General features: G+C 36.9%; 61 protein-coding genes and 1 tRNA gene (1 of these 62 running past the window's edge). 2 read left to right on the forward strand and 60 right to left on the reverse strand.

Going from position 1 to position 57,671, the window contains the following annotated elements; translation table 11 throughout:
- Positions 1-465: 465 nt before the first annotated feature.
- The 11 genes from lysS to spoIIE all read right to left on the reverse strand — a co-directional run bounded on the left by lysS (position 466) and on the right by spoIIE (position 14,293).
- Complete coding sequence (gene lysS, locus ACXYMZ_RS13180) at positions 466-1,953, reverse strand: lysine--tRNA ligase (RefSeq protein ID WP_458948878.1); 1,488 nt, start codon at positions 1,951-1,953, stop codon at positions 466-468.
- A 174-nt stretch (positions 1,954-2,127) separates the two neighbouring features.
- Positions 2,128-3,057 carry a cysteine synthase A gene (cysK, locus tag ACXYMZ_RS13185; protein WP_458948879.1) on the reverse strand — a complete coding sequence of 310 codons (930 nt, stop codon included), beginning with the start codon at positions 3,055-3,057 and terminating at the stop codon, positions 2,128-2,130.
- Positions 3,058-3,183: 126 nt separating this feature from the next.
- Complete coding sequence (locus ACXYMZ_RS13190; RefSeq protein WP_458948880.1) at positions 3,184-4,092, reverse strand: peptidylprolyl isomerase; 909 nt, start codon at positions 4,090-4,092, stop codon at positions 3,184-3,186.
- Between the two features lie 18 nt (positions 4,093-4,110).
- Entirely contained in the window at positions 4,111-4,980 is an 870-nt protein-coding gene (gene hslO / locus ACXYMZ_RS13195; protein ID WP_458948881.1) for an Hsp33 family molecular chaperone HslO, read from the reverse strand.
- Positions 4,981-4,996: 16 nt separating this feature from the next.
- Positions 4,997-5,770, reverse strand: coding sequence for a type III pantothenate kinase (locus ACXYMZ_RS13200; protein WP_458948882.1), 774 nt, complete (start codon positions 5,768-5,770; stop codon positions 4,997-4,999).
- A 143-nt stretch (positions 5,771-5,913) separates the two neighbouring features.
- Positions 5,914-7,980, reverse strand: coding sequence for an ATP-dependent zinc metalloprotease FtsH (gene ftsH / locus ACXYMZ_RS13205; protein WP_458948883.1), 2,067 nt, complete (start codon positions 7,978-7,980; stop codon positions 5,914-5,916).
- A 131-nt stretch (positions 7,981-8,111) separates the two neighbouring features.
- On the reverse strand, positions 8,112-8,660 hold the full coding sequence (gene hpt, locus ACXYMZ_RS13210; RefSeq protein ID WP_458948988.1) for a hypoxanthine phosphoribosyltransferase: 549 nt from the start codon (positions 8,658-8,660) through the stop codon (positions 8,112-8,114).
- 16 nt (positions 8,661-8,676) lie between these two features.
- Positions 8,677-10,077 (reverse strand): tRNA lysidine(34) synthetase TilS, encoded by a 1,401-nt coding sequence (gene tilS / locus ACXYMZ_RS13215; protein WP_458948884.1) that lies wholly within the window; start codon positions 10,075-10,077, stop codon positions 8,677-8,679.
- Between the two features lie 61 nt (positions 10,078-10,138).
- On the reverse strand, positions 10,139-11,074 hold the full coding sequence (locus ACXYMZ_RS13220; RefSeq protein ID WP_458948885.1) for a protein kinase domain-containing protein: 936 nt from the start codon (positions 11,072-11,074) through the stop codon (positions 10,139-10,141).
- Complete coding sequence (locus ACXYMZ_RS13225; RefSeq protein ID WP_458948886.1) at positions 11,037-11,777, reverse strand: vWA domain-containing protein; 741 nt, start codon at positions 11,775-11,777, stop codon at positions 11,037-11,039. The genes ACXYMZ_RS13220 and ACXYMZ_RS13225 overlap by 38 nt, the downstream gene beginning before the upstream one ends.
- A 59-nt stretch (positions 11,778-11,836) precedes the next feature.
- Positions 11,837-14,293, reverse strand: a complete 2,457-nt coding sequence (gene spoIIE / locus ACXYMZ_RS13230) for a stage II sporulation protein E (protein WP_458948989.1) — start codon at positions 14,291-14,293, stop codon at positions 11,837-11,839.
- 246 nt (positions 14,294-14,539) lie between these two features.
- Here spoIIE and ACXYMZ_RS13235 point away from each other — a divergent pair.
- Positions 14,540-14,613, forward strand: a tRNA-Met gene (locus ACXYMZ_RS13235).
- Positions 14,614-15,514: 901 nt separating this feature from the next.
- Here the strand turns inward: ACXYMZ_RS13235 and ACXYMZ_RS13240 are convergent.
- The 29 genes from ACXYMZ_RS13240 to metG form a co-directional block, all read right to left on the reverse strand.
- Complete coding sequence (locus ACXYMZ_RS13240) at positions 15,515-15,898, reverse strand: S1 domain-containing RNA-binding protein (RefSeq protein ID WP_458948887.1); 384 nt, start codon at positions 15,896-15,898, stop codon at positions 15,515-15,517.
- A 73-nt stretch (positions 15,899-15,971) separates the two neighbouring features.
- Complete coding sequence (locus ACXYMZ_RS13245) at positions 15,972-16,352, reverse strand: FtsB family cell division protein (RefSeq protein WP_458948888.1); 381 nt, start codon at positions 16,350-16,352, stop codon at positions 15,972-15,974.
- 35 nt (positions 16,353-16,387) lie between these two features.
- A complete protein-coding gene (gene yabQ / locus ACXYMZ_RS13250) occupies positions 16,388-16,924 on the reverse strand; it encodes a spore cortex biosynthesis protein YabQ (RefSeq protein ID WP_458948889.1) in 537 nt (178 codons plus the stop codon).
- A complete protein-coding gene (gene yabP / locus ACXYMZ_RS13255; protein ID WP_458948890.1) occupies positions 16,921-17,223 on the reverse strand; it encodes a sporulation protein YabP in 303 nt (100 codons plus the stop codon). Before yabP ends, yabQ begins: the two co-directional genes overlap by 4 nt.
- A gap of 53 nt (positions 17,224-17,276) precedes the next feature.
- A complete protein-coding gene (locus ACXYMZ_RS13260) occupies positions 17,277-17,537 on the reverse strand; it encodes an RNA-binding S4 domain-containing protein (protein ID WP_458948891.1) in 261 nt (86 codons plus the stop codon).
- A 2-nt stretch (positions 17,538-17,539) separates the two neighbouring features.
- Entirely contained in the window at positions 17,540-18,985 is a 1,446-nt protein-coding gene (gene yabN, locus ACXYMZ_RS13265) for a bifunctional methyltransferase/pyrophosphohydrolase YabN (protein WP_458948892.1), read from the reverse strand.
- A gap of 46 nt (positions 18,986-19,031) precedes the next feature.
- Positions 19,032-20,612 (reverse strand): putative polysaccharide biosynthesis protein, encoded by a 1,581-nt coding sequence (locus ACXYMZ_RS13270; RefSeq protein ID WP_458948893.1) that lies wholly within the window; start codon positions 20,610-20,612, stop codon positions 19,032-19,034.
- Between the two features lie 497 nt (positions 20,613-21,109).
- On the reverse strand, positions 21,110-21,289 hold the full coding sequence (locus ACXYMZ_RS13275; RefSeq protein WP_458948894.1) for a hypothetical protein: 180 nt from the start codon (positions 21,287-21,289) through the stop codon (positions 21,110-21,112).
- Entirely contained in the window at positions 21,286-21,579 is a 294-nt protein-coding gene (locus tag ACXYMZ_RS13280) for a hypothetical protein (RefSeq protein WP_458948895.1), read from the reverse strand. Before ACXYMZ_RS13280 ends, ACXYMZ_RS13275 begins: the two co-directional genes overlap by 4 nt.
- Before the next feature lie 142 nt (positions 21,580-21,721).
- The gene (gene spoVT / locus ACXYMZ_RS13285; RefSeq protein ID WP_458948896.1) at positions 21,722-22,255 is read right to left on the reverse strand and encodes a stage V sporulation protein T; all 534 of its coding nucleotides are present in this window, start codon (positions 22,253-22,255) and stop codon (positions 21,722-21,724) included.
- Positions 22,256-22,376: 121 nt separating this feature from the next.
- Positions 22,377-25,901, reverse strand: coding sequence for a transcription-repair coupling factor (mfd, locus tag ACXYMZ_RS13290; RefSeq protein ID WP_458948897.1), 3,525 nt, complete (start codon positions 25,899-25,901; stop codon positions 22,377-22,379).
- Positions 25,902-26,025: 124 nt separating this feature from the next.
- On the reverse strand, positions 26,026-26,256 hold the full coding sequence (locus ACXYMZ_RS13295; protein ID WP_458948898.1) for an anti-sigma-F factor Fin: 231 nt from the start codon (positions 26,254-26,256) through the stop codon (positions 26,026-26,028).
- 82 nt (positions 26,257-26,338) lie between these two features.
- Positions 26,339-26,902 (reverse strand): aminoacyl-tRNA hydrolase, encoded by a 564-nt coding sequence (pth, locus tag ACXYMZ_RS13300; RefSeq protein WP_458948899.1) that lies wholly within the window; start codon positions 26,900-26,902, stop codon positions 26,339-26,341.
- A 120-nt stretch (positions 26,903-27,022) separates the two neighbouring features.
- Positions 27,023-27,652, reverse strand: coding sequence for a 50S ribosomal protein L25/general stress protein Ctc (locus ACXYMZ_RS13305; RefSeq protein WP_458948900.1), 630 nt, complete (start codon positions 27,650-27,652; stop codon positions 27,023-27,025).
- Between the two features lie 63 nt (positions 27,653-27,715).
- Positions 27,716-28,669 carry a ribose-phosphate diphosphokinase gene (locus ACXYMZ_RS13310; protein WP_458948901.1) on the reverse strand — a complete coding sequence of 318 codons (954 nt, stop codon included), beginning with the start codon at positions 28,667-28,669 and terminating at the stop codon, positions 27,716-27,718.
- Between the two features lie 14 nt (positions 28,670-28,683).
- The gene (glmU, locus tag ACXYMZ_RS13315) at positions 28,684-30,063 is read right to left on the reverse strand and encodes a bifunctional UDP-N-acetylglucosamine diphosphorylase/glucosamine-1-phosphate N-acetyltransferase GlmU (protein ID WP_458948902.1); all 1,380 of its coding nucleotides are present in this window, start codon (positions 30,061-30,063) and stop codon (positions 28,684-28,686) included.
- Positions 30,064-30,333: 270 nt separating this feature from the next.
- On the reverse strand, positions 30,334-30,624 hold the full coding sequence (gene spoVG / locus ACXYMZ_RS13320) for a septation regulator SpoVG (RefSeq protein ID WP_458948903.1): 291 nt from the start codon (positions 30,622-30,624) through the stop codon (positions 30,334-30,336).
- 206 nt (positions 30,625-30,830) lie between these two features.
- Entirely contained in the window at positions 30,831-31,640 is an 810-nt protein-coding gene (gene purR / locus ACXYMZ_RS13325; protein WP_458948904.1) for a pur operon repressor, read from the reverse strand.
- A gap of 65 nt (positions 31,641-31,705) precedes the next feature.
- Complete coding sequence (ispE, locus tag ACXYMZ_RS13330) at positions 31,706-32,560, reverse strand: 4-(cytidine 5'-diphospho)-2-C-methyl-D-erythritol kinase (protein ID WP_458948905.1); 855 nt, start codon at positions 32,558-32,560, stop codon at positions 31,706-31,708.
- Positions 32,561-32,669: 109 nt separating this feature from the next.
- On the reverse strand, positions 32,670-32,852 hold the full coding sequence (locus ACXYMZ_RS13335) for a small, acid-soluble spore protein, alpha/beta type (protein WP_458948906.1): 183 nt from the start codon (positions 32,850-32,852) through the stop codon (positions 32,670-32,672).
- Positions 32,853-32,978: 126 nt separating this feature from the next.
- Complete coding sequence (gene veg / locus ACXYMZ_RS13340; protein ID WP_458948907.1) at positions 32,979-33,245, reverse strand: biofilm formation stimulator Veg; 267 nt, start codon at positions 33,243-33,245, stop codon at positions 32,979-32,981.
- 233 nt (positions 33,246-33,478) lie between these two features.
- Positions 33,479-34,390, reverse strand: a complete 912-nt coding sequence (gene yabG, locus ACXYMZ_RS13345) for a sporulation peptidase YabG (RefSeq protein ID WP_458948908.1) — start codon at positions 34,388-34,390, stop codon at positions 33,479-33,481.
- A gap of 99 nt (positions 34,391-34,489) precedes the next feature.
- Positions 34,490-35,518, reverse strand: coding sequence for an NADH:flavin oxidoreductase/NADH oxidase (locus ACXYMZ_RS13350; protein ID WP_458948909.1), 1,029 nt, complete (start codon positions 35,516-35,518; stop codon positions 34,490-34,492).
- Between the two features lie 55 nt (positions 35,519-35,573).
- Positions 35,574-36,443 carry a GNAT family N-acetyltransferase gene (locus ACXYMZ_RS13355; RefSeq protein ID WP_458948910.1) on the reverse strand — a complete coding sequence of 290 codons (870 nt, stop codon included), beginning with the start codon at positions 36,441-36,443 and terminating at the stop codon, positions 35,574-35,576.
- A complete protein-coding gene (gene rsmA / locus ACXYMZ_RS13360; RefSeq protein ID WP_458948911.1) occupies positions 36,444-37,322 on the reverse strand; it encodes a 16S rRNA (adenine(1518)-N(6)/adenine(1519)-N(6))-dimethyltransferase RsmA in 879 nt (292 codons plus the stop codon).
- The gene (gene rnmV, locus ACXYMZ_RS13365) at positions 37,319-37,882 is read right to left on the reverse strand and encodes a ribonuclease M5 (protein WP_458948912.1); all 564 of its coding nucleotides are present in this window, start codon (positions 37,880-37,882) and stop codon (positions 37,319-37,321) included. The genes rsmA and rnmV overlap by 4 nt, the downstream gene beginning before the upstream one ends.
- A 294-nt stretch (positions 37,883-38,176) precedes the next feature.
- The gene (locus ACXYMZ_RS13370; RefSeq protein ID WP_458948913.1) at positions 38,177-39,397 is read right to left on the reverse strand and encodes a ubiquitin-like domain-containing protein; all 1,221 of its coding nucleotides are present in this window, start codon (positions 39,395-39,397) and stop codon (positions 38,177-38,179) included.
- 406 nt (positions 39,398-39,803) lie between these two features.
- A complete protein-coding gene (locus ACXYMZ_RS13375; RefSeq protein WP_458948990.1) occupies positions 39,804-40,571 on the reverse strand; it encodes a TatD family hydrolase in 768 nt (255 codons plus the stop codon).
- 344 nt (positions 40,572-40,915) lie between these two features.
- Positions 40,916-42,928 carry a methionine--tRNA ligase gene (gene metG, locus ACXYMZ_RS13380; RefSeq protein ID WP_458948914.1) on the reverse strand — a complete coding sequence of 671 codons (2,013 nt, stop codon included), beginning with the start codon at positions 42,926-42,928 and terminating at the stop codon, positions 40,916-40,918.
- A gap of 523 nt (positions 42,929-43,451) precedes the next feature.
- On the opposite strand from metG, the gene ACXYMZ_RS13385 reads away from it, so the two are divergent.
- Positions 43,452-43,727 (forward strand): AbrB/MazE/SpoVT family DNA-binding domain-containing protein, encoded by a 276-nt coding sequence (locus tag ACXYMZ_RS13385; protein WP_458948915.1) that lies wholly within the window; start codon positions 43,452-43,454, stop codon positions 43,725-43,727.
- Between the two features lie 96 nt (positions 43,728-43,823).
- Here the strand turns inward: ACXYMZ_RS13385 and rsmI are convergent, their stop codons facing one another.
- The 20 genes from rsmI to ACXYMZ_RS13485 form a co-directional block, all read right to left on the reverse strand.
- The gene (rsmI, locus tag ACXYMZ_RS13390; RefSeq protein ID WP_458948916.1) at positions 43,824-44,705 is read right to left on the reverse strand and encodes a 16S rRNA (cytidine(1402)-2'-O)-methyltransferase; all 882 of its coding nucleotides are present in this window, start codon (positions 44,703-44,705) and stop codon (positions 43,824-43,826) included.
- Positions 44,702-44,971: a GIY-YIG nuclease family protein gene (locus ACXYMZ_RS13395; RefSeq protein WP_458948917.1), complete on the reverse strand. Its 270-nt coding sequence runs from the start codon at positions 44,969-44,971 to the stop codon at positions 44,702-44,704. The genes rsmI and ACXYMZ_RS13395 overlap by 4 nt, the downstream gene beginning before the upstream one ends.
- Positions 44,961-45,704, reverse strand: a complete 744-nt coding sequence (locus ACXYMZ_RS13400; RefSeq protein ID WP_458948918.1) for a tRNA1(Val) (adenine(37)-N6)-methyltransferase — start codon at positions 45,702-45,704, stop codon at positions 44,961-44,963. The genes ACXYMZ_RS13395 and ACXYMZ_RS13400 overlap by 11 nt, the downstream gene beginning before the upstream one ends.
- A 477-nt stretch (positions 45,705-46,181) precedes the next feature.
- The gene (gene yabA / locus ACXYMZ_RS13405; RefSeq protein WP_458948919.1) at positions 46,182-46,535 is read right to left on the reverse strand and encodes a DNA replication initiation control protein YabA; all 354 of its coding nucleotides are present in this window, start codon (positions 46,533-46,535) and stop codon (positions 46,182-46,184) included.
- A 67-nt stretch (positions 46,536-46,602) separates the two neighbouring features.
- Positions 46,603-47,427, reverse strand: a complete 825-nt coding sequence (locus tag ACXYMZ_RS13410) for a PSP1 domain-containing protein (protein ID WP_458948920.1) — start codon at positions 47,425-47,427, stop codon at positions 46,603-46,605.
- 7 nt (positions 47,428-47,434) lie between these two features.
- Positions 47,435-48,424, reverse strand: a complete 990-nt coding sequence (holB, locus tag ACXYMZ_RS13415) for a DNA polymerase III subunit delta' (RefSeq protein ID WP_458948921.1) — start codon at positions 48,422-48,424, stop codon at positions 47,435-47,437.
- Between the two features lie 28 nt (positions 48,425-48,452).
- Positions 48,453-48,887 (reverse strand): YaaR family protein, encoded by a 435-nt coding sequence (locus ACXYMZ_RS13420; RefSeq protein WP_458948922.1) that lies wholly within the window; start codon positions 48,885-48,887, stop codon positions 48,453-48,455.
- Between the two features lie 34 nt (positions 48,888-48,921).
- Positions 48,922-49,251: a cyclic-di-AMP receptor gene (locus ACXYMZ_RS13425; RefSeq protein WP_458948923.1), complete on the reverse strand. Its 330-nt coding sequence runs from the start codon at positions 49,249-49,251 to the stop codon at positions 48,922-48,924.
- A complete protein-coding gene (tmk, locus tag ACXYMZ_RS13430) occupies positions 49,251-49,901 on the reverse strand; it encodes a dTMP kinase (RefSeq protein ID WP_458948924.1) in 651 nt (216 codons plus the stop codon). Before tmk ends, ACXYMZ_RS13425 begins: the two co-directional genes overlap by 1 nt.
- A gap of 14 nt (positions 49,902-49,915) precedes the next feature.
- Positions 49,916-51,328: an aminotransferase class I/II-fold pyridoxal phosphate-dependent enzyme gene (locus tag ACXYMZ_RS13435; protein ID WP_458948925.1), complete on the reverse strand. Its 1,413-nt coding sequence runs from the start codon at positions 51,326-51,328 to the stop codon at positions 49,916-49,918.
- A 105-nt stretch (positions 51,329-51,433) separates the two neighbouring features.
- Positions 51,434-51,673, reverse strand: coding sequence for a type II toxin-antitoxin system PemK/MazF family toxin (locus tag ACXYMZ_RS13440; RefSeq protein WP_458948926.1), 240 nt, complete (start codon positions 51,671-51,673; stop codon positions 51,434-51,436).
- Positions 51,663-51,860: a DUF2281 domain-containing protein gene (locus ACXYMZ_RS13445; protein WP_458948927.1), complete on the reverse strand. Its 198-nt coding sequence runs from the start codon at positions 51,858-51,860 to the stop codon at positions 51,663-51,665. The genes ACXYMZ_RS13440 and ACXYMZ_RS13445 overlap by 11 nt, the downstream gene beginning before the upstream one ends.
- A gap of 108 nt (positions 51,861-51,968) precedes the next feature.
- On the reverse strand, positions 51,969-52,619 hold the full coding sequence (locus tag ACXYMZ_RS13450; protein WP_458948928.1) for an HD domain-containing protein: 651 nt from the start codon (positions 52,617-52,619) through the stop codon (positions 51,969-51,971).
- Positions 52,620-52,997: 378 nt separating this feature from the next.
- A complete protein-coding gene (locus ACXYMZ_RS13455; protein ID WP_458948929.1) occupies positions 52,998-53,189 on the reverse strand; it encodes a sigma factor G inhibitor Gin in 192 nt (63 codons plus the stop codon).
- 63 nt (positions 53,190-53,252) lie between these two features.
- Positions 53,253-53,516: a pro-sigmaK processing inhibitor BofA family protein gene (locus ACXYMZ_RS13460; protein WP_458948930.1), complete on the reverse strand. Its 264-nt coding sequence runs from the start codon at positions 53,514-53,516 to the stop codon at positions 53,253-53,255.
- 212 nt (positions 53,517-53,728) lie between these two features.
- Positions 53,729-54,031, reverse strand: a complete 303-nt coding sequence (locus ACXYMZ_RS13465) for a DNA-binding protein (RefSeq protein WP_458948931.1) — start codon at positions 54,029-54,031, stop codon at positions 53,729-53,731.
- Between the two features lie 46 nt (positions 54,032-54,077).
- Positions 54,078-54,260, reverse strand: coding sequence for a hypothetical protein (locus ACXYMZ_RS13470; protein ID WP_458948932.1), 183 nt, complete (start codon positions 54,258-54,260; stop codon positions 54,078-54,080).
- A 209-nt stretch (positions 54,261-54,469) separates the two neighbouring features.
- Entirely contained in the window at positions 54,470-54,901 is a 432-nt protein-coding gene (locus ACXYMZ_RS13475; RefSeq protein ID WP_458948933.1) for an NUDIX hydrolase, read from the reverse strand.
- 370 nt (positions 54,902-55,271) lie between these two features.
- Complete coding sequence (locus ACXYMZ_RS13480; protein WP_458948934.1) at positions 55,272-56,546, reverse strand: glycosyltransferase family 2 protein; 1,275 nt, start codon at positions 56,544-56,546, stop codon at positions 55,272-55,274.
- Positions 56,546-57,671 carry the 3' portion of a DUF2334 domain-containing protein gene (locus ACXYMZ_RS13485; protein WP_458948935.1) on the reverse strand. It continues 608 nt past the right edge of the window, so 1,126 of the gene's 1,734 nt are visible here — the last part of the coding sequence; the start codon falls outside the window, past its right edge; it ends in the stop codon at positions 56,546-56,548. Before ACXYMZ_RS13485 ends, ACXYMZ_RS13480 begins: the two co-directional genes overlap by 1 nt.

Below are 57,671 nucleotides of genomic sequence, written 5' to 3' on the forward strand. Positions count from 1 at the left end.
TTTGAATAGATTCGACACCGTCGATTCTATGAAAGTTCTTAGCTGTTTATACTCCACTAGAAATTCGCATTCCTACAGAGTTGTTTTAGATAAGAAAACGGGGTTCTCTTATTAAAACGTTTTTGCATCCTCACAATTGTGATTCTGCTTAACATACTGGTTGTTTTGTTCAGTTTTCAAAGAGCAAATATTTTGTCGCCAACTCATTAATGCGACTTTATTAATATAACACGCTAGATAATTTATGTCAACAACTTTTTTAAATCTTTTAAATTGTTTTTATCGCGGTGTTTCAATCAACGATATTTAATTTATCACGTTTAAGATTATTTAGCAAGCATTAATTTACATTAATTTAATAGAATCTCACAAAGCCTTGTCATTGCAATGTTTTACCACTTAATAAAAATGGTGTTTACTAACCGACAATTAGTAAACACCATTCTCCTTCTATATAAACTCTTATTATTTGTTACGCATTTGCGGGAAAAGTAATACATCTCTAATAGATGGTGCATTCGTTAGTAACATAACTAGTCGATCGATTCCGATGCCTAGACCACCTGTTGGAGGTAATCCGTGCTCTAGTGCTTCTAAGAAATCTTCATCCATTAAATGTGCTTCATCATTTCCTGCATCTCTTTCAGCAACTTGTGCTTCGAAACGTCTACGTTGTTCAATAGGATCGTTTAACTCACTAAAAGCATTCGCGTGTTCACGTCTGACAATGAATAACTCAAAACGATCTGTGAAACGGCTATCTTCTTTATTTGTCTTCGCTAATGGTGACACTTCTACTGGGTGACCGTAGATAAATGTTGGTTGAACAAGTGTCTCTTCTACTTTTTGTTCAAAGAATTCATTGAGTACATGGCCAAAAGTCATGTTTGGCTTCACATCTACATTATGTTCTTTTGCAAGTGCGTGAGCTTCTTCATCAGAAAGTTGTTGCCAGAAATCTACTCCCGTTGCTTCTTTAACAGCGTCAGCCATGTGCAACCTCTTCCATCGAGGCTTAAGGTCAATCACATCTTCACCATATGTAATGGTAGTTGTGCCTAAAACTTTTTCTGCAATGTAAGCAACGAGATTTTCCGTTAGTTCCATTATATCGTTGTAATCTGCATAAGCTTCATATAACTCAATCATTGTGAATTCTGGATTGTGACGAGTAGATACTCCTTCGTTACGGAATACTCTTCCTATTTCATATACCTTCTCCATGCCACCTACAACTAAGCGCTTCAGATGCAACTCAATTGCGATTCGCATATAAAGTTCAACATCTAGTGCATTATGATGTGTGACAAACGGTCGGGCTGCTGCACCACCAGGGATACTGTGCATCATTGGTGTTTCCACTTCTAAGAATCCTTCTTTATTAAGATACTCGCGCATCGTTTGGATAATTTTACTACGTAGAATAAATGTCTCTCTACTATCTAAGTTCGTGATTAAATCTAAGTAGCGTTGACGATAACGTTGCTCGACATCTTTTAAGCCATGATATTTCTCTGGTAATGGACGAAGTGCTTTCGTCATTAGTTCCGTTTTTGTTGCTTTAACTGATAGCTCTCCTACATTCGTACGGAAAAGAACACCAGTTACTCCAATTACATCACCTAAATCAAGTGATTTGAAAATCTCATATGCTTCATCACCGATTTCATCCTTTCGTACATAGACTTGGATTTGACCACTCATATCTTGAATATGAGTAAAGCCAGCTTTCCCTTTTCCACGTTTTGTCATGATTCTTCCGGCAATTACTACTTCTGTTTCATTTTCTGCAAGTTCTTCTTTAGATAAGTGATCATAATCCGATACGATTTCTTTCGCAAGATGTGTTCTTGCAAACTTTCCACCAAAAGGATCATGTCCGTTATCAACTAAATCTTTTAGTTTATCGAGACGCACCTGCATTTGTTCTGATATTTCTTCTGACACTTTCATCACTCCTAGCCACATACTTTGTAATAAAATGAATCTATAATAAATTTATGATTACATTCGTTTTTTCCTATTCCTACAATAACACAGAAAAACGTACCAGCAAACACTGGCACACTAATATACATAAAAAAGGAACTAGCAGTTACACACTGCTAATCCCCTTTATTTCATATATTACGCTTCATCGTCAAATTGATAAAGTGCTGTTGAAAGATATCTCTCTCCATTATCTGGTAGGATCGCAAGAACTTTCTTGCCTTTTCCTAGCTCTTTTGCAACTTTGAGCGCTGCAGCTACAGCAGCCCCTGAAGAGATTCCGCCTAAAATACCATTTGTTGTTGCTAATCTACGTGAAGCTGCGAATGCTTCTTCGTTTTCAACTAGAACAACTTCATCGTATATTTCCGTATCCAGAACTTTAGGTACAAATCCTGCACCGATCCCTTGAATTTTATGAGGGGATGGAGATCCGCCTGAAAGAACTGGTGAATCTTTTGGCTCGACAGCATAAAGTTTGACGCCTTCAAAGTTCTCTTTCAATACTTTACCTGCACCAGTTATTGTACCACCAGTACCAATTCCTGAAATGAATGCATCTAAACCATCCGTCATTTGAGCAACGATTTCTTTACCAGTTGTTTCTTCATGAATTTTAGGATTTGCTTCGTTATCAAATTGCTGTGGCATGAAGTAGCCATGCTCATCTCTTAATTCTTCAGCTTTTTTGATTGCACCCTTCATTCCATCTGCACCTGGAGTTAGAACTAACTCCGCTCCATATGCGCGAAGTAAGTTACGGCGTTCTTTACTCATTGTATCTGGCATAACAAGTACTGACTTATAACCTTTTGCACTTGCAACCATTGCAAGCCCAATTCCTGTGTTTCCACTTGTTGGTTCAATAATTGTTGCACCTGGCTTTAGGTCTCCAGACTTCTCAGCTGCTTCAACCATTGCTACTGCAATACGATCTTTTACTGAACTTCCTGGATTCATGAATTCTAATTTAACATATACATCTGCACTATTTTCATCTGTAAGGTTATTCAACTTAACAATTGGTGTTTCTCCAATCAAACCAGTAATATCATTTGCTACTCTCATACTTCCACTTCCAATCCCTAGTATTTTAATATGAATTATATATAATGTATGCTTTTCACAGCATTTTGTCAATGAATACAACCATATTTCATACTTTAAATTGCTAGCTATATAGCGTATGCTTGCCTAATTTGTATTAGAATATATCCACTCAATTTCAGAAGCTTCCCATAAAGGGGCAGTGTTTAATGATAAGTTTTCCTCGCGTAAGGCTAGCTCACTTTTTACATATGGTTTAATTTCATCGAAAGTGAATTCAATCTCAGGTAATTTCTGGTGCAAGTAAATAATTGCCACACCATTACTTGCCACAAAAGGTTCGCTATAGCTATGAGGTTCTAATTCATTTGCGACTTCTTCATAACCTGCTGGGAAAAACTGACTATTGGTATTGATAAAGCCTAAATAACCTTGGGCATCACTTGCTTCATCATCAATCGAATGTTCCCTCGCTAAAAGTTCAAAGGATGCTCCCGCTTCTAATTCATCATAAACTCTTTGTGCTGTCTCCATATTTGGCACAAGAATATGGGAAAGCTGCATTGCTGGGACAAAGTTGTACTGCTTTTCATATTCATCAAAGTAGCTTCGTAACTCTTCTTCTGGAATTGAAATGTCTTCTGTCAGTAAAAATTCAAGCTGGTAACGGTAAATCGTTTCTTTTTCCCACTTTTCCTTTTCTGCAGCAAGCTCTTCTTCTGTTAAGGGACCTTGCATGGATGTGAGATACGCAAGATCTCTTTCGATTACTTTATCGTGGATTTCAATATTTTTTTCTTTTGCTAGTTGGTCGACAAGTTGACGATCAATCATTGACTTGAGCTGTTGCTCGCCTCGTTCTTCGCGAAGAGCTTCCATCCAGTCATTATATGTTATTTCAACTTCTCCAATTGTTGCGACGGCCTCTTTGTCTGTGATGACTGTTTGTCCATCCCCGTCTTCTACTACTACTTCGTCTTTATCTGTAAAAATGAGTGTAGCTATATTAGTAATTAATAAAACTACAATTATCCCCCACAGTAACTTCTTGGACATGCAAGTTTTCCCCTTTTCCTATTGTTTCAGTTCTTCAAGTTCTTCTACAGTAAATGAATACTCCTCATTACAGAAGTGACAGGTTGCATGAGCCCCACCGTCTTCATCGATCATACTTTGAATTTCTTCATTTCCTAGACCACTTACTGCTTGGCCAAGTCTGTCTTTCGAACATTTACAGCGAAATTCGATTGGCATTGATTCTAGAATCTTTAAATTTACATCTTTAAATAGAAGCTCTAGCAATTGTTCTGGTGTATAACCTTTTTCAATTAACGAAGAAATTGCTGGGAAAGCTTGAATTTGTTCTTCTAGTCTTTCAATCACTTCTTCATCAGCACCTGGCATGACTTGAACAATAAATCCGCCTGCAGCTTTAATGGTGTGATCTGTATCTACGAGTACACCTGCACCAACAGCTGAAGGTACTTGTTCAGACGTTGCGAAGTAATAAGTGAAGTCTTCACTGATTTCTCCAGAAACAATTGGTACCTCACCAGTAAAATAATCTTTTAATCCAAGATCTTTTACAACGTTGAGGCTTCCTGATGTTCCTACTGCTCTTGCCACATCTAGTTTCCCTTTATCATTTGTCTCAAAATCAACATGAGGATTCGTTACATAGCCACGTACATGTCCTTTTGCATTTCCATCAGCAATAATTGCACCGATTGGTCCGCCACCTTCAATTTTAATGGTGTTGGAATCTTCGCCTTTCATCATTGCACCCATCATTGCTGTTATTGTAATCGTTCTTCCTAATGCTGCTGAAGCAGTCGCCCAAGTATCCTGGCGTCGTCTCGCTTCCTCGACTGTTCCGGTTGATTTGATCGCATATGCGCGGACCTTACCATCGAAAGCTGTTGCTTTTATTAAATAGTCTTTCATTAAATTTGCTCCCTTACTATTTGTTATTTAACTTATGATAAATAAGATTTAATCCTCTAAGTGTCAAATGACTATCTACTTTTTGAATAGAACTTGATTCCTTTGCGATATGGTTTGCAAGCCCTCCTGTAGCGATAACTTGCGGACTAATCCCTACTTCATTTTTAATCTTTTCAATTATACCATCGACCTGGGAAACATAACCATAATACGCACCTGATTGCATCGCTTCTACCGTAGAACGGCCGATAACCTTTTCTGGACTACTGATATCAATTCTAGGTAATTTAGATGCTTTCGTATATAGCGCCTCTAAGGATATGTTAATTCCTGGTGCTATAATTCCACCATGGTAATTGGCTTGTTCATCTACATAGCAAAAAGTTGTCGCTGTGCCAAAGTCAACGATAATTAATGGTGCACCATATGTTTCAATTGCACTCACTGCATTTACTATACGGTCAGCACCAATTTCTTTTGGATTTGGATAGCTTATCTCAATATAGCTCGTCATATCATGCTCGCCAACAATGACTGGCTCTAAACGAAAATACTCCCTGCACATATTTTGTAAGGCAAACATAATCGGAGGTACAACAGATGAAATAACGACGCCGTTAAAATCACTGAATGAAATGCCCTTATAATCAAATAGATCATGGACAAGCATTCCAAATTCATCCCCTGTTTTATGGCGATCTGTTTTTATTCTCCATTCATATAAAAGTTCATCTTTATCAAAAACTCCCAGTACAGTATGAGTATTACCTATATCTAATACAAATAACATCCAAATCAAACCTTCCTAGTTTTTCTCGTTATAAATATAACATACCTCAAGAATCGGATAAAAGAAATTGACCGTGATTTATCCAACATTTCCTAGGAAATAACAAAAGCAGCCTGAATGTAGAGGGCTGCTTTTGATTGATACTATAATTTTTTATCGTCGTCTTCTTTAATCGTATCTGAAGTTGTTTTTGTTTCGTCAGATTCAGGATGCTGATTTTCTTCCTGTTTCTTCTTCTCAACTTCTTCTTTTACTTCTTCATAGGACTTACCAACTTTGTCTTCTTCTGTTACTTCAGATGTTTCTGTTTCATCCTTTGATTGGATGTTAACTTTTACATCTTCTGCTTCAGCTTCAAGAACTGCTTTATCTACCAATGGTTCTGGCATAACCCCTTTATGGAAAAGAGATTCGATTTCGCGTTGGTCTAGTGTTTCTACTTCAAGAAGTGTTTGTGCGATTAATTCTAACTTATCTTTGTTCTCCGTAAGAATCTTCTTCGCACGTTCATAACAGTAATTAATGAAGTTCTGCATTTCTTTGTCAATTTCATATGCAATCTTCTCACTGTAAGTTTGGCTATTTTGGATATCACGGCCTAGGAATACGTTACCGCCATCTCCACTTGTAAATTGAAGTGGTCCAATCGCATCACTCATTCCATATTCTGTGATCATTTTATGAGCAATTCCTGTTGCACGTTGGAAGTCATTATGTGCACCAGTACTTACTTCTCCAAAGATAACTTCTTCTGCGACACGTCCGCCTAAGAGACCCGTGATTTTATCAAATAGCTCTGGTTTTGTCATGAAGTATCTGTCTTCTCTAGGAAGCATTACAGCATAACCACCAGCTTGACCACGTGGGACAATTGTTACTTTGTGAACGATATCTGCACCATCTAGGACCATTCCGATAACGGTGTGTCCACTCTCATGGTATGCAACAATATTTCTTTCCTTTTCGGAAATGACTCGACTCTTCTTCGCAACTCCCGCAATTACACGGTCTGTTGCTTCATCTACATCATCCGCACTAATATGTTTACGATCATTTCTTGCTGCTACTAGAGCTGCTTCGTTCAATAGGTTTTCTAAATCTGCTCCAGAGAAACCTGGTGTACGTTGAGCAATCGTTTTTAATGATACGGTACTGTCTAACGGTTTGTTCTTCGAGTGTACTTTTAGAACTGCTTCACGACCCTTAACATCAGGGCGATCTACTGTAATCTGTCTGTCAAAACGACCCGGACGTAATAATGCTGGGTCAAGGATATCTGCACGGTTTGTAGCTGCGATAATAATAATTCCTTCGTTTGCTCCAAATCCGTCCATTTCAACTAGTAATTGGTTTAGTGTTTGTTCACGTTCATCGTGTCCTCCACCAAGACCAGCTCCACGTTGACGCCCAACTGCATCAATTTCATCAATGAAAATAATACATGGTGCGTTTTTCTTCGCGTTTTCGAATAGGTCACGTACACGTGATGCACCGACCCCTACAAACATTTCAACGAAGTCTGAACCACTGATAGAGAAGAATGGAGTTCCAGCTTCTCCTGCAACTGCACGTGCTAGTAAAGTTTTACCTGTACCTGGAGGTCCTACTAAAAGAACACCCTTAGGAATTCTGGCACCAACAGCTGAGAATTTACGTGGATCTTTCAGGAAATCAACAACCTCGATTAGTTCCTGTTTCTCTTCATCTGCTCCTGCTACATCTTTGAAACGAACTTTTTGCTTATCTTCTGTGTACATCTTCGCCTTACTCTTACCAAAGTTCATGACACGGCCACCGCCGCCTCCACCTTGTGATTGGCTTAGAATAAATAAGAAGAATAAAGCAATTAATAGGAATGGAACAAGTGTGGTTAAGAATGTAACCCACATACTTGGACGTTCTTCTTCCTCTGCTAACAGCGTACTTTGCTGCCTAGCGATTGTTGTAATCTCAGAAATTAAATCTGTATTATCTGGTACTTGTGCAATAAATGTTTTGTTATTATCATTGAGTTCACCAGTAAAACGGATAATTCCATTTGAAGGCTGATATGTCATCTCTTTGACTTCACCATTATTTAACGCACTTATAAATTGTTCAACATTAAATTGTTCGCTTTCTTCACCTGGTCCATTTAGTACGCCAATTACGCCTATAATTACGAAGAAAATAAGAACCCAGAAGAAAACATTACGAAATACTTGACTCATTACTAACCTCCTCCCACACTGGGAAAAACTATATTACATGGTACCATATGAAAAAGTTTTAATACAACTAATATAGCTTAGAATTTTTATTAATTTTAGATGTTTCTTTTATATAGATGTTTGATGAACGCTTACTCTTCATCTTTTGTATAGATCTCTTCTTTTAACACGCCAATATAAGGTAAATTACGATATCTTTGGTCATAGTCTAAACCGTAACCAACGACAAATTCGTCTGGAACTTCAAAGCCTACATGGTCAGCTTCTATCGCTGCGCTGCGGCCAGATGGTTTATTTAATAGGGTCACAATTTTAATGGAGTTTGCTTTACGATACTTGAAGAGATCGACGAGATAGCTCAGTGTTAATCCACTATCGATGATATCTTCAATGATGAGAAGGTCGCGTCCTTCTACTTTTGTATCTAAATCCTTCACAATTTTTACTTCCCCACTAGATCTTGTTCCACTGCCATAGCTTGATACATCCATAAAATCCATTTCGAGATGTATTTCCATATGACGGACAATATCAGACATAAAAGGCATTGCGCCTCTTAGTACGCCAATTGCCAGAGGGAATCTTCCATCATACTCCTTAGCAAGCTGTGCACCTAGCTCTTCACATTTAGCTTTAATCTCTTCTTCGGTAATTAATATTTCTTTAATATCTTTATGCATACTATCCTTAAGCATGTTATGCCTCCTGTAAACTGCCTATTTCGTATTCTATATAAATGAATGCTTCGTTACTTATCTCTTTACGTAATCCTTTTCTTAAACCAATTAACCAAAGAATTCTTCCTTCGCTATCTACTAGCACTGGCCATGTATCCCTACGCCTTAATGGAACTTTTTCATCAATGAAAATATCTTTTAATTTCTTCGTTCCATTGAGTCCCTTCCAAGTCATACGATCACCTGGTAATCGATTTCTTATTTGAAGTGGGAGTTTGACCTCGCTTGTAGCGATATTGAAGGAAAAGCGATGTTCATTTTGTTGATGTTTCGCTAGATCTACTGTAATTGTTGCACCATCTGGTAATAGCATGCGATCTGGTATTTTAAGTATTTGGTGAAAGGATTGAGATGTTGATTGCTTGGTTTCGAAGTAAAATATTAGTTTATCATATACCTTACAGAGAACTAACGCATTCGGAAAATGTATTTCTGCATTTCCTGCTTCCTGCATAAACAACTTAAAAAACGCTTCTTCATGTGCGTAAGATAACTGGTTTGGCAATGTTTCATATAGATAGTTCAATATTAGATGAAAGGCACGTCTTTGTAAAGATTGGTCGTGCTTTTTAAATAAATTAATTTCCAGTTCCGCTTGTCTATTTTCAGAAGAAAACGTCACTGCATTCTGTACTACTGCTTCTGCTTGCTTTTGTAAAAACCGTTCATCTTCTTGGAGTGTTTCGCTTAAGTGTTGTGCAGTAATATGTATATTGTTATTTTTTTCCTTTAATAAGGGCACAATGTGTTTTCGGTAAAAGTTTCTTGTATAGGTATCTTCAAAATTAGTAGGGTCCGTTCTTACTTCAATTTGATGGTTGGTACAATAGGCTTCTATTTCTGCTTTTGTGACAGCAAGCAAGGGACGAATAATTTCTCCTCCAGCGAAATTTCTTCTAACAGGGATGCCGGAAAACGCAGTTGCAGAAGCGGATCGGACGAGTTTCATCAAGAGGGTTTCTACTTGGTCATCGCCATGATGGCCGAATGCTAGATAATTGCCCCCAAGCTCTTGCATTTTTTCGGAAAAAAATTTGTAGCGCATCTCACGTGCTGCAACTTCGGTACTAACTTTATGTGTTGCTTCATAGGAAGGTACATCAAGTGAGGTACCATGAAATTCTATTTGCCATTTCTTACAAACATCCTCTACATAAGCGAGGTCTTCTTCTGACTTCTTTCCTCTTAGCTGATGATCAACAGAAAGCACGACAAGCTTTAAATTCCACTTTTCACGTCGTTGATAAAGAAAGTGCAGGAGAGCCATTGAATCTGGTCCGCCAGAGACAGCAACTAAAACTTTTGAATTGCTTGTTAAAAGTTGATGTTTATTAATAAATGCTTGTACAGCTTTCTCCATTGCCTTCTCCCCGTTCGCTAATTGTCGATTATTCCTAGTTTAACATGAAAGCTAAATTCTCTTAACTAATAAAGATTGAAAAAAGAATATAAAACATACTTAGTAGAGTAACCCATACCATTTCAAGTGCTCCGTATGATGCCGTTGTTTGTCTGTTAAAATGTTTTGCTTTCTTCCTTTGCATGCTATCTAAAGCACGTTGTAGCTCTCTTTTCATTTGTGCCGCGGTTTTGTACTTGCCACCAAGTGCATTTTTTAATAGATAAGCATAAGGGGTTAATTCACGAACACGATTAATTTTCCTGAATAAATATCTTTCTTTGGCTTGGGTTGGGCGAGAAAAACGTTTTGGGTAGTAAATTTCTAAACATAACATTGCAACTGCAAATAAATCATAGCTAGGTTCTGCTCTTCTTGAACCCATTCCCCAATATCCTCGGTCGTAAAACTCTGTATACTCTTTTATTGCTCGACCAATTTGCGTAATCCCTCCAACATCTACCCAACGCACTTGTGGAGATGGCTTCGCAATAAGTAAATTATCTATTTTTAAATCACCAAATACCCAGCCTGCTTGATGTAAAGCCTCGAGCTTTTCGAGCAGCTGTAAAAGAAGTGGACCTATCCAAACAGAGCCATTCTTTCTAATGAAAGCAGGAATCGTCTCCCCGTGAATATATTCCATAACATAGTAGGAATATGTCGTCCCACCAGGTGCTATCCAATCGTCAACTTCGAATAAAATAGGTCCAAGACGAGTTCCTTGGACCTGTTCCATTGCTTTTAATACATTAACTTCCATGGAGATGGATGTTGATTTATCACTCATTTTAAGAGCGAATCGTTTTTGATTGTTTTGACATAGGTATACGGTTCCTATTGCACCTTCACCGAGTTTACTAATTACTCGATAAGTAGAGCCTTTAAATTTTCCACGAATGATTGTTCCTTGTTTAAGATTAGTAACCTGTTTCTTCAATATCTTGTTCATTGCCATTACGGAAGCTCCTTAACAAGCTTTTTCTTCCAAACTGATACATTGCTTCTTTGATTGCGGGACCAGTAGGGGTGATCCCACCACTTGTAATTTTCGGAAAAACTGCTGAGATCGAATCAAGCTTTGGTGTCCAGTCTAGAACTTTTTGGATACTTTTTCTTTTACCTGGGAAACTATAAATAGCGAAACGGTTTTTCCCAACTCTGGCGTTAAGACTGATAGATAAATCTATTAATGATTCTTTTACCATTTGAAGCTTATGATGCATGCTTGCACTCGTATCTAACAGGATTAGTACATCCAAATCTGTTGTTTCACCAAGTTCTTCTACAACTTCTATGATTTCGCCGCGCTTATCTGGTTCAATATCTTCTAAGGTTTGATTCTTCCCTAAAATCTGTTCCAATTCCTTATTTATAAAACCTTGTATCGTTTGATTCATTGCTTGCTTTGTTACCATCTGTACAGTTTGGGATAATGCCTCGCTATATACAATTTGACTCACGCCTCCCCCTGAGAGTGCAATATCCTCAATTTCCTGAAGACCATGGTTCTCTTCACTTTCATCTGAATCTAAGATACCAATAACATTCACCGTTATCCCTTGATGATAAGCAATTGTAGCAGCTGCGGCTGGATCTTCCCCTTGGTTTGAACAACCATCCGTTAATAGTAAAATTTGTTTTAATGTCCCATTTTTCACGACATCTACCTCCTATTTCTAGTTTTACTAGTTTCACCAGAAAAGAAAGAAGATATACGTTAACCGAGAGCCTTTGTACGGTGAATCGGAATAGATGACCATTTCGGCTTGTTCTTCATTATTTTTGTAACGAGAACTGTCATATCATCATCAATTTCACCTGATCGTGTTCGTATGACCTCTTCTAGTAAAAGATCGGCTATTTCTTGTGGGTCTTCTGTTTTCATTTCTTTTAATTTACGCTTCACCCATAGTTCCGTATTTTCGACATGCTTTGGCCCGTCAAAAATACCGTCACTCATTAAAATAAGCAGGTCGTCCGATTGAAGTTGTTCACTGACTATATCAATATCAACTTCATGAATAATTCCCATTGGTAGATTACTAGCTTCAATTTTTATTAATTCATTGCCTCGCTTGATAAAACTTGGAGCAGCACTTACTTTTAAAAACTTAACCATGGCATGATTTAAATCAAAAACAGCTAAGTCTAATGTTGCGAACATTTCATCCGTTGTGCGTAATGCTAGAATAGAATTGATTGATTTGATTGCTACTTGTTCAGGAATACCAACTTGTAAAATTTGTTGCAGTAAACGTAATGTCTCTTCGCTTTCTTCCTTTGCACGTTTACCATTCCCCATGCCATCACTAATTGCAACGGCAAACTTTCCTTCTCCAAGCTCTATCATTCGGTAACTGTCTCCAGAAATGAACCCGCCACCTCTTGCAGCATTAGCAGCACCTGTTTCTAAAACATATTCTTTTGCAGAACGGAAGGCTAAGTAGCTATACCCATTCGGAAACGGAGAAATCTCCTCTTCTTTCACCACAATTAACTCATTTAAGATATCCGATAAAATTGGTGCGATCACTTTCTCGCCTTCCCCGCGGTAATCGTATATCGATATCGTCATTTCAATATCAACATTTCCTTTATCTAGCTGGTAGATATCTAGCTTTTCTAGTTCGATTCCAAGACTTTTTAATGCTTCAATAATTTGTCGCTCTTGTTTCTCATGGTGTTCTCTTTCTTTAAGGATTTCATTTGCAAAATCATCCATTACCTCAGAGACACCTAATAATTGTTCGGCAACTAAACGTTTGCTCTCTTCCATTTGTTTGCGTAAACGATGATTCGCCATAAAGTAAGTAACTTCTTCTTTCATTACATCGATGACTTGATTTGATTTAACACAATGGTTCTCAAATTCACGCTTCAATTTGCGGTTAAGCTGGTTGTGTTCCGTTAATTCATGCTTCATCGAATCCATCAGTTGGTAGGTCGTATCAAATTCTTTCTTCCAACAACGTTCTTTCATAAAACAACTTTGACAAGATCTTTCCGTTACTTGGCTCAAAAATTGATCCGTATCTCGTTTCTCTTCATTGACTTTCGTTCCAGATTGTCCCGTATCAGAAAAGCTATTTGCTAGTGCATGAAAAACACTAGAAAATTGTTGGACTCTTTTTGAAGTAACGTCTCTCACTTTTTGTAAGTATTGTTGTTGTTCTTTTGTATGTTCTTCTGTACCTGGGATATAACGTGATATATTCGAAAATAAACTTGCTGGAGTTAATAAAAATAAAGTAATCGCAAAAGCTGATTCAATAAGAGAAGCACTTAAGATTGAACTATTTTCATAGATTGTTATTAGAAAAGTACCGACTAGTAGGCCAGTTGACACTCCAATTTTTCTACCTTCCTTCAATAACCCTCCTAGTAATCCAGAAAAAGCAAGAATACTCATTTGATAAAGATTTGCGACATTCGCAAGAGAAAGAATTAATCCAACAACAACCCCAACGGTTGAACCAATTGCCGGCCCACCAACAAATGCAAAAATGAGTACAAAATAACGCGAGAAAATCTGTTCTATTGAAGCATCATAAACTGTCCAACCAATGGTTCCAGTTAAAATGGATGCAATTAAGATAATCATACAAACAATTTCTTCATTTTTTAATGCAGGTTTATAACGTCGTGGTGATAAAAGTGGGAGACTTTGCATAAAGATAAGTACGAGCACTGCCCCTAGTACGCCTTCAACAGAGATTAGCATCCATTCATATGAAGAAATTAAACCATTTATCGAGTAGATAAGGATGCTTGCTAATAATGTTGATAGGGCTACAAGGAATGGTAAAATTATTTTTTCTCTTTTTGTCCGCTTTATTAATGTAGCGAAAACCAGAAAGATAATTGCCGAAAGAAAGATAAATATTGCATGCTGCAGGGAATACGTCCAAGCTCCAAGTGTGATTGCCAATATGGTATGAGGGCTTTTTTTACGTTGGGTCAACCAAACACTAGCTAAGAATGCTAATGCAAAAGGAGAGACCGAGGCAAGAATTACTGCTCGTCCTAGTAAAAAACCTACAATTACTAGAAGAAGTCCCCGTTCGATAAAAAGTATTTTTGCTTTTTCCTTCCATAACTCCGCACGATCCTTTAACGTCCGCTTTCTTCTTACTACATAACCTGACGACTCTACAGATTGTATCAACTCTATCACTCCATTCTTTTCTAATGAGTTAACCACATTGTTTCGTTTTTTGTTGTCAGAATTTAATAGCAAGTCTATTAAATCGTTCGACTCTATTTTAGAAACCGAACAGATTTCAACAAGAAGCATTTATTTTATTTACATTCTTAGAAAGAAGGATAGAATTTTGTTGACACAATGTAAAACCTGCGTTATTATATCATTTGTTGCCCATTTACTAAGATAAATTATCCTAGCGAATGCGTACAACAATCTGGCGGCGTAGCTCAGCTGGCGAGAGCGTTCGGTTCATACCCGAAAGGTCGTGGGTTCGATCCCCTCTGCCGCTATAATACAAAGGTAAAAAAGCCCGTTTAGAAACGTACGAACTGGAATACGGCGTAAGAAGATAAAGGAAACTTGGCGAACGAAGTGAGCCTTAGTTGACTTATCGACTGAAGGCGTATGAAGTTCGATAGTTTCTGGGCTTTTTTACTAGCCGAAATAAAAGCTGAAGGGTGCGTTTAGAGACGTACAAACTGGAGCGCTTCGTAATGAGATAAAGGAAACACAGTGAACGAAGTGAACTGATGTTGACTTATCGATTGGAGAAGTGCGAAGTTTGATAGTCTCTGCACCCTGAAGCTAAACGATATCAAAAGAAAAAAAGACCGTTTAGGGACTTGTAAACTGGACTGCGGTGAAAGAAGATAAAGGAAACACAGTGAACGTAGTGAACTGATGTTGACTTATCGACTGGAAGCGCAGGAAGTTTGCACAGTCCCTGGTCTTTTTTTCTAGATGATACAAAGGTAAAAAAGCCCGTTTAGAAACGTACGAACTGGAATACGGCGTAAGAAGATAAAGGAAACTTGGCGAACGAAGTGAGCCTTAGTTGACTTTCACCACAAGGGTATAAGTGCGACTAAGCCTCTGACTGAAGTCAATCGGCAAGTCTTCTTTATCGACTGAAGGCGTATGAAGTTCGATAGTTTCTGGGCTTTTTTTCTAGACGACACAAAAAGTGAATATGGAGTTGTATTTCAATTCCATACTCACTTTTATTTTCTAACAGCATAAAAAAGAGCAAATTCCTCGTCGGAAAATGCTCTTTTTTTATATAAACAATCGCATGAATAATATACTATTACCGTTCTTCTTTTCCTAGATAAACAATAAAGCAGTAGAATGTCTATTACGACTCTCTACTGCTTTTCTATATTAGAGCATTATGCACTAGATAGTAGACATTTATCCGCGTTTAGCACCTCGACCTCCACGTTTAGACTCGGTGTGCTTTTTAAGAGAGGCTAAGCGGTCCTCTGAATCCTTAAGAAATCGATTCATCTTTGCTTCGAAATTCTCTGTACGTTCTCTCGGGTTAACTTTGCGGACTGGTTTTTCTTTTGCCTTTTTGATAGACAAACCGATTTTACCATCTTTCTCGACATTAATAACCTTAACCTCTACTGTATCACCGACAGTTAAGTGCTCATTAATATCTTTTACATAGTTATCAGCGACCTCACTAATATGAACTAAACCTGTTGTTCCTTTTTCGAGCTCCACAAAAGCCCCGAAATTAGTGATACCTGTAACCTTCCCTTGCAGCTTGCTGCCTACTTCGATTGACATAAAAAAAATGCTCCTCCTTAAAAGATTAAATGTACTTCTCTATCCTATAGTATATGGATGTTCTTATAAAGTGTCAATAAGACGGGTCCTCATCAGGTAGTTTAAAAATCATTTCACCTTTTTTTGTTAGAAAATAGTTGGTTCTTGCGATATCTAAGACATAATCCTCGTCATTCAATAACTCAATTTCTTCCTTTAAAGCTGCTTCCTCTTCCATGAGTTCAGCCAATTCCAGCTCTAGTTGCTGATATTGCTCCGTTTTCTCGGCGTGTAATATCCGTTGATTCCATTGATAAGCAAACATGCCACCAACGATCAACGCTGTCACAATTGAAAATAAAACAAGACGACGAATTAAGCGCTGCTTTTTTCTCTTCTGTCTTTCTATGTATGCGTCATACTGCTGGACATAATTCGAATCTAATTTCGTTACTGTCTTTTTCCTTGTGGACAATGACTTTACCTCCTTCTAAACGTGAGAAACTTTATCTATTTCCTGAATGTACTCTTTATTGTACTATAAAAGCTCTTAAATTTGTGAGAAATTTTCATATTTTTTATTGGCAATGTAGAATAGATAAACTTTCCTAAAAATAAGAAGGGATAAAAGCATATCTTTCCAATTAAAACTACGATAGAAATCACAAGCACGGCGAGTAACTGGATCGGCTTAAAAATCAAAACATATAGGATTCTTTCTATTATAAATAAAACCTTTTTCCCAATCCTAATCAATACTTCCAAGAGGCGTAAATAATATCCTTTTAAAAGTGCTTGGTAAAAAGAAAAGCCGAGTAAACACGCTAAAAAAACATACAGTCTTAACTCTCCTGCATTTACACGGAATAATATATAAAAAATAATTACGGTTTGTAACACCCAAAAGGATATTTCCAATACATATTTGAGTATATTTCTTTTTTTCCAATAGACGGAGAATCTTTGAAAGGTACTTTGAATTATACCCAAATAAACACCACTTAAAACCATAGCAATTATGGTTGCAAATTGTACCGAGAGACTCATCGGAACATCTTACTAAAGAATCCTTTAGTTTTCTCCCCTTGTGTTTCATCAATATAGGAAAGTTCATATATTTTTCCTTTAATAATTACTTTGCCAGCATTTACATCAAGGCTCTTCAACTGCAAGTGTTCTCCGCGGATAATCATATACCCTTGAATTGTTTCTAATAAGAATTCTTCATTATCAAAACTATCTACTTCTTTAACACCAGTTATTTCAAGATTTTTACGGTTCACTAGTTCTACTTTATGATCTCTTTCCGTACGATTACTACCTGCAAGATTATTAAATTCATTCATAGAAAAACCCTCCTTCTTCATTTTAATTTATGAGAGGAGGGACGAGCATAGAACTATTTTTCGATATTCTCTTCTTTCAGAACCGTGTATAACATGCTTGCTTCATCTTTTCGAACAGTTTCTCTCGTATCATTCACTTTGACAGTAACAAGCTTTTGCCCAAAACGAATGGTCATCGTATCTCCTGGCATAACTGTTGTCGAAGCTTTTGCTTGCTGATCATTAATTGTGATTCTTCCTTGATCAGCTACTTCCTTCGCCAATGTCCGCCTTTTAATTAAGCGTGATATTTTCAAAAATTTATCTAATCGCATCTTTACATCCCTCTTTCCTTTGCTTCATCCCAATATTTATCCATTTCTTCAAGTGTACTTTCTTCTACAGTTTTTCCTTCGCGTTCTATTGCTTCTTCTACATAATTGAATCTAGAAAAGAATTTATTATTTGTACTGTTTAAAGCTATCTCTGGATTTATTTTATAAAATCGCATTAAATTTACTAGAACAAATAATACATCTCCAAATTCATCTTCCATTTCCGCTGCATTCTGATTTTCAATTGCAACCTTTACTTCAGCAATTTCTTCTTCTAACTTGTCCCAAATGGAAGTTACTTCCTTCCAATCAAATCCGACTTTGGCAGCTTTGTGTTGAAGTTTATAAGCTTTTGCTAATGCTGGAAGATGTTTTGGTATGCCATCAAGAATTGTGTGGTTTTCTTTTCCATTCTCCTGCTTCTTCAAAGCATCCCAGTTCGTAAGCACTTCATCGACTGAATCAACTTTTTTCTTATCAAAGACATGTGGATGGCGATGAATCATTTTTTTCGTAATCGATGCTATCACGTCATCAATTGAAAAGTATCCGGCATCGTCACCAATTTGACTATGCAGCAAGACATGTAATAGTAAGTCACCTAACTCTTCAATAATATTATCATCATCTTCATTATCAATCGCATCAATTAATTCATATACTTCCTCAATCACATGCTCTCTAAGAGATGCATGGGTTTGTTTTCGATCCCAAGGGCAGCCTTCTGGAGATCTTAAGATTTGAATCACTTCGACAATCCTTGAAAATTTATGATCCAACAATTCATGAGCAATTGGTGGGACGTAGACACTCGTTAAATTATTTATTTCGACGGAATGATCGAGTTCTTCAAGTGGAAGTTTTACAATTTTTTCTTGTTCTGTGCCCGCTGCTTCAATAATCGTCACTTCATAATCTGCAGGTAAATCCTCTAGTAAAGTTAATTTTACATCGGATGCTATAAATTGATCATACACTTGGCAAAAAATAAGATGCTGTTCGTAATTTAAGTGGCGCCTCTCAAAGCTTGTCCCGTCGACAAACTGAAATCCATCAATTGGATCGATTTTTAACGAAGTGAAAAGGTCATCCAAATAGCTTTGTCCACCGATAATTTCAACCTCAATATCTGCTTCCAATAAAAGCTGGACTGTTTTCTCAGCAAGCATTGGGTGACCTGGTACTGTATAGATAATTGGTGCCTTTTTAGCTTTTTCAATTAACGTCTGTACGATATTTTCGTATACAGTTGAAAATTGATCTTCTGCTTCGTATAAGGAATCAAAGGAAGTAAACTGAATTCCTTCTGTTTGTAATGTTTGAATAACGGGATGGTCGAGTGTTCTTGTATAAATTGTCGCGTCGGTACTTTTTAGTTTTCGATAAATGCCCAACGAGAGCTGATCGATATCTCCCGCTCCTAATCCTATAACCTCTATTCGACTCATTGTATTCTCTCCTTAGGTGATTAAAACTTCATTGTTTAAATTGGATCTATTTTTTCTTTACTCGTGCTATGCTTATCCATATTCGAGCGAGTGGTAGCATGCTGATTTCTTCTTTTGTAAAGACACGGCTGCGAAGTAAGAGTAGAAGATAAATAATTGCTCCGATGCTTGCGACGAATAAAACGTAAATAAATGCTTCTCCTCTGCTAAGTTCTGATGGCATAAAGAAATCAACGAAGAAAATAAAAAGCATCATTCCGCCTGTCGCAAAAAGTAAGCTTCGCCAATTAACCTGCTTCACTAGTGCAAGATTTGGGAGTTTCCGTTTTAATTCGGCGCTAACTAGTATTAATAAAACAAGTAAACTTAAGACGGTAGCGAACGCACTCCCTGTAATGCCTAATATCGGTACAAGTAATAAATTGCTCAACCATTTGATACCAAGTGTTATTAAGATAAAGGCTGCCGTTCTTTTGACGTAACCAAGTCCTTGTAAAATTGTTGCAACGGTTATTACTAATGCACTTAATAAAATTGCCAATACAAGAATTCGTAAGTCTGATGTCCCCTTAGTATCTTGAAAGAGTAGCAAATTGGCTTCTGGCATTATCATAATCAAACCAACTGTCGCACCAACTGCTAAATAAAAGCCAATGGCTATTCCACTTCTAATTTTCTCATAAAAATCTTCCGTGTTTTCTTTTAATCGTTTTTTAGAAAGTGTAGGTATCATTGCTAATGCAAAAGATGAACCAAGGACTGTTCCTAACTGAATGAGCGGTTGTCCACGATCTAGCACACCTTTCGCTTCCATTGCCTCTACCTTTGATAACCCGGATTCCATTAGAGCTGGTAACAATGTAAATGTGTCGGCTAGCTGTAATAATAATAAAACCATATGATTTAAAGATGCAATTAATCCAAATACGACAACCGTTCCAATATAATTCTTCCACGGAATAGAATGTTTTATCGTAGATGGTCTAGGGCTCTTTTTTACAAATAGAGCTAAGATAATAATTGCTGCGATTCCAGCAATTAGACTTGCGACGGCCGCTCCCTCTCCTATTAAATAGAGGCTTGCATCGGTTGTACTTACATAAATAGCTAAGAAAATAATAATCAATACCCGAATGAGTTGCTCACCCATTTGGGAGTAAGCTGTTGGCTTCATTTCAAATTGACCTTGGAAAGTCCCTCTTAACAAAGATGTAAATGGAATGACCAAGAGACTTAAGGCAACCAATTGGTAGGCTCTTGTTAGTTCGATATCTCCTACAATAATTGCTAATTTATCTGCAAAAATAAACAGAAAAATAGTAATGAGACCTATCACAACACTAAGAATCGTGAAAATTGGTAAGTAAAAACTTCTAAAAGAAAGCATCTGACCGTTCGCTTTTGTATCTGCAGTTAACTTTGATATGGCAGCTGGAAAACCATATAATGCGAGGATGAGTGCCATTCCTAATAATGGATAAACCTGCTGGTAAATATAAAAACCAATATCTCCTGTTAGGTTTTGCAATGGTATGCGATAACCAGCACTCAAAACCTTCCCGATTAACCCTGCTAAAGTTAATAAGAAAGCACCCTTCACCCAACCAGTTGTTTCTCTCTTCACCATATCATGCGTCCTTTTTCCGTATCCAAATATACTATATTATATCACACAGACAAATGAACAAAAGCGAGAGCAAAGATAGCAGTGATTAAGATCCTGAAAATGAAAAAATAGAATCCCCTCTTTCGGAAATTCTAACTTTTGTAATGGATCTACATAGGAATGTAGCCCTTTGTTAAATAAATAAAAATAAGGACAGGAACAAAACTAAATACCATTACCACATTGCATATCAACAAATACTTACTTTTCGCTAAGTATCCTAAAAAAGCGCCGACTGGATTAAGAATAAAGGTTAAAATTCCGTAAGGCTCTTGGATGTCAAAAACCAAATAGGGAACCCATGAAATAATGCCAAGAATGAAACAAAGGAATGATAGATAAAAAAATAACTTTGTTCGAAAAGTGATTTTATTCATTTCTTCTGATCTCCATTCTTATCCTAATGGAATCTTAAATGCTTCCTTTAAATTTCTGGATCATCTCAAAAGGTTAAGAATCTAAGCTCTCTTTTTTCTCCAATAATTAAATACACCTACAAGTCCAATTGTAATTAACACCGTCATAGCAGTCACGTGAAAAACTGACTTAAATGTATAGCTTAGCGAGTCCATATTACTTACCGATGCAGAACCCAAAACAAAGAACATAATGACGGCTAACAACAATCTATTTTTCATATTTTACCTAACACAAAAGGCATTACCATCATCACAAAAGAACCGAAAACCAATGTGAGAAAAACAGGTTTTGGAAGTTTTAATCTGCCTTTTCCTTTATACCATCCTGAAAATTGAAATTTATTTCTGTATAGGACAAAAAGCAATAAAAGTATAGCTATCCCACCAAGCCAAGTATAACGTTCCGCAACCTCAAGAAATCGATATATACTTCCTAAAACTACCCATCCTATTGTGCCTAAAAGCGCAAATATAATAATAATCCGAAGTAACTCTAACGTAGTTCTCATTTTTACCCCCTAATAAAAATGATCCGCTTTTAATTTCAAATTATATCACGGATATCTGAATATTTCATCTAATAATTGATCAATAGCTCCATTAAAAAAAGAGACATAAACAATGTATGTTCATGCCTCTTGTATCATTCCGTTATTCCATTTGTTTGCCTAAAAATACAGCTGCTGTTTCACTCACTTTTTGTTCCATTTCCGTTAGTTTAGCTTCTTCTGAGAAGAGAAGGATACAACCAATCGGATCACCATTTGCGATAATTGGGACGAGACAATAGGAACTGAGCGTTAACTCCTTGTTTTGAAGAACCTCTATACTTTCCTTTTCTGTCTTCATTAACTGTGATCTACTCTCAATTGCTTTTGTTATATCTGTGCCTATTGTTTTATTTAAAAATTCTTTTTTTGATTTTCCTGCGACAGCAATTACATCATCCCTGTCACAAATAAGTACTGGTGTTTTTAAGGATTCAAAAAGTGCTTCTGCGTATTCTTGGGCAAATTGACCAAGCTCACTTATCGGGGAGTATTTCTTTAGAATAACTTCGCCATCTCGATCAACAAAAATTTCTAAAGGATCGCCTTCGCGAATCTTTAATGTTCTTCTGATTTCTTTAGGAATAACTACTCTTCCTAAATCATCAATTCTTCTTACAATCCCAGTTGCTTTCATATCTAGTTGCCTCACTTTCTAATGAAAATCACATGGTTGTATGTATCTGTCCTGTGATTCTCATCAGTTATAGGTTTAGTATGAAGCAACTTGGTAGAAATATACATTCATCCCGAAAAGATTATGCTTTTCGATTTACTTCCGCTAGTTTTTTGATAAAGTTCTCTGCCACCTCAAAACGTTGATGCTTGGTTTCATTCGTCCAGGTGATTACAATTTTTAATTTTGTATTTTCTGTACCTAGATTAATGTTACGGCCAAATTCATTTGCTGCTTCGAATAATTTTGCCCCATCAATTTTTTGGCTGCGATCATCTTCTATTAATAGTTCTAACTTTCTTGGTTTTTCCGTTATCGCTTCGACTCTTTCTCTGCGCCCATAAAATCTGAGCTTCGAGGCTATAAATAAATTCTCTACTTCTTCTGGATATTCTCCGTAGCGGTCGATTAATTCATCTTGTAAGTCGATAATGTCCTCTTCAGACTCAATCGTTTGGAAAAGCTTATAGATATCAATTTTTTGCTTCTCATCGGCAATATATTCTTCAGGAATATAGGCATCAATCTTCAAGGAGATCTCTGGTTCAAACGGAACAATATCCTCAATGACTTTTCCTGTCTTTCTTGCTTCAATTGCCTCTCGAAGCATTTTCGAATACAAGTCATACCCGACAGAATCAATAAATCCATGTTGTTGAGAACCGAGTAGATTCCCTGCTCCACGGATGGATAAATCCCGCATAGCAATTTTGAAGCCTGAACCAAGCTCCGTAAATTCTTTTATTGCTTGTAATCTTTTTTCTGCAACTTCACTTAATATTTTCTGTTGTTTGTAAGTAAAGTATGCATAGGCAATTCGATTTGAACGGCCAACTCGACCACGAAGCTGATACAACTGACTAAGCCCCATACGATCTGCATCACTAACAATTAAGGTGTTTACATTCGGAATGTCGACACCTGTTTCAATAATCGTTGTACTTACTAAAACATCCGATTCACCTTCAAGGAACCCGAGAATGACATTTTCTAGTTCTGATTCATTCATCTGACCATGAGCAACAGCGATTCGAGCCCCGTCCACCAATAAGCCGATATCTCGGGCAACTTTATCAATGTTCTCCACGCGGTTATATAAGAAGAATGTCTGTCCACCCCTTGCCATCTCGCGCTCAATTGCTTCACGAACAAGAATTGGGTTGTATTCCATTACATAAGTTTGGATTGGGAAACGGTTTTCTGGTGGTGTCTCAATAACAGAAAGATCTCTTACACCTAACATTGACATATGCAACGTTCTTGGAATAGGAGTAGCCGTTAATGTCAGCACATCTACATTCGTTTTAATTTGTTTAATTTTTTCCTTATGTTTTACTCCGAATCGCTGCTCTTCGTCAACGATAAGAAGGCCTAGATCCTTATAGACAACATCTTTTGATAATAAACGATGTGTCCCTACAACAATATCAACTGTTCCTTTTCTTAAACCATTCAATGTTTCTGTTTGCTGTTTACGTGAACGGAATCTACTTAATAATCCAATGTTAATCGCATGATCCTGAAACCTTTCGCGAATGGTTTCATAATGCTGTTGGGCTAAAATTGTTGTTGGAACAAGAAAAGCTACTTGCTTTCCATCAGCAATGGCTTTAAATGCTGCACGAATAGCGACTTCTGTTTTCCCATAACCAACATCACCACAAAGCAAGCGATCCATTGGGCGCGCTCTTTCCATATCCTCTTTGATCTCTTGAATACAACGGAGCTGGTCTTCTGTTTCTTGATAAGGGAAGGATGCTTCAAATTCGCGTTGCATTTCTGAGTCAGGTGAGAAGGCATACCCTTGCTGAGCTTCGCGGTCTGCATATAATTTAATTAAATCATCCGCAATATCTTCAACAGTTGATGCAACTCGTTTCTTGACCTTGGCCCATTCAGACCCACCAAGTTTATAAACCTTTGGCTCTTTCCCTTCAGAACCAACAAACTTCTGCACGAGATCAATCTGATCAATCGGAACAAATAACTTATCATCTCCTGAATAACGAACGAGCATATAATCATTATGCATACCGTTCATTTCCAGTGTTTCAATTCCTAAGTATTTACCAACACCATGGTTTGCATGAACAACATAATCACCAACACTTAATTCTTGGTAACTTTTAATTCGTTCAGCATTGGAAATTTTCTGTGGCTTACGTTTACGTTTTGCCTGTTTCTTAAAGAGTTCATTTTCCGTTATAATAACAAGCTTATGCATCGGTAATTCAATACCACTTGTAATATTTCCTGTCGTAATTGTAGGAATAGATACAGGCAGGTTAATACTTTTAGACACTGCAGCTTCAATTTGATAATCCGCAAGAATCGATTGAATCCGTTCTGCACGCTTTGCTGTAGGCGCTAAAATTAATACAGAAAATCCACCCTTTTCCCAGCGCTGTAATTCATTTTTAAATAAGTGCATTTGTCCGTGAAATTCCTGCATCGCACGGGAGGATAGATTAATAATATTTTGTGGCTGGGTATTAGGAATATGACGCAAGAAAACAGACATATATATCCGCTGTTGCTTCATTTTTTCCAGGACCGTTAACCAATCAAAGGAAAAACTACTTCCCTTAACCATTTTATTCGCTTCAAGTAAACTGCTATACCACTCTGCTTCTTCCGCATCAAGGTTTGTAGCAGTCTCTTGAATTCGACTCATTTCTTCTAAAATAATTAAGCCGTCTTTCGATAGATAATCTAGTAAACTTGCAGGTTCCTTATACAAGAACTCGATATATTTATACATCTCTTGAAATCTTTCCATCGCCTTTAGTCGGTCAATGTCATATTCCACCGTCTCCAAAAGTTCTGTTTTTGCTTCTTTGGAAGTTTTATTTTTCAAGCTCTCTGCTAAAGCTTTTTCAATACGCTCAATAGCAGAATGCATATCTTCTTCTGTTAATAGTAATTCTGTTGCAGGCCCTACGACAATTTCTCCGACTCTCTCTAATGATCGCTGCGTATCTGCATCAAAATATCTAATTGAATCAATTTCCACATCGAATAATTCAATCCGTACAGGGTGCTTCTCGTCGAGTGGGTAAATATCTATAATTCCACCACGTTGACTAAACTCACCTGGCCTTGTAACCATTGAGGCATGTTCATAGCCCATTTCTACTAAGGATAAGAGATATTTATCCACATCAATCTCTTCTCCGTCTGTAAAGTTTAATTGATATTTTGACCAATATTCGGGCTTAGGTAAGATTCTTTTTAAAGCTGCTACAGGTGCGATTAATATGCCTGAATCTTTCTCAGACCACGCAGTTAAAGCCTCAATCCTCTGGCTTCGTAGCTCAGGGCTTGAGGTTGCGATTTCTGATGCAATTAATTCATTCACAGGGTAAAGGTAAACATGGTCATCTGTTGTTAACTCTACTAAGTCATCATATAACTGCTGTGCTTGAATGAGTTGGTGTGTAACCAATAATACTGGACGTTTCATGGATTGGTTTATAACCGAAACAAGCATACTTCGAGCAGAACCGGATAGTCCTGCAACAAGCTGCTCCTTCATTCCATTGGATATTCCCTGAAGAATTGACTGGATATCCTCTTTAGATTGTAAAAACTCATTAATTCCCTTCATGTTAAACCCCTCTTAATTCACGAAAAAATGCTTTGGTTCTATAACCAAAGCTAAATCTATTATTTTATTGTAGATGAACATATGGTGAAAAAGGATGACCTTCCTCACCAATTGGAGCTCTATTCTATTGTATGAAATAATCCAATTCATGATAATGTGGATGAAGCATAAGGGCTTCTTCACATTGTTCACAAATCGCATAAACCAATAAGTCACCATTTGATTGATATTTTAACATTGCTTCTTTTTCTTCTCGAGATAGTTCTGCGATTCCCAGAATTGCTTCATCTAAAACATTTTCTTCAAGTGTCCCTATCGACTGATTGCAATGCCTGCATTGGTAAACAACCGCCATACCTTATACCTCCTCAGAACTCACTCTATACCTTCTATAAAGTTTATCCGAATCAGTATCATTTATACGCCGGTTTAAAGGTTTAACTATTATATGCATTCATTACATCAAGAAATGCCTTTCCGCTAAGCCATTCTTCACAAGCATCGGCAGACTTCTCGATACTATCTGTAATGATTTCTTTTTCGGTCTTATCAAACTTACCTAAAACATAATCCACGACTGCCATTGCAGTTGTTGGTCGACCAACGCCAAAACGAATCCGATTGAATTCTTTCGTACCTAAGTGGTCAATTAAAGAGCGCATGCCATTATGTCCACCATGGCCGCCTTTGGTACGCAAACGAATTTTTCCTGGGCCCAAGTCAAGATCATCATAAATCACTAAAATATCCTCTAAATCGATATTATAGTAATCAACTAATGGGCGCACGGATTCACCTGATAAATTCATAAATGTCTGAGGCTGAAGTAAAATAACCTTCTCCCCTTCGAAAATCTCCATCGCATAGTCACCATTAAACTTCTTTTTATCCAATTTCCAACGATGGCGATCAAGTAGTTCATCAACGACCATAAACCCTACGTTATGTCGTGTCTTCGCATATTTTCTTCCTGGATTACCTAGACCAATTATACATTTCATTAGATTACTTCCTTATTTCTATATTTAAAAGAATGATTCATTCTTTAGACTAAACAAGCCCTCCTAAGGTTAAGTTGCATATTAGGAGGGTTGTTTATTTTCTATTTAGTAGATATTAAATTATTCTTGGTCTTCGTCTTTCTTACCAACTAGTTCTGGTTCTGCTGGAGCATCTTCATCTGTTGTTTCAGGCTCTTCAGCAGCTGGTGGTACTACAGTAACAATTACAGCATCCTCATCTTCCAAGAACTCATATTTACCTGATTCTGGAAGGTCTGCGATTGAGATAGAATCACCAATTGCAAGTTCAGATACATCTATATTGATTGAATCTGGAATATCTCCAGGTTTAACGCTAAGTAGTACTTCGAATAATGGCTGTTGTAGTACTCCACCTTCTTTAGTTCCTACAGGTTCGCCTTCTACAACAACTTGTACAGAAACTTCTCTTGCTTCGTCAAGGTCAACAATGTAGAAGTCTACGTGTACTAATGAATCTTTTACTGGATCCATTTGGTAGTCTTGAAGCATAACACTTACAGTTTTAGCTCCATCAACATCTAGATCAATAATTGCGTTTCTTCCTTCGTCACGAAGTGTTTTAAGTAGATCAATACTGCTTACTGCAATACTTAATGTTTCTTTTTCTTTACCATAAACGACAGCTGGAACTTGTCCTTTATTTCTTAATCCTTTTGTTTCTGAACTCGATAAACTTTCTCTTTGACTTGCTTGTAATTTTATAGCCATAACTATCATCCTCCAAATTTAATTAAACAAACTTATATTACCCTAATTCTATATAGCAAAAACTTAATCAAATAAAATACTTACAGATTGCTGTTCATGCACACGAATAATCGCCTCACCAATTAATGGTGCAACCGATAATACAGTTACTTTATCCATTTGTTTATCTTCAGTAAGTGGAATACTATTCGTTACTACTAATTCTTTTATTTGAGAGTTACTAATCCGCTCAATCGCTGGGCCAGATAAAACTGGGTGTGTACAACAAGCATACACTTCTGTCGCTCCATTTTCAATCAATGCATCTGCAGCAAGTGTAATTGTGCCACCCGTATCAATAATATCATCTATCAGGATTGCCGTCTTACCTTCCACGTTTCCTATAATATTCATTACTTCAGAAACATTCGGACGTGGTCTACGTTTATCTATAATACCAATCGGTGTTTTTAAGCGCTCCGCAAGTTTTCTAGCTCGTGTTACCCCTCCATGATCAGGAGATACTACAATAACGTCTTGGAGACCTTTTTTCTCAAAGTAATCCGAAAGAATTGGAACACCTTGTAGGTGATCAATTGGAATATTAAAAAACCCTTGAATCTGTGGTGCATGTAAATCTAAGGTGATGACACGTGTTGCGCCAGCAGTTTCTAAAATATCTGCTACTAGTTTTGCAGCGATTGGTTCACGTGAACGTGCTTTGCGATCCTGTCTTGCATATCCGTAATATGGCATCACGATATTTATAGATTTTGCAGAAGCTCGTTTTAATGCATCGACCATAATGAGTAGTTCCATTACATGATCATTTACTGGTGCACAAGTTGATTGTACAACAAAAACATCACTGCCACGGATACTTTCATCAATATTAATTTGTACTTCCCCATCACTAAAACGTGAAACAGTCGATTTCCCTAAGGGTACCCCTATGTGATCAGCAATACTTTCTGCTAATTCAGGGTTTGAGTTTAGTGCAAAAACCTTTAACGATCCGTCTGCATAATTAGATGCCATGAATAAACCCTCCGTTAGTCTTTTTTTCGGCCTTTTATTTTTTCAACATAACCTTCTTTATTTGCCTGTCTTGCTCTAGCAATTGATAGTGCATTCTCTGGTACATCCCGATTAATTGTTGAACCAGCAGCCACATAAGCGCCTTTACCTATTGTAACTGGTGCAATTAGGTTAGAATTGCAACCAATAAACGCATCATCTTCAATTGTCGTCAGGTGTTTGTTTTGACCGTCATAGTTTACTGTTATTGTACCACAACCTACGTTAACATTGCGCCCTACATTTGCATCGCCAATATAACTTAAATGTGACACTTTACTATGCTCGCCAAGCGTTGACTTCTTCACTTCTACAAAATTACCAAGTTTTGCATGATTACCGATAACTGATTCTGGACGAATATGTGCATATGGGCCAACATTTACATTCTCACCAATCTCACTATCATGGACAACACTTTGTTTAACCGTCGTACCCATACCAACTTGACTATTAACAATTTCACTATTTGGTCCTATGACAGAGTCCTCTTTAATTACTGTCTTACCAGATAGAGTTGTTCCTGGAAGAATCGTGACGTCTCTCTCAATTACCACATCTGGACCTATATATGTATGATCTGGATCAATGAGGGCTACACCATTACGCATATGTTTCTCATTAATGCGTTTTTTCATTATATTCTCTGCTTGAGCAAGTGCGACACGGTCATTTATACCAAGTGTTTCTTCAAAATCATTCGTAATGAAAGCAGAAATCTTTTTCCCTTGGTTACGAAGGATTTCTATTACATCTGGTAAATAATATTCCCCTTGTGCGTTCTCATTCGTTACTTGCTTCAGTGCAGCAAATAATTCCTTGTTATTGAAGCAGTACGTACCTGTATTGATTTCATTAATAAGAAGTTCCGCATCTGATGCATCTTTATGCTCGACAATGCGTGAAACATCATCCTCGGCATTACGAACAACCCTCCCATATCCAGCAGGGTCTGGTGCTACTGATGTTAAAATGGTTGCACTTGATCCGGATTCTTCATGATATTTGAAAAGCTCAGCAAACGTTTCGCCTGTAATTAATGGTGTATCACCACAAGCTACAATCGTTGTACCTTCAAGATCATTCAATAATCCTTCAGCTTGTTGAACGGCATGGCCTGTTCCTAATTGTTCTTCTTGAATAACGAATTGACTACTGTCGCCTATTTCTTCTTTTACTTTTTCCGCTCCGAAACCGACAACTGTAATTAATTTATCTAGATGAACAGCATTTAAATTTTGAATCACATGCTGTACCATTGGCTTTCCAACAACGGGATGCAGGACTTTATATAACTTCGACTTCATCCGTGTACCTTGACCTGCAGCAAGAATTACAGCATAACGTTTCGTCATAAGGAAACCTCCATCGTCTCTATTTATCAGAGTCAATTTCATAATTACCAAGAACTTCTATCTCATTCTACATATTGTTAAAAACGGTTCAATTTAATTTATATGTAGAATGAGATAGACTAAAATAGGAATTATGGAATTGATTAATCATTATAAAATATAACGCAAAACCCTTCATTTTTCAAGGATTGTGTAAGGAATATAGAATAAAACTAATAAAAAAAGAGGCTAATCTATTTTGATTAGTCCCCTTTGATTTAATTAATAGAATCAAGAAGCTCCTGCTTCTTCTAATTCTACTTCGCTTTCTCCCGATAGATGATATGCTTTTAGCACTGCCTCTTGAATTTTATTTCTTGTACCTGAATTAATTGGATGTGCTATATCCCTGAATTCCCCATCAGGAGTACGTTTCGATGGCATTGCTACAAATAATCCATTATTCCCGTCAATTACCCGAATATCATGCACAACGAATTCCTCATCAAGCGTAATCGATGCGATCGCACGCATTCTGCCCTCTGTGTTTACACGGCGTAATCTTACATCAGTAACTTCCACGATGCTTCACCACCTTTTCGATTTGAACTCCACTGTTATATTTCAACATAACTATTTAAAATCCTGCTTTTCTGAGTAAAAAAATTGAAATAAATTAATTTTACTCAAAAATCAATTAATATTCATAGAATTAGTAACAATTTAGGAAAAATAGCATAGAAAAAACCTCTACATATGAACATTGGACGTGTTCTTTACATAGAGGTTTATTTTATATTCCCAACTACTACTTCGATTGCCTTTTTACCAGGATCTACATTTGTAATTTTTACGAGAGATGTATAGTTCTTCACTCTTCTCTCTTCATCTTCATCATCCGCTTCCGCAAAAACACCGATTGCTTTCACTTCCGCGTTAAATTCTGCAAGTAGGTCGGTAATACCAGTTATCGTTCCTCCAGCTTTCATGAAGTCATCAATAATACAGACATTCGAACCTTCAGGTAGACTTCGTTTTGGTAAGACCATTGTTTGAATTTTTCTTGATGAACCTGATACATAATTGATACTAACAGACGGGCCTTCCGTTACTTTAGGGTCTCTTCTCGCAATAACTACAGGAACATTTAAAAAGGAAGCTACTGCGTATGCTAATGGAATTCCTTTTGTTGCTACAGTCACGACGGCATCAATCTCTAAATCGCTAAATTTAGAAGCCAGTACCCTACCAATATCACGAACGGTAGTAGGATCACCCAATAGGTCACTCATATATAAATAACCGCCTGGTAAGATGCGCTCAGGATCTGTTAATTTTTCGCAAAGCTCGTTAATAAATGCTTGGTCACGTGATTCTCCAGTTGTGGGAATATACGAGACACCGCCACCCGCTCCAGTCGAACGATTCAAGTATCCCAATTGTTGTTCCGCAAAAACTGTATGAATAATATCTAAATCCTCACTTATCGATGATTTCGTTGTCCGACATAGATTTACGAAATAAGATAATTGGATATGTTTCCGGGGATTTTCCAGAAAAAAGTTCGTTAAGATAACTAAACGGTGACTTCTCTTCATTTTTTCACCTCAAAACCGTATATTTGTATCTTAATATACCATTTTCATACGTGTTTTGGCAATCCTTATCCAATTAATCGAACCATATAAACTTCTTTGCAGAAACCACGCATCCCATTATAAATACGTGTTGCTTTTTTATGCTGCTCTATCAATCCATAAACAGTCGGGCCAGTCCCACTCATTAACACTCCTGGAGCACCGAGCTGTTGCATCTTCTGCTTGATTCGTGCTACTTCTGGATGTAAACCGCTTGTAATCGGTTCTAATGCATTTCCCATATAATTACAAATACCAGAAAAGTTACGTTCATGAAGTGCTTCAATTAAAGCTGCGTTATTTGGGTGGTTTAATTCATCGACATTCACTTGGGCAAAGATTGTTCTGGTGGATACACCAATATCAGGTTTTGCTAAAACAACCCAGCAAGGCGGCGGGGAAGGTAGTTCTTCAATAATATCCCCGAAACCTTTTGCTATTGCAGTCCTGCCATATAAACTGAAAGGGGTGTCAGATCCACATTTACCTGCAAGCGGTGTAAGTTCTTCAAGTGTCAAATTCATTTCCCATAAACGATTCAATCCCCGTAAAACAGCTGCTGCATCAGTTGTTCCGCCACCTAGTCCCGCAGAAACTGGAATATTTTTCTCTATTTTAATGTGTACGCCTTTATCAATTTGAAATTTTTCTTTAAAAATTCTTGCTGCCCTATATGCTAAATTGCGCTCATCATTCGGAACATAACGACTTTCCAAAGAAACCTGAATTTCATCCTCTTCTAGGGAGGTTAATTCAATTCGATCTGCTAAGTCTATTGTCGTCATAATCATTTCCACATCATGATATTCATCAACTTCTCGTTTCTTTAGAACATCAAGGGATAAATTTATTTTTGCTGGTGCTTTTTCGATGATGGTCATAACCTCTCACCTGCCTATACAATCAAAAGTTATTCAAATTGTATCATATTCTAAGAAACCTGCGCACCCCTAGTGTGTATGTAATGGAAAATAAAGAAAAAGCAAACCCCTATTGGGATTTGCCTTTTTGTACACTTTCTTCCGCCATCTGGATGGCGCGCTTCACCATATTTCCAGCGTCACGCGACTTGATTCCGCCCCAGCCTTCACGCTGCACTGTGTCGTAAAACCCTAACTCCTTAGCTATTTCTTCTTTCAGTTGGTCTGACATCATACCTCTTCGTCTTCCCATGAAAAAACAACTCCTTTTTGTTATGACTTACGACACACTTAGTATGGACTCGAAGCGTTATATTAGACGATGTAGTAATAGGTTATCGTTCCAATTATAAGCAAAAAAAAGAGCCTAGACAAATGTCTATTGCTCTACTAAGATTACTTTTGCTCTGTCATCTAAAAACTTTAATTCCACGGTCTCTGTAAGAACGTCTGCATAGCTGTAAGAAACACGCTCGAATGCATTTTCGTCTTGATCAAGTTCTACAATAAATACCGAAGGATACGTTTCTGCTAATACTCCGGATCTGATAATGGTTTTACGTCTGCCACCATTTGCTTTTAGTTTTAGGCGTTTACCAATTCGACCGTCAAGACCTTGCTTTATTTCGTTCAATGTTTTAGCCAATAGAGTCCACCTCACTACTGTATATCATATCATAATACCACCTTTTAGTCAAATAAAGCTAAATATTATAACAGTATTACATTTTGTCTGTCAATATATAAAATAACTTATTTCCAGTATTATGCCTATTTGTTAAGATTTTATGTATTGTATTTGCTTATTCTTATTTTTTATCCTCAAAAAACAAGAAAAACGGCTTGAGAACTTTTTAACTCTCGCCGTTTTTTTAGATATTAAAACAGTGTCATATCATCTTCTTTATCTTCTTCTACTGTTTGTTTTCCACTGTTCTCTTCCACGTAAGGCATGCCTGTTCGAAGGAGTCCGCGGGTTTCTACGCCGCCCATTCCTTTTTCGCCAGTTAACGTATTTCTGAGTGCCTCCCAAACGTTTACACTTTCCATAAATGGTGTGTAAGCAATTTTTGCAGCAATATAAACAGGGTCTAGTGCGTGGATATTAATACGATGTGGTGAACTCGCAAAATTTGCTCCTGCTCGGATTAAGGATTCAAAATGAGATTGGCATGCTCCAGCAAATATAAAAAGCTGATCAAGGTTTCGATTGACTGCTCTTGCTTCTCTAACTGCTTCTACAAAATATTTGGAGTTGCGATAAGCCTTTAATTCTTTCTTATTCCCATTGTTTTTCGAATAAGCATCATGACCAGTAATAATAACAATGTCTGGCTGAATTCTTTCAATTAACGCTCCAATTTCGATTGGCATATCTTTTTCCAATAAATGCACGCCATGTACTTGTAGACCAACACGTTGATATAATGCAATGCATTTTCTTAAATAGATTGGGTCTCCGTCTAAATGGAGTACTTTGGCTGGTATTTTAAATTGTGCAGCTTCACGTTTGTAACCACCTGAAACTTGATATGTTTTTTTCTCCCTCATGAGTTGATAATCTTGGCGAAATAAACGAAAAGAAAATTCCTCTTTTTCGATTGCTAACTTTTGTCTCGTTTCTAAATCAGATTTAGCCGTCACTTTTAAGTCGTCCACTGGTGCATCTGCTTGAAGTCGCATTTCAACTCCATGTAGCTGTACGGTTTGATTATTTATACGATAAACACGAAAAAGCAAATCATGTTTGTACGATTTGCGTGTTACAATATCTCCAACTTTCACACTCATACCTACACCCCATAGCCTAACATTACTTGTATAGACTATGAGGGAGGATTTAAATTGGTGCGAAATAGAAAAAGTTTATTGTTTTGGTTTATTCTAAGGCTAACGAATTGCTCGAGCATAGGTATTTGGTGCTTTTACCTCTCCTGTTATTGCCTTAATTGCATGTAAGCCCCAGTATGGGTCATTCAACATCCCTCTGCCAATCGCGACTAAATCAGCATCTTCATTCGCTAACGTCGCTTCTACCAGTTCTGGACTCTCTAACATGCCAACAGCAATGACTGGTATATTTAACTTTTCTCTAAAGGCTCTTGCAAATGGTACTTGATAGCCTGGATAGTTACCTGGCTTTAATTTCCCTGGCATTCCTTCTCCACCAGAAGATAAATGGAAGACATCAATCCCTGCCTCTTTAAACTTCTCAGCCATTTGGATCGCATAGTCAATATCATAACCACCATCGACATACTCAATTGCTGACATTCGCATAAATAAAGGCATATCTTTTGGTATAACAGCTTTTACAGCGCGAATGACTTCAACTCCAAATTTAGAACGATCTTCTCCGTAAGCATCTGTTCTTTTGTTAAGGGTCGGTGAAGTAAATTGATGGATTAAGTAACCATGCGCCCCATGAATTTCAATTGTATCAAAACCAGCTTCTATAGCTCTTCTTGCTGCATCTTGGAACTGCTGCACTAATTCTTCTATTTCTTCTAGGGTCAAGGCTTGTGCTTTTTTCTTATCTTTAGAAGTTTCATCAATCTGACTGGAAGGTCCAACCGCTTGTATTGCGTCTCGTGCCTTAATGCCTGCGTGTGCCAGTTGAATTCCAATTTTCGCATCATATTGATGAACTTCATCGACGATTCGCTTGTAAGCCGGGATCTGTTCGTCTTCCCACAATCCTAAATCTTGGTTCGTAATCCTGCCTTCTGGTGTTACGCTTGTTGCTTCAACAAGCACCAAAGCCGTTCCACCTACTGCTCGAGAAACATAATGGACGTAATGCCATTCATTTGGAACCCCGTCTTCTCTCTCTACACAAAATTGGCACATTGGCGCCATAACGATTCTATTTTTAAGTGATAAATTTTTAATTTCAAATGGTGTTGCAATTTTATTCATTAAAATATCCCCTTATGTAAAACTTGATAAGTACGAATGATACCAGAAGTTAGAGCTAACGCTTGAAACAATAATGAACGAGCGTATCCTGTAATTGAAATCCTGCATTAAAATATAGACGATTTGCCGATTCATTTGGAGCATCTACCGTCAATTGAATCTCAGTAAACTCAGGGTAAGAGAAAATATCATAGAGAACTTCCCGTAATAATAGTGTTCCTAAGCCCTGTCCACGAAAGTCAGAAGAAATACTAATATATTCTAAAGATGCATCCTCTAGCTCCCTATCCAGCTCAAAATATGCATAACCTTGCATTTCTCCCGTTTCATTCTTAAGAACTTTGAGAATGTTTCCTTCGCCAAGTCTGCTTATAATCGTTGCAGCATCATAATATGTATCCGGAAAAGCTTCGTTATGCAGTTTTGTAAAGGCTGCTTCATCCACCGCTTCAAAAGGAACACTTCGAAGTGGCTGATTCACACTAATATCAGCTTTTCTAACTTTTAACTGAAGATGCTTGTCATGCTCTTTTGCCTTTATTTTACTCATAAATTGTCGTTGCTGTATGTTTTCTTCATTTATAAAAAAATCGAACGTATTTATTTTTGGATATTCCTTTAATAGTTGGTTCCATAATTGAAGTTGAATCTCTGTGTTTTCCGTTTTATTAAAGGGACCCCAAACCTCAGCTTCAGATTCGTCTATATCCAAGCCAATCGCAGCAAGAAGATTTCCAGCTTGATCTTTTGCAATATAAAAATGGAGAGAGCCGTCTTCTTGCATAAAATCTTCTTGTAATGCAGCTAAATTCCAATCAAGCTCTCTGCCACAGTACCCAATATGTGTTTGTTTATCTTGATTCGCATCTGTTATAAATGATGCTAGCTCATGTATATCATTTGCTTTCTCAATAAATAGCCTCATCTATTTACTCTCCTCATAGAATGCGTTCGCAAGTTTAGCAAACTCCTCCATATCTAATGATTCCCCGCGTCGCGTGCCATCAATTTCGACTTTCTGTAGCACGACATCAATTGCAGCTTTATCATGTGTCTCCGCAAAGTAATTTGCTAAATTATTTCTTAGGGTCTTTCTTCTCTGCGCAAAGCTCGCTTTCACAACGCCAAAGAAAAAGTCTTCATTTTCAACTTGAACTGGTGGTTCTTTTCTTACTTTCAATTGCAAAATGCTTGAATCCACGTTTGGTTGTGGGTTAAATACAGTCTTCGGCACAGTCATGACAACTTTTGCTTCTGTATAATATTGAATCGCAACTGTTAAAGAACCATAGCTTTTACTATTGGGTTTTGCTGCCATGCGATCTGCAACTTCTTTTTGAATCATCACAGTAATGCTTTCAACAGGAAGTTGGTCATGTAATAATTTCATTAAAATTGGCGTCGTAATATAGTAAGGAAGATTCGCTACAATATGGATTGGCTGGTTTTCTTTAAAATGCGTGCCTATCACGGCTTTGATATCTGCTTCAAGAATATCTTGGTGAATTACCTCAATATTATCGTAATCACTTAAGGTGTCTCTTAAAATAGGTAATAAACGCTGATCGATTTCAAAGGCAACTACCTTATCTGCATGAATGGCTAATTGCTCTGTTAGCGCACCAATTCCAGGACCGATTTCAATCGCTCCTGCAGTTTTATCAATTTCAGCATAGTTAATAATATTTTCTAATATATTTACGTCGATTAAAAAGTTTTGTCCGAGACTCTTTTTAAAGGAGAACTTGTACTTATTTAAAATTGCCTTGGTTCTTGAAGGTGTTGCAATATATTTCTTTGTCATTTGTTATCCTCCTTGCGAATCGTTTCAATCGCAGCATCGAATTCTTTTTTGGAGATTTGAAACTGATTTAATCTTTTTAAAAGCTGCTTCCCGTTCGTATGCCCTATTTTTAAATACTCGCCGAGCCTGCGTCTTCTTTCACTCGCCTCGCTCACACCGATCAGTCGATTATTTACGAGGTCTTCTTTTGTTATTTCTCCTGTTGTTTGTTCCGTAAGTTCATACACCTTACTTAAGGCCAAACGAATGGATTCAGGGCTAGCATGCTCAATTCCTAAGCTATTATGAAGCGGATTCTTCGCACGCGCCTCATCTTGCGTTAAGAAGGCATGCTTACATCCTGGGACTGCTTGATCAACGATATGCCGAATCCTTTGACCTGGGTAATCGGGATCTGTAAAAATAATTACCCCACGCTTCTTCTTAGCATGCCTAATTCGTTCGATAATTTCTTTATTGATTGCAGAGCCGTTCGTTTCGATTGTATCTGCTTCCATTGCTTGTTGGATTTTCGCTGTATCATCTTTACCCTCAACAACAATAATTTCTTTAATTTTCAAAAGTATATCCTCCGTAAATAAAGTTCAAAGGCGTAAGCGCCCGTTTAGCGACGTACAAACTGTAGTGCTTCGCAATGAGATAAAGGAAACACGACGAACGTAGTGAGTCGATGTTGACTTATCGATTGGAGAAGTGCGAAGTTTGATAGTCGTTGGGTGCTGGAGCCGGACGTGGCTATCTCTCAAGTATAAAGTTAGCCATAAAGTTCAAATTTTATAGTCTCTTATATTAAAAATAAAGCTCCTCCCATGATTTTAGCACGGGAGGAGCAGGATTTCCTATCTATATATGAATTAGTTAATAATTTTCACTTTAACTGTACGGACACCCCAGCTATATGCTGCAGATTTATTCGGTACATGAATATCGATACGGTTACCTTTAATTGCGCCACCTGTATCTCCCGCAATTGCTTCACCATAACCTTCAACCCAAACTTTTGACCCTAAAGGAATCACATTTGGATCAACTGCAATGACTTTCATGTTCGGGTTCGCTTTTAGGTTGATACCTGTCGCAGTAATCCCTGAACAACCATTACATGAAGCAGTAAATGCACTTGCAGTAACTGTAATTGTATTCCCACCAGATGGTGCTGGTGCGTTATTCGACTTGCTTGAAAGTGTTGTTAAGTTAGATGCAGACTTTTGCACAGGTTCTTTTGTACCAACTGCAATAACCTTATTAATGCTATCTTTCTTCACTTCTTTTTCAACAAGTTCACGGGCAATCTCTTTGCCATTTTCTTTTGTAATCTTATATTTTTTGATAACTTGACCTTCTTGGCCTTCTTTAATTACTCTCTCTTTACCTTTTAATAAAGAACTATCTTGTTTCTTCTCTGTTTGAAAAGCTACTGCTTCTTCTACTTCTTCATTCTCTGTAGTGATTCGAGTGATAGAGATTTCCATATCTTTTTTGACTTCTTCGTTTAATGCTGGCTTGATTTTATCCTCATCATTCAGTTCAATCGCGTAATTCTCGAGTAAATCTTCGACTGTTCCACCAGTTGCTTGAACTGTTAGGGATTCTCCGCCATCATCAAGTGCTACATCAAAAGCTTTGATCACGTTAATTTCTAGTCCGCTCTCAATTGCTACCGATTCTTCATGTGAGATATCATCATGTTCTGAAAAGGTAAGATTCTCTTCTTTATAAAATTCTTGAATTGTATCTGCTGTTGTATAGAAAACTTCTGCATTGCCATCAATAACTACGGTAAGTTTCTTTGCTGTTTTATAATCAATTGTCATACCGTTTTCTACTGGTGCATCCAAGTTATGCGATAACGCATCATGCGCACCAATTGTAATTCCTGCTTCTGCAAATAACTCTTCCACCGTTTTCTTATGTGTTTGAACAACTTGTTCTTCTCCGTTGTCATTAATCACAACCTCAGCTTTAGTAGCTTCAAATACGACATACCCAGAAAATAAAACAAGCGCTAAGACACCAATTGTCGAAAGAATCATTTTCGTTTTTGATGCCAGCAATAGCTTATGAATAAATTTCATGCTCCTGCCTCCTTGTACGAAATCGATTATATAAATAGGTATATGTAAAGTCTAGGCATTTCCGTTTACAATCAAATTACAATTAGATTACATTTCTCGTGAAAATGATAACTTATTTTTAACAATCGACTCTTAAATCAGTGGTAGCAAGGTGTTTAGAATTAACAGAATAGTTTATCGTTTAGTTAAATCCTTTAATAGTCTTCATTGATTTTTCCAAGATTATCTAGAAATACGACAAATATTACGGTTTTATTTCAAAAAAACCAATAATTCCTCCTACTTTTTTACTACTTTTTCTTAACAGATGAAAATTAGGAAATATCGTCGAATAACCGTATTTTTGCATGAAAAAAGCATTCCGAGGTGGAATCTATTTTCCACCTTTGGAATGCTTTTATATGTTCTATTTAATCTTAAATAATCGAAAAGCATTTTCAGTTGTCGCTTGAGCAACCTCTTCTACTGAAATACCTCGTAGCTCAGCAATTTTTTCTGCTACTAAGCGTACATAGCTTGGTTCGTTTCGTTTGCCTCGATTTGGATGTGGCGCAAGAAATGGTGCATCTGTTTCAATCAACAAGCGGTCCATTGGCACTTCTTTTGCGACCTCTTTTGGTAATGTTGCGTTTTTAAATGTCACAGGTCCACCAAGGGATATATAAAAATTCATATCAAGACAAGCCTGCACATACTCCACAGAATCATTGTAGCAATGCATAATTCCTCCAATGGTTCCTGCATCTTCGTCTTGAAGGATTCGAATTATATCTTCTGTTGCTTCACGATTATGGATGACTATTGGCATTTGCAGCTTCTTTGCCAGACGAATTTGCTTACGAAAAACTTCCTCTTGGATATCCTTTGGTGATTTATCCCAATGGTAATCGAGACCCATTTCACCTAATGCTACAACTTTTGGATGCTCGGAAAGCTCTTCAATCCAAGTTAAGTCTGAATCGTTCATGTCAATTGCATCAACTGGGTGCCAGCCAATAGCAGCGTAGATGTTTTCATATGCTTCAGCAATCTCAATGGCAAGTGGAATTGTTTCATGATCAAATCCTACGACGACCATATACTCGACACCTGCATCAAATGCTCGTTGAATCGTAGCTTCACGATCTTCCTTGAATTGTCGAGCATTTAAGTGTACATGTGTATCAAACAACATTGTGATTTCATCCTTTTTTGGAGATTTTATATCTTTTTTTCTTTTCATAACTTTCTTCAGCGTATCTAACTATGATCTGGAGGTCCGTAGCCCCGATACACCTTCGCTTTCCGTGGGCGGCTAATGAGCTACCTCAGACGCAAGCGTCCTCGGCATCTCATTAAAGCCTTTGCCCCCACAGGAGTCTTCGGTGTATCGGGGCTACTCCCAGGAAATATTTTAACTATATTGTTTTGCTTAATTTAGTAAATACACTTCAGAATAAGTGTGATAACAATTCATAATCTCATGCATTTATAATTTTTAGCACTAATTACATTACTAAATTACTTTTTTTAGAGTACTTATGATATCGGTGAGCCGTTTGCTACGTTGGTTGGGGCTTCGATGATTTGTAGTTTGCCGTTATCTTCTGTAGAGAGGATCATTCCTTGGCTGATTTCACCGCGCATTTTACGTGGCTTCAGGTTAGCGACGATTACAACTTTTTTCCCAACTAATTCTTCTGGGTTAGGATAAAACTCTGCGATACCTGAAAGGATTTGGCGGTGTGCTTTATCACCTGCATCAAGTCGGAATTTAAGTAATTTATCTGCACCTTCTACTTTGCTACATTCGATTACTTCAGCAACTTTTAACTCTACTCTGTCAAATTGTTCGAATTTAACTTCCTTATCTTTAATAGAGACAAGTTCTGTATCTTCTGGATTCCAATCTTCTTCGCCTTCTTCTGTCGTAGCACCTGCGCCCATTTGTTCACGGATATAATCTGCTTCTTCTTCCGTATCTAGACGAGGGAAAATTGGTGTACCTTTTTTAACAACCTTTGCATCTTCTGGGAAATTACCGAATGAAACGGCATCCCACTCACTTAGACCAGCTTCCCGAAGACCTAGTTGTTCAAAAATCTTCTTCGGTGCGTGTGTTAAGAATGGTTGTAGGAGCATTGCCGATGTACGCAATGTTTCAGCTAAATGAAGCATTACACTGCCTAGTTCTGCTTTGCTATCCTCTTCTTTAGCCAGATTCCATGGCTCTGTTTCATCAATATATTTATTTGCACGAGAGATTAACTTCCATACTTCACTTAAAGCACTGCTAAATTGCATTCTTTCCATTTCAACTTGATACTTCGCAATTGTTTTTGCAGCTGTCTCTTCAAGCGCTTGATCAAAAGCAGATGAATCTCCTTTTGAGGTTGGCACTTCACCATCAAAGTATTTATTAATCATCGCAACTGTACGGTTTAATAAGTTTCCTAAGTCATTAGCTAAATCATAATTCACCCTGGAAACGAAATCCTCAGGAGTAAATACTCCATCGCTTCCAAATGTTACTTCACGCATTAAGTAGTAACGAAGTGCGTCTAAACCATAACGCTCTACAAGCATTTCAGGGTAAACAACGTTCCCTTTAGATTTTGACATCTTTCCGTCCTTCATTAAGAGCCATCCATGACCAAATATTTTCTTCGGCAATGGTAAGTCTAACGCCATCAACATAATTGGCCAATAAATCGTATGGAAACGCACGATTTCTTTTCCAACCATATGCACATCAGCAGGCCAGTATTTATCAAATAATGTTTTGTCATCTGTACCATAACCAAGTGCTGTAATATAGTTTGCTAATGCATCAATCCATACATAAACAACGTGCTTTGGATTACTCGGCACTTTAATTCCCCAAGAAAATACAGTACGTGATACTGCTAGGTCTTCTAAACCTGGTTTAATAAAGTTATTAACCATCTCATTTTTACGAGATTCAGGCTGAATAAAATCAGGATGCTCATTATAATATTCCAATAAACGATCCGAATACTTACTCATTTTAAAGAAATAAGATTCCTCTTTAATTAATTCTACTGGATGTCCACTATCTGGAGATTTTCCAGCGATGACATTTCCATCTGCATCATGTTCTACATCTACTAACTGTGATTCTGTGTAGAAGGTCTCATCGGGAATCGAGTACCAACCTTCATATTCATCTAAGTATATATCCCCTTGTTCAAGGAAACGTTCAAAGATGGCAGCTACTACTTCCTTATGAACTGGATCTGTTGTCCGAATGAATTTATCATTGCTTATCTCAAGCAGTTTCCAGAGTTTTTTCATGCTCTCTGCCATTTCATCTACATAATCTTGCGGACTTACATTTAGTTCATCTGCTTTTTGTTCAATTTTTTGCCCGTGCTCGTCACTACCCGTTAGGTAAAATACATCATAGCCAGTCATACGCTTGTATCTTGCCATTACGTCACAAGCAATTGTCGAATAAGCATTTCCAATGTGAAGCTTCCCACTTGGATAATAAATTGGTGTTGTTATATAAAATGTTTTCTTCTGTTCCATACCGAACCTCCTCATTACTAATACTATTATAGTACAAAATGAAACTTTAATCAGTAATAGTTTTCCTACTTTCCTCACCTTTCATTTTTTTCCTCAATGTCGTTAAAGAAAATAAATATACTTTTATTCTGAATATTTATCCTTGTACCTATTGACATTATTAACTTATCTATACATAATATAATCAAGATTTACAAATTTTTATAATCTTGTAAAATTAAATTTGTCGTTAAGTAATATTGGTTTTTTCATATTATATTTAAATTATGAAAAAAATATATTTTCTACTTGAAGAGTTTTAGCTTGTAAAGTGGCAAAATATAAATTTTCTAATTAATGTATATCTTGTGAATAGTCATTGACAAGAATTTACGAAGTTGTTATTCTAAGCATGGGGAATAATGCTAGTAAAAATAGAGAAGGAATCATTGATTTCCTAGCATTTATCTAATAAAAAGAAAAAAAGAGATGAGAAGAGTGGAGCTCAAAATATCCATTTTTCACACAATTGGGGAGGAAAAAAATGAAATCTACTGGAATTGTTCGCAAAGTTGATGAACTTGGTCGTGTAGTAATTCCGATTGAGCTTCGCCGTACGCTCGACATTCAAGAAAAGGATCCAATCGAGATCTATGTGGATGACGATAAAATTATTTTAAAGAAGTTTTCTTCAAGAATGACTTGTCAGGTTACTGGGGAAGTATCTGATGACAACCTACTACTTGCAGGCGGGAAACTTATATTAAGTAAAGAGGGCGCAGAAAGTTTACTCAAAGAAATAGAATCTCGCATTAAATAAGTGAATGATGATTCACCTTATGATACAGGAGATTTTCTGAAAGAAATAAAAGGGGTTATAATAGAAAAACTGGGTGTGTTTACCCAGTTTTTATTTTTATTCTTCTATATGATAGGCTTGATAGACGTCACGCTTTGGTATTTTTCGGTCGACGGCTGTTTTCTTTATTGCTTCTTTATTTGATAGAGATTCCTCATTGATATAATGATTAACATGGTCAATTATCGTTAAGTCATTCCACCATTCGACCGCTATTTCCGCAGAAGCTTCCTCGGCTGAAGCACCTTCAATAACGAGGACAAACTCACCCCTCAACTCATTCGTTGTTGCCCAATCAAGTACTTCTTCTACTGTACCGCGAACATATTCTTCAAAACGTTTTGTTAGCTCACGTGCAATTGCTACTTGCCGATTCCCTAGTTCACTTTGGATTGCTTGTAATGTATCCTTTACACGAAACGGGGATTCATAAAAAATTATCGTAGTTGGTAGTCTTTTTAATTGCTGTAGCACGTTTTCTTTGTCTTTTTTCTTCCTTGGTAAAAACCCATAAAAATAAAAAGTATCTGTTGGAAGTCCCGAACCCACAAGAGCTTGAAGTGCAGCATTTGCACCAGGCAGTACGATAACTCTTACACCCTCAGCAATTGCTTCTTGAACGAGTTCGTAGCCAGGGTCAGATATTGCTGGCATTCCTGCATCGCTAACAAGTGCAATTTGCGCTCCGTCTTTGGCTTTAGCGATTAGAGATCCCGTTTTTTCCTTTATATTATGCTCATGATAGCTTGTTAATGGAGTTGAAATCTCAAAGTAATTTAGTAGCTTTTTCGTATTTCTCGTGTCTTCAGCTGCAATCAATTCAACCGTTTTTAATGTATTTAGAGCACGATACGTTATATCTTCTAGATTACCAATTGGAGTTGGAACAATGTGAATCGCACCAGCATTTTCATTTTCAAAGCTTTTTTGAATCTTCATGCCTTCGCACTTCCTCTTTTATGAATTAACCGATTTTTTTCCATACGTGATAGCTTTTTAACTTCATATTCTCTGCGCATTGCTTCTTCTTTTGTGAGAAAAGCTTCTGTATAAACAACCTCAAAAGGGCCACGTCCTCGGGTATACTTTGCACCTTTTCCCTCTGTATGCATCTTTAAACGGTTTGGAAGATCATTTGTATAGCCTGTATATAGCGTATTATCCTTACATTTCAATATATAAACGAGGTGAATCCTATCTTCCATAGATAATTGCCTCAGCTTCTTTTGTATAAGAGCCGTCATTTTGGTAGATGTAGAGAGGTGGAAGGATTTTAATATCTGCCTTTCCATCACGAATCCCTTCAACTAATAGCATATTCGCTTCCTTACCCTCTTTTGGGTAAACGAATTGAATGCGTTTTGGCTCTAATTTATATTCTCGAAATAAAGTAATGATATCAATTAATCTACCTGGACGGTGTACCATTGCGACCTTCCCACCTGGGCGAACATGCAGCTTACAAGCACGAACGACATCCTCTAACGTAGCGTACACTTCATGTCTCGCGATCGTTAGAAATTCATTTTCATTATGTTCAGTTGCACTTGGTGAACGAAAATATGGCGGATTACAAGTAACTACGTCGAAGCTACTTTGTCCGAGAATAGGCTGCATTTCTTTAAGGTCACCATGGATAACATCTAGCTGGTCGTTTAATTTATTTAAAGTAATACTGCGTTCAGCCATGCTAAAGATTCTTTCTTGAATTTCGACGCCTGTTATTTTAGCTTGCGTGCGCTTTGATAGCAGTAAGGGAATTGCTCCATTCCCTGTGCAAAGGTCTAAAATTTTCCCGCGTTTAAAGGGGATGCTGGCGAAGTGTGCAAGTAGTACAGCATCTAATGAGAAGGCGAATGCCGTTGGGCTCTGGATAATTTGCATCGAGTCATCTGCCAATAAATAATCGACTCGCTCATCATCATATAATTTAACCATCATCATTCCTCCTTTTCCTTGATTATTATTCGTTAGTAGTGAGATTTTATTGGTATTTGTTTGTTTTATGTATTTGGTTTTTTTATTGGCCAACAAAACGGTGATTGCTGAAATTGATGGCCGATGAAACCAATCTATCGGTCAACAAAATGCGAATTGCTGAAATTGGTGGCTGATAAAGTCAGTCTATCGGTCGACAAAAGGCGGATTGCTGAAATTGATGGCCGATAAAGCCAGTCTATCGGTCGACAAAAGGCGGATTGCTGAAATTGATGGCCGATAAAGCCAGTCTATCGGTCGACAAAAGGCGGATTGCTGAAATTGATGGCCGATGAAATCAATCTATCGGTCAACAAAATGCGGATTGCCGGAATTGATGGCCGATAAAACCAGTCTACCGGTCAACAAAAAGCCATTCGCCAAAATTGATAGCCGATAAAAAATGAAAACTGCCCCTAGAGGCAGTTTAGTTGTTCGTTAAGTTCGTTTTGCAAAGAAATCGAGACAGAAGATGCAATCTTCATTTTGTCTTGGGCTACCGAATTCGAGATTACATATGTGGAATCCTTCTTCGTACAAGCGGGCAAGGTTATCATGTCCCTCACCAGGTAAAAGACTTTTCTTAGAAGCTTTACCCTCTTTTTTTGCAGCTTCCGTTTCTTCATTTGTCTGTTCTAAATGATCGCGTAAATTATGATTTTCAACTTGGAGTCGGTGGTTTTCTTCAAGGATGCTACTTAGTCTACCTTTCAGATCACCGAGTTGCTTATACAATTCACCAATCTGTTTTTCCATATCAGAAACTTGGTCAAATATTTGTCTATTATTCACACCAACTCACCTCTTCATCGCAATGTTACTACGAGCTAACGCATAGTAACTACCCAGTTGGTTCTATTTATTTTGTGGGTTGCGCTAATATACCTTCTTCAATTAATTCATCTAATGTATATTCGATTGTGCGTTCTTCTTTTGCTAATTCAATATGAACCACTTTTTCTAAAATATTCAAGCCTGAAACTCTGCCTTTTCCGTGAGGTGTGATAATCGTTTGCCCATAATCAGGCATTTCACGTTTAGCTTCTTCATAATGATCGTTTTCATACTTCAGACAACACATTAAGCGACCACAAAGTCCTGAAATTTTAGCTGGGTTAAGTGAAAGATTTTGATCCTTCGCCATTTTAATGGAAACAGGTTCAAAGTCTCCTAGAAAAGTAGAACAACATAGCATTCTACCACACGGTCCAATACCACCTAGCATTTTTGCTTCATCTCTTACACCGATTTGGCGTAGTTCAATTCTTGTTTTAAACATAGACGCAAGGTCTTTTACTAGATTACGGAAATCAATACGACCGTCAGCTGTGAAATAGAAGATAATCTTGTTACGGTCAAATGTATACTCAACATCTACTAGATTCATATCTAGTGAATGCTCGATAATTTTCGCTGTACAAGCATCGACTGCTTTCTTTGCTTGCGCTTGATTTTCCACAACAATTCTTTTGTCCTCATCTGTTGCGACACGAATAACTTTCTTTAATGGAAGAACAACATCTTCTTCATCTACCTTTTTATTCGCTATAACTACCTTACCAAACTCAACACCTCGAACAGTTTCTACGATGACATAATCATCTAGGGACATATCCTCTGTTCCTGGGTCAAAATAATATATTTTACCCGCTTTTTTAAAGCGGACACCAATGACATTTATCATTTCATTTTCACCTCTGAATTTGCAGTATTAACTGCTCCATTACTAATGTGGGTTGCACATTTTGTTTTATCTTACGCTTCGCCTGTAAAATCAAATTCAATACCTCTGACATACGTGCTTCGGAGTAAGTTATCGTAGCTCTTTCAACTACTTCATCATTTTCCTTAAAGAAAATCATCTCTGTTTCGTTACCGATATGGTGATACAGTATATCTCGAAGGGCAAGTAATAATAAATCAAGCCCTTGATCATGTTCTTTTCTCTCTTTGAAATGCGTGACCCAGTGACTATGTATAAATAGATAAACATTCTCTGAGTTGTTGGTCAGCATTTCTACCAATTGTAACACTCTCGTTCTTGCTTCCGCAAACCACTCGTCTTCTACTAATTCGAAGGCATCGACCATACTATTCGTCAATGCCGCCATTAACTTTGCATCCGCTTCTTTCATACCTTCAGTAATCAATAGACTCTCAAACTGCTTTGGATGAAGTGGTTTAAAATCAATCACCTGACAACGTGAGCGAATGGTTGGAATGATTGAGCCGCTACTTTCTGTTAGTAGGATTGCAGTTGTTTGCTTACTTGGTTCTTCTAAAAATTTCAATAGACTATTAGAAGCGTTCACTGTCATTGTATCTGCATCTTTAATGATGTATACCTTCTGATTCGATTCCATGCCCGAATAAGAAAATTCCTTTTGCAGATGATTGACTTGCTCTTTCGATATAGATAAACCCTCAGCTTCCACCAAATGTAAGTCTGGATGGTTCCCTGAGGAGATTCGTTTACAGTTATTGCATGTGTTACAAGGCTCACTTCCATCAGGACTTAAACAAAATAATCCTTTAGCAATGAGGTAAGCAATTGCTTCCTTCCCTGTTCCACGTTCGCCTTGAAGTAAATATGCATGAGAAATGCGACCTTTTTTAATACTATTCATAATGATTTTACTTGCCAATGGTTGTACTTCCATTGCTTCAGTCCATGTATTCATGCGTATCCTTCCCTATAAAAATTCTAGTTTACGTATATATGTTAATCAGCAATCCTTTAATCTCTCCTATGAGATCAAGGATATCTACTGTCTTTCTTTCTTGGTTCATAATTTCTTCAGTTAATTCCAGTAATTTATCATCTATTTCTTTTATAATAGCAAGCTTGCGGCTACTGCCATCAAAGCTAAAGCTATGTGATTTTTTTAATTGGTATCCGCTTGATACCGTTTCCTGTAAGAAGCCTTTGATCATATGCTTAAACTTTGCTAACTCTTTTAAAGATCTGAAACGAGCTAATTTATTCCCTTGAATGGAAATATTCTTTACGAGTTGATCTAGTTCTTGCTGTTTTAATGTTTGAGTTTGAGATTGAACAAGTCGTTGGAAAGACTGGTTCTCTAATGTCGCTTGTCGGTTGATTTTCACTTCTGCTTGCGATTTGATATCATTACTAATCTTCATTATTCACCAGTCCTCCTTTTTTTAATATTTTTAGTTAAAATTGTACGAAAGATTCTATTGGTAAAATAAACACAGTTGCGCCGCCGACTTCAACTTTAACTGGTTTCGGAATATAAGAGTCTGCACTTCCACCCATTGGCGAAATAGGGGCAACCATTTGTTCACGCTGTGAGCAATTTTCTTTGATTACATTCAAGGCAACTTCTACCTTATCATCATCACAACCTACCATTAAAGTTGTATTTCCCTCTTTTAAAAACCCACCTGTTGAAGCAAGTTTCGTTGTTTGGAAATTTTCCTCACCAAGAGCATTAATCAGTCGCGTTGAATCCTTATCTTGAATCACAGCCATAATTAATTTCATTACCTTGACCCTCCCTTATTTTCTTTATTTAAATAAGATAAAATTTTATTTAATGCACTTTCTTCAACCAATTCAATGGATTGATCAGCATTTACTTTCTGAATCCTTTCGGGATACTGCTCGGAAAGGATTTGATAGCCCGCGTATACTCGCTTATGAAAATCAAGCTTTTCAACATCCAAACGATTTTTCTCTCGATCATCATTTGCAGCGATTCTTTCTAATCCTTTTTGTGGATCAAGATCGAATAATAATGTGATATCAGGCATTAAATCTTGGATAGCAAATTTATTTATATGATAGACTTCCTCAATGCCTAATCCTCGTGCATGACCTTGGTAGGCAAGACTGCTATCAATAAATCGGTCACAAAGGACAACTTTACCTTTTTCTAATGCTGGAAGAACCTTTTCCACTAGATGCTGTCTTCTTGCTGCAGCATATAATAATGCTTCGGTTCGCTCTTCCATTTCGGTATTGTCTCGGTCAAGGATGATACTACGAATTTGTTCTGCAATCTCAATCCCGCCTGGCTCGCGCGTCGCAACGACATCATAGCCTTGATTTCTTAATCTATCTGTTATGGCATGAAGAACGGTTGTTTTTCCAGCACCTTCAACACCTTCAAATGTTATAAAATATCCACGCACGTCTCTTATCTCCTTCAATTGCTGCAAAATACATGCACGCACTTCTCACGTTGTTGAATTCTTACGCCCTGCTCCACCATCTGCTCAATTGCTTGGATATGCTTGGAAGTTATTAATTCTCCTTTTAAAATAAAAGGAATTCCTGGTGGATATGGAGTAACAGCTTCTGCTGCGATAAGTCCTACACTTTCTTCTAATGGGACGAGACGCTGCTTCAATTCTTGCATTTCTCTATAAGACAAGGCAATTTCCTGCATTGATTCTGTAAAAATATCTACTACCTCTATTGTAGCATGATTTACCTTGTTTTTTAATTTTTCCTTGACAGTTTCTATGACTTTTTTCAAACGCTCTGTTTCTGTAAAAATTTGAAGGCCATGAATAAATAAAATTTGGCGATCTGTCACGAGTTCTGGATAGATTCCTTCTGCTTCAAAACTATTAGCAATCTCTTTTGCAGATACACCATTTGCTGCTTGAATCGTTAATTTTAGAGAATCCTCTGCAGGGATAGTTTGCCAATAATCACTGCCAGTAAACAAATTTTTTACTATATTTGCGCTTTCAAGAATTCGATTGATTTTCGCTTGTGACATGCCAGCTAAAAATGCACGAGAAATATCAAGTGAGGCCATCAAAGGATAAGATGGGCTGCTTGATTGGATCATTTGTAAATAATATGCGAGCTTTTCCTTTGAAATGAGCTTTGATTTCACATGGAGAAAAGAGGCCATCGTCATTGCTGGTGCCATTTTGTGTGCAGAATGGACAACAACATCTGCACCTAAATCTAAGGCCGACGCAGGAAAATGCTTTCCTAATGAAAAGTGTACGCCATGTGCTTCATCCACGAGAACGGGTACCTTATAACGATGCGCAAGCTCTATCAAGCTTTTTATTTCATAGGTTTTCCCGAAATAATCAGGATACGTGAGAATAATAGCCTTAGCATCTGGATGTTTTTGTAAAGCAGTCGCTACTGTATCATATGAAGGGTTTGTGTAACGTTCTACTTTCTTATCAAACTGCGGATTTAAAAAGATCGGCCTTGCCCCTGCAAGCTCTAGTCCATTCATAATCGATTTGTGACTATTTCTCTGCACAAGAACTTTTTCATCTTGCTTACATGTCGCAAGGATCATCGCTAAGTTCCCCGCCGTACTTCCACCTACGAGAAAAAAGGTATGGTCAGACTTGAAATAATCACTTGCCAAGTTTTCCGCATCTTTAATTGCAGCCTCTGGAGCATGTAAATCATCCAAACCCGGAAGCTCCGTCATGTCTATTTTTAAAATTTCTTTAAAATAAGTTGCTGCGTCTTCTGGAAAAACTTTACCATTCTTATGACCAGGCACATGAAAAGAAATTGGCTGTTGTTTTTGAAAGTTTTCTAGCATATGTAAAATAGGTATATTTGATTGATTCATGAGCGATTCCATTCCTTTTTATATTTCTATATAGTTTAACATACTGGAAATAGAGAAGATGAAAAAAACTCAGTTTGTGGAAACTGAGTTGTTTAACGAGATGTTTTAATTTATTAGCTTGGAAATATTGATTCGGACTTTATCTAGAATTTCATTATTTACTTGCCCAAATCTCTTTCTAATAATACTTTTTGAAAGGGTATATATTTTATCTACTCTAATTTCTGATGTAACTTTAAGTTGGCCTGATATTAAATCTTTCGCTTCAAGTGATACAGAGTAATCAAAGCCCTTTAATTTAGAGGTAATATCTAAACCAATAATATCGCCTTGTTTATACATCATTCCAGACCTCATCATCAATGTTATTATCCCAGAAATCCAGACTACTCTCACTGATTTTCGTTAATTCCTCAGTTAATCGTTTGTCTCTTTTATCTTTTAGATACTCTGCAAAATCTAAAATTTTATCGACTTCATTTTCAGGTATTTCATCAATAATCTTTAATAAACGTTCTCTTGCTGTATTCATGTTGATAGTCACCTCTTCCATGAATAATTTATTTCATTATATCATCTAATATTACTGAAAACTACATGTTAAAAACATTAAGGTAATGAATAAAAGTCTACTTCTAACTTATTGAGTAAAGTGTCCAACCTCATTATAAAATTGCTCTAAAAAACTCTCCATAAATCGATGTCTCTCATTTGCCATTTCGCGCCCTGTCTTTGTGTTCATTAAATCCTTTAGTTTTAAAAGTTTTTCATAAAAGTGATGAATGGCACTTGATTCGCCTTTTCTATATTCCTCGACAGACATCTGATCTCTAACTTCGAGGCTCGGGTCATAAATTGCTTGTCCTTTACTACCCGAATAAACGAAGCAGCGAGCAATCCCGATGGCACCGATCGCATCTAGTCTATCAGCATCCTGAACTACTTTTGCTTCCAATGACTCTAGTTTCTTAAAGTTACCACCTTTAAAAGAAATCGTTTGAATGATACGAAGGATATGGTCGATATCTGTTTTGGTAACCTGCTGTTCTATCAACCAAGCTTCTATACTTTTTAATCCTTCCGCTTCGCTTTCAACAACTTTATCATCTGCTAAATCATGAAGTAGAGCAGCTAAATGAACAACAAAAAGATCTGCTTCTTCTTCTATTCCGATTTCCAATGCGTTCTTCGTTACACGTTCAATATGAAACCAATCATGTCCCGTTTGTTCATGCAATAATTTATGGCGGACCATTTTTTCAGTTTCAGAAATTATCGTTTCTTTATTCATTGTAAGACTCCTTTATTTTTCTTAGACTGTTTCTTTTTTTATAAAACTTTATACAAAAAGCAAGTATAGATTCACTTTGAATATACTTGCTTTTAACGAACTGAATATAAAGTATTTTTCACCTAATAACTACGTACTGGTGCAGAAACGCTTGTGAAGATCTATCCATTCCATTGGGTCATCTCCAGAATATTTACTTTTTATTATAACATGGTAACGGAGGTGTGTAACTTACTAGTAAATTAACAAATTATGCTTATTATAAGTCCACATCTTCTTACTTATTTCTTATTAAAATTAACAACTCGTATAAAATCAGATAATCCTGAATTTCATACGAGTTGGGTTTTTATTTATAAAATTATATTTGAGGGTGCTCTATGAATATAACTGATGCTGATTAATATTTTTTAGTTTTTTCACGTAGTAACGATATTTTTCTTCATGTGGTTCGGTGTGAATCATATTAAACTCACAGTCTGTACAAATAAAAAGTGTATAAAGATGAATGCCTAATTCCTTTTGCTCTTCGCATATCCCACAGCGTTGTGTAGCTTTTACATTTTCCATTGTCCCACCTCCATGAGTTTAGTATCTCCTAATCTAATAGAATTTATTCATGGAGGGTATTTTTTAAAAGATAAATAGATGGATAGCGATCAAAGAGCCAAGTCCAAAAAATCCAAGAAAGCCTGTGATGAATGCAGTAAAGAGATTAATTGGAAGATGTAATCCTAGATGCGCACCAAATATATTTACAAAAAATAAGACCAAGACACCAATTACTAGTTTTACAGAAGTTTGTCCCAATAATTTCAATGGTTTAATCGGCGCACCGATAATAAGTAGCAATACAATAATTGCCAGCATGATACCAATAATAATCGTCGAACTCATCCACCAACACTCCTTTGTATACAACTTCCTTAGTAGAATATACGCTTGGAAATTAAAAAAAGACCAAAGATTTCGCTGTGAAGTTCCATTGTAGAAATCTTAATACGAGAATTTCGAAAGTTTAAGAAGCATAATAAAAAGAAGCTTGTTAAATAAGCTTCTTTTTCTACGCATATCAATGCTCGCTTCGTATCAAAAACTCGGAAACTTCATTACTCTCCTAAATTCTTTAACCAATCACGCAATTTTGCTTTAGGATAGTAGACTTTATCATTAATAATGACATGTGGGATATCTGGATATTGCTGAATCAATCCCTTTGTATCTTCTTTCGATATCCCTATATAGTAATGGACATCTTTTTCTTTTAACAAAACTACCCCATCATCGTCATCGTTTAAAAGTTCACTAAGACTATATTCAGCATTTGGATTTTTAAAGTTTTTAAGGCCTTCGCCTATAAAGTAGCCGGCAGCAGCAATTCCTAAAGCTAAAAAGAGAAAATCTAAGTCCATATTGGTCATCTCCATTATTATTCAAAATTTTGTTCGCTAGTTGAAATTAAAGCAACAGACTTTGATAAAGTGAAATGGTTACTATTAATGTTAAAATAGATCCTGTTGCTAATAAGATTATCATTTTTCTCCAATTTATTTCTTTAGATGGTTTTACAGCTTCCCGGGAAACCGCAAACCAAATTACAATCGCTACGATAGTTAGTATAGTAATTATAGCTTTAGACATCATTAAAACCTCTTTTTTTGTAGTTTTCCATAAAAAAACAATTATAATTCTTTTTCTGTTTGATTTATTTAAAGGCTGCAAAATAAGCTTGTTCTCTTCTATAAAAACATAACTTTATCTTTCACACAAAGAATTCATCCGTGTTTGTTTACTCGGGTTCAAATTTATGAACTATTAGTTACAAAAAATACTTTTACTTTGCCTTCAATCTAAAATTCTATATAAAAAGGATGTTTGCTTTCATCAAGACAGTATTCAATTCTTTCTCTGAAGTTCCCTACCGTTACCATTTTCAGTGCTTCTTCTATCGGGAAAAAATCTACTTCCAAACTTTCTGCAGAAGTGGTTAAGCTACCCCCAATTGGTTTAGCCAAAAAGAGTGTATTGCAGATCGATTTTTTTACATTTTGGTAGATGCCACAAAACTTTACTATCTCTACATCTATCCCAGTTTCTTCTCTGGTTTCTCTAATTGCACCGTCTTTTAATGATTCCCCTAATTCAACGATTCCACCTGGCATCTCCCAACCCCTTAAAGGACCTTTGATTAATAAAATTTCCTTTTTATCATTTACTACAATCGTTGCAGCTGAAATGAAATGTTTTGGTGGTGTGTATGTATTTGTTGTACTTTGTGTCAAAAAATTTCCCCTCACTTCATATAATTCGTATGTACAGTAGTATTAAATTCTGCTTTTAACTCATCCGATGGGCTTTTACTTTAATTTCTGTTCCCTTAATAACCTGCTAGTATAGCTATAATAAAAAATCCATAAAATACCTTCCTATCATTATTACACATTAGACAAGAAATAAGTTTCAATAAAACTGTGTATTACTACAATAACTTCGACAAAAAAAGCGTTAACCCTTCTTGGATTTACGCACCGTATGATTCTAGTATTCTTTTTCACAGCTTCTAATTAAGTTTTAATAGTACTTTTTATAGGTATAAGAAGCTTGAGTATTGTTAGATATAAATTTGAAGCGAGGTCGTCATTCTTTTCATAACTAGGCGGAATCTTTTTGACTACCTGACTGTTTAAAGCGTTGAGTTTTATACCATTTTACTTCTTGCTTAAGTAATATTCGTTTCAATTCGATAAAGGATGCATGAATTACTAGAAAAATCCACATTTGAGAATACGTAAAATACATCAATAACACAATAAAATAGTTTTTCATTGTCAGCTGTTTGATTTCCATACTTAAAGCCAAACAAATCTCTGTTACAAAAAGTAGAAAACCGGTAATCAATAATGCGTAGGATACAATACCGATAGATAACCCCAAATCATGAAAGAGATTGACAACAAAAATAGTGTGGGAAATGATAATCCCCGCAAAGAATAGAAAGTACGTAAACAGAAAATAAAAGATATCGATAACTATCTTTTTATTCTTCAATTTATGTAGCTTAAATAAATACTTTAAGATAACATATATATTACCTCTTGCCCATCGCGTTCTCTGTCGCCACCATACTCGGATACTCTCTGGCTCTTGTTCCCAAGTAACTGCTTCTGGAAAAAACCGAATATAATAGCCATGATTATATACTCTAATACTCAATTCCGTATCCTCTGATAGCGCCTTTTCATCCCAGCCCCCCAGATCCTCTAATATCGATCTTCGAATAGCAAAATTGGTACCAGGAATCGTTGCCATTTTAAACCAAAACCAGCGACCAGCTTGAGCAAGCCATTGAAAGGTCAACGTTTCAATATTGATTAATCTTGTCAGTAAATTTTTATTCGCATTCACTACACGAAACTTGCCCACGATAGCTCCTGCTTTTCTATCTACCAATAAACCCAATGCTAGATTTCGTATCGCATCAGGTTCCGGCGTATTGTCCGCATCATATACAGCAATAATTTCTCCCGTTGAAGCTTTTAGCCCCTGATTTAATGCTCCTGACTTTCCTTTTCCTGCATGAGGCGGCTTGGTGTGGACAGCTTTTATAAAGGAATATTCTTGTGCATACCTGTCAATGATGGCACCAGTTTCGTCGCTCGAATTATCGTTTATCACAATCAATTCAAGCTTTTCCCTTGGGTACTCAAGTTTGATCATGGACTGAATCGTATCCTCAATAACCATTTCTTCATTATGAGCGGGTATCAGAATACTTACTGTCGGATAATCTTCCGTTGCAATTTGGAGCCTAATTTTAAACCCTTTGTATCTCAAAGAGTGGAAATATCCTCCTACCATCAGGAAAGCATGATAAAACAGCATCGTCCAGATTAAGAAAAGCGCAAGATACACTAATAAATCTGCCATCATACTCTCCCCTCTAGATATTTATTTTTTCTCGCTAAACGAATAGTGAATAGAATAAACATACAAACTGCAACGACTCCAATAAAAACAATTATCCAAGATGTAAAACCAACAAATTGACCAAGATAATATAGAGGAGCATCTAAAGAAGAATAGATAACTTTTAAATGGTTAAAATCTGTAATGATTTCTCCATTTTCTGTATGAATAGAGACATTTTCTCCTTCGACCCATACGTCCATTTCTTTGAGGTCTATCCAGGAAACGTTTGATAACTTTTCTAGCTCACTCAATAATTCTTGAAATCTCTCAACTCCTAAATAGGGATGATAAAATGCAGCAAACATCCCATCACGAATGAATCCCATGCTTTCTGTACTTTCTATCATTTTTTGAATAGATACTGCATCATTTGGCTGAACATAGCCCATGGTTTCTGGAAGCAATTCCATTCCATATAAAAATGATGGAGAAGTGATGTATGGAGATGTGTCCATAATTTCCCAATCATTGTCGCTAAGCTGGACTTGCCCTACATACGTAGAAAAATATTCTGATAAAATCTGATAACCATGTTGGGACATTGTATAATGTGGAGCTTCAAAAGCTAGTGGGTACAATCCATATTTAGTTAATTCTTCTATCCCTTTATTTATTTTTGTTTCGGTATACACTCTTTCATAAGCTTTTAATTCACTGATATAATCGTCAAATTTCCTACTAGAAGGGAAATCCTGCTCTTTTTTCAATGTAAGCACTTGATCTTCTGGAGCATAAATCGGGGTGTTATTCTCTACATCCCAAAATTCAAAACCTTCACCTGTCTCTGAAGACCTAAATTGATGGGTATAACCATGAAGTACGATACTCCCTCCATCTTTCTGTATCTGTTTCAGTACTTTCAGAAGTTCAGGAGAATCAGCAAAAGTTGTTCGTTTCCCTGTGCTTTGATTCGTATAAATTGGTATCACAGCAACCATGTAAGGTATATTTTTTTCTTTTAAAATACTAGCAATTTCCCTAAGAGGTTTCGGATCCACTAATGGGTGAACATCTTCTAATCGGATATAGCCTGTATATTTCTTCTCGTGATCAGCTTGAAAAACATCGTGAAGCTTTTCAGCA

It is taken from the genome of Oceanobacillus sp. CAU 1775 (assembly GCF_054482815.1).

What these genes read in the sequence shown, in the direction of transcription:
- lysS (WP_458948878.1), bottom strand. Translation starts at nt 1,953, where the DNA reads ATGAAAGTGTCAGAAGAAATATCAGAACAAATGCAGGTGCGTCTCGAT.
- cysK (WP_458948879.1), bottom strand. Translation starts at nt 3,057, where the DNA reads ATGAGAGTAGCAAATGATATTACTGGTTTGATTGGAGAAACACCAATT.
- ACXYMZ_RS13190 (WP_458948880.1), bottom strand. Translation starts at nt 4,092, where the DNA reads ATGTCCAAGAAGTTACTGTGGGGGATAATTGTAGTTTTATTAATTACT.
- hslO (WP_458948881.1), bottom strand. Translation starts at nt 4,980, where the DNA reads ATGAAAGACTATTTAATAAAAGCAACAGCTTTCGATGGTAAGGTCCGC.
- ACXYMZ_RS13200 (WP_458948882.1), bottom strand. Translation starts at nt 5,770, where the DNA reads ATGTTATTTGTATTAGATATAGGTAATACTCATACTGTACTGGGAGTT.
- ftsH (WP_458948883.1), bottom strand. Translation starts at nt 7,980, where the DNA reads ATGAGTCAAGTATTTCGTAATGTTTTCTTCTGGGTTCTTATTTTCTTC.
- hpt (WP_458948988.1), bottom strand. Translation starts at nt 8,660, where the DNA reads ATGCATAAAGATATTAAAGAAATATTAATTACCGAAGAAGAGATTAAA.
- tilS (WP_458948884.1), bottom strand. Translation starts at nt 10,077, where the DNA reads ATGGAGAAAGCTGTACAAGCATTTATTAATAAACATCAACTTTTAACA.
- ACXYMZ_RS13220 (WP_458948885.1), bottom strand. Translation starts at nt 11,074, where the DNA reads ATGGCAATGAACAAGATATTGAAGAAACAGGTTACTAATCTTAAACAA.
- ACXYMZ_RS13240 (WP_458948887.1), bottom strand. Translation starts at nt 15,898, where the DNA reads ATGTCAATCGAAGTAGGCAGCAAGCTGCAAGGGAAGGTTACAGGTATC.
- yabQ (WP_458948889.1), bottom strand. Translation starts at nt 16,924, where the DNA reads ATGAGTCTCTCGGTACAATTTGCAACCATAATTGCTATGGTTTTAAGT.
- yabP (WP_458948890.1), bottom strand. Translation starts at nt 17,223, where the DNA reads ATGAATGAATTTAATAATCTTGCAGGTAGTAATCGTACGGAAAGAGAT.
- ACXYMZ_RS13260 (WP_458948891.1), bottom strand. Translation starts at nt 17,537, where the DNA reads ATGCGATTAGATAAATTTTTGAAAATATCACGCTTAATTAAAAGGCGG.
- yabN (WP_458948892.1), bottom strand. Translation starts at nt 18,985, where the DNA reads ATGAGTCGAATAGAGGTTATAGGATTAGGAGCGGGAGATATCGATCAG.
- ACXYMZ_RS13270 (WP_458948893.1), bottom strand. Translation starts at nt 20,612, where the DNA reads ATGGTGAAGAGAGAAACAACTGGTTGGGTGAAGGGTGCTTTCTTATTA.
- ACXYMZ_RS13275 (WP_458948894.1), bottom strand. Translation starts at nt 21,289, where the DNA reads ATGAAAAATAGATTGTTGTTAGCCGTCATTATGTTCTTTGTTTTGGGT.
- ACXYMZ_RS13280 (WP_458948895.1), bottom strand. Translation starts at nt 21,579, where the DNA reads ATGAGAACTACGTTAGAGTTACTTCGGATTATTATTATATTTGCGCTT.
- spoVT (WP_458948896.1), bottom strand. Translation starts at nt 22,255, where the DNA reads ATGAAAGCAACTGGGATTGTAAGAAGAATTGATGATTTAGGAAGAGTA.
- mfd (WP_458948897.1), bottom strand. Translation starts at nt 25,901, where the DNA reads ATGAAGGGAATTAATGAGTTTTTACAATCTAAAGAGGATATCCAGTCA.
- ACXYMZ_RS13295 (WP_458948898.1), bottom strand. Translation starts at nt 26,256, where the DNA reads ATGGCGGTTGTTTACCAATGCAGGCATTGCAATCAGTCGATAGGGACA.
- pth (WP_458948899.1), bottom strand. Translation starts at nt 26,902, where the DNA reads ATGAAATGTATAATTGGTCTAGGTAATCCAGGAAGAAAATATGCGAAG.
- ACXYMZ_RS13305 (WP_458948900.1), bottom strand. Translation starts at nt 27,652, where the DNA reads ATGGCTATAAAATTACAAGCAAGTCAAAGAGAAAGTTTATCGAGTTCA.
- ACXYMZ_RS13310 (WP_458948901.1), bottom strand. Translation starts at nt 28,669, where the DNA reads ATGGCATCTAATTATGCAGACGGATCGTTAAAGGTTTTTGCACTAAAC.
- glmU (WP_458948902.1), bottom strand. Translation starts at nt 30,063, where the DNA reads ATGACGAAACGTTATGCTGTAATTCTTGCTGCAGGTCAAGGTACACGG.
- purR (WP_458948904.1), bottom strand. Translation starts at nt 31,640, where the DNA reads ATGAAGAGAAGTCACCGTTTAGTTATCTTAACGAACTTTTTTCTGGAA.
- ispE (WP_458948905.1), bottom strand. Translation starts at nt 32,560, where the DNA reads ATGACCATCATCGAAAAAGCACCAGCAAAAATAAATTTATCCCTTGAT.
- ACXYMZ_RS13335 (WP_458948906.1), bottom strand. Translation starts at nt 32,852, where the DNA reads ATGGGAAGACGAAGAGGTATGATGTCAGACCAACTGAAAGAAGAAATA.
- yabG (WP_458948908.1), bottom strand. Translation starts at nt 34,390, where the DNA reads ATGAGTGTGAAAGTTGGAGATATTGTAACACGCAAATCGTACAAACAT.
- ACXYMZ_RS13350 (WP_458948909.1), bottom strand. Translation starts at nt 35,518, where the DNA reads ATGAATAAAATTGCAACACCATTTGAAATTAAAAATTTATCACTTAAA.
- ACXYMZ_RS13355 (WP_458948910.1), bottom strand. Translation starts at nt 36,443, where the DNA reads ATGAGGCTATTTATTGAGAAAGCAAATGATATACATGAGCTAGCATCA.
- rsmA (WP_458948911.1), bottom strand. Translation starts at nt 37,322, where the DNA reads ATGACAAAGAAATATATTGCAACACCTTCAAGAACCAAGGCAATTTTA.
- ACXYMZ_RS13370 (WP_458948913.1), bottom strand. Translation starts at nt 39,397, where the DNA reads ATGAAATTTATTCATAAGCTATTGCTGGCATCAAAAACGAAAATGATT.
- ACXYMZ_RS13375 (WP_458948990.1), bottom strand. Translation starts at nt 40,571, where the DNA reads ATGTTGTTTGATACACATGTACACTTAAATGCTCGACAATTCAAGGAA.
- metG (WP_458948914.1), bottom strand. Translation starts at nt 42,928, where the DNA reads ATGGAACAGAAGAAAACATTTTATATAACAACACCAATTTATTATCCA.
- ACXYMZ_RS13385 (WP_458948915.1), top strand. Translation starts at nt 43,452, where the DNA reads ATGAAATCTACTGGAATTGTTCGCAAAGTTGATGAACTTGGTCGTGTA.
- rsmI (WP_458948916.1), bottom strand. Translation starts at nt 44,705, where the DNA reads ATGAAGATTCAAAAAAGCTTTGAAAATGAAAATGCTGGTGCGATTCAC.
- ACXYMZ_RS13395 (WP_458948917.1), bottom strand. Translation starts at nt 44,971, where the DNA reads ATGGAAGATAGGATTCACCTCGTTTATATATTGAAATGTAAGGATAAT.
- ACXYMZ_RS13400 (WP_458948918.1), bottom strand. Translation starts at nt 45,704, where the DNA reads ATGGTTAAATTATATGATGATGAGCGAGTCGATTATTTATTGGCAGAT.
- ACXYMZ_RS13410 (WP_458948920.1), bottom strand. Translation starts at nt 47,427, where the DNA reads ATGATAAATGTCATTGGTGTCCGCTTTAAAAAAGCGGGTAAAATATAT.
- holB (WP_458948921.1), bottom strand. Translation starts at nt 48,424, where the DNA reads ATGAATACATGGACTGAAGCAATGGAAGTACAACCATTGGCAAGTAAA.
- ACXYMZ_RS13420 (WP_458948922.1), bottom strand. Translation starts at nt 48,887, where the DNA reads ATGAAGATTAGTAATGATATCAAATCGCAAGCAGAAGTGAAAATCAAC.
- ACXYMZ_RS13425 (WP_458948923.1), bottom strand. Translation starts at nt 49,251, where the DNA reads ATGAAATTAATTATGGCTGTGATTCAAGATAAGGATTCAACGCGACTG.
- ACXYMZ_RS13435 (WP_458948925.1), bottom strand. Translation starts at nt 51,328, where the DNA reads ATGAATCAATCAAATATACCTATTTTACATATGCTAGAAAACTTTCAA.
- ACXYMZ_RS13440 (WP_458948926.1), bottom strand. Translation starts at nt 51,673, where the DNA reads ATGATGTATAAACAAGGCGATATTATTGGTTTAGATATTACCTCTAAA.
- ACXYMZ_RS13445 (WP_458948927.1), bottom strand. Translation starts at nt 51,860, where the DNA reads ATGAATACAGCAAGAGAACGTTTATTAAAGATTATTGATGAAATACCT.
- ACXYMZ_RS13450 (WP_458948928.1), bottom strand. Translation starts at nt 52,619, where the DNA reads ATGAATAAAGAAACGATAATTTCTGAAACTGAAAAAATGGTCCGCCAT.
- ACXYMZ_RS13455 (WP_458948929.1), bottom strand. Translation starts at nt 53,189, where the DNA reads ATGGAAAATGTAAAAGCTACACAACGCTGTGGGATATGCGAAGAGCAA.
- ACXYMZ_RS13460 (WP_458948930.1), bottom strand. Translation starts at nt 53,516, where the DNA reads ATGAGTTCGACGATTATTATTGGTATCATGCTGGCAATTATTGTATTG.
- ACXYMZ_RS13465 (WP_458948931.1), bottom strand. Translation starts at nt 54,031, where the DNA reads ATGGACTTAGATTTTCTCTTTTTAGCTTTAGGAATTGCTGCTGCCGGC.
- ACXYMZ_RS13470 (WP_458948932.1), bottom strand. Translation starts at nt 54,260, where the DNA reads ATGTCTAAAGCTATAATTACTATACTAACTATCGTAGCGATTGTAATT.
- ACXYMZ_RS13480 (WP_458948934.1), bottom strand. Translation starts at nt 56,546, where the DNA reads ATGGCAGATTTATTAGTGTATCTTGCGCTTTTCTTAATCTGGACGATG.